Origin of the sequence: Microbacterium sp. MRS-1, assembly GCF_000585455.1 — a bacterium.
Classification (GTDB): Bacteria; Actinomycetota; Actinomycetes; order Actinomycetales; family Microbacteriaceae; genus Microbacterium; species Microbacterium laevaniformans.
In genome coordinates this window covers 1-44,967 of the sequence record NZ_JAUF01000058.1, presented here as the reverse complement: position 1 = coordinate 44,967, position 44,967 = coordinate 1, and the positions used below count along the sequence as shown (strand labels likewise).

At 69.8% G+C, this 44,967-nt stretch carries 38 protein-coding genes and 1 tRNA gene; 3 read left to right on the top strand and 36 right to left on the bottom strand.

Annotated features, from left to right (window positions below):
- Positions 1 to 60: 60 nt before the first annotated feature.
- From AS96_RS10655 to polA, 5 genes are all read right to left on the bottom strand, one after another.
- Complete coding sequence (locus AS96_RS10655; protein WP_197017296.1) at positions 61 to 822, bottom strand: SGNH/GDSL hydrolase family protein; 762 nt, start codon at positions 820 to 822, stop codon at positions 61 to 63.
- A 105-nt stretch (positions 823 to 927) separates the two neighbouring features.
- Positions 928 to 2,298 carry an MFS transporter gene (locus AS96_RS10650; protein ID WP_036289502.1) on the bottom strand — a complete coding sequence of 457 codons (1,371 nt, stop codon included), beginning with the start codon at positions 2,296 to 2,298 and terminating at the stop codon, positions 928 to 930.
- A gap of 13 nt (positions 2,299 to 2,311) precedes the next feature.
- Positions 2,312 to 3,346: an LLM class flavin-dependent oxidoreductase gene (locus AS96_RS10645; protein WP_036289500.1), complete on the bottom strand. Its 1,035-nt coding sequence runs from the start codon at positions 3,344 to 3,346 to the stop codon at positions 2,312 to 2,314.
- Positions 3,347 to 3,400: 54 nt separating this feature from the next.
- The gene (locus tag AS96_RS10640) at positions 3,401 to 5,077 is read right to left on the bottom strand and encodes a DUF885 domain-containing protein (RefSeq protein WP_036289498.1); all 1,677 of its coding nucleotides are present in this window, start codon (positions 5,075 to 5,077) and stop codon (positions 3,401 to 3,403) included.
- 109 nt (positions 5,078 to 5,186) lie between these two features.
- A complete protein-coding gene (gene polA, locus AS96_RS10635; protein WP_036289496.1) occupies positions 5,187 to 7,859 on the bottom strand; it encodes a DNA polymerase I in 2,673 nt (890 codons plus the stop codon).
- 65 nt (positions 7,860 to 7,924) lie between these two features.
- On the opposite strand from polA, the gene AS96_RS10630 reads away from it, so the two are divergent.
- Positions 7,925 to 8,356, top strand: coding sequence for a hotdog fold thioesterase (locus AS96_RS10630; protein ID WP_005055257.1), 432 nt, complete (start codon positions 7,925 to 7,927; stop codon positions 8,354 to 8,356).
- A gap of 27 nt (positions 8,357 to 8,383) precedes the next feature.
- Here AS96_RS10630 and AS96_RS10625 read toward each other — a convergent pair whose 3' ends face one another.
- Positions 8,384 to 9,004, bottom strand: coding sequence for an ANTAR domain-containing response regulator (locus AS96_RS10625; RefSeq protein ID WP_005055255.1), 621 nt, complete (start codon positions 9,002 to 9,004; stop codon positions 8,384 to 8,386).
- A 56-nt stretch (positions 9,005 to 9,060) separates the two neighbouring features.
- Here AS96_RS10625 and AS96_RS10620 point away from each other — a divergent pair.
- Positions 9,061 to 9,141: transfer RNA gene (locus tag AS96_RS10620), tRNA-Leu, on the top strand.
- 207 nt (positions 9,142 to 9,348) lie between these two features.
- Here the strand turns inward: AS96_RS10620 and pyk are convergent.
- The 29 genes from pyk to AS96_RS15290 all read right to left on the bottom strand — a co-directional run bounded on the left by pyk (position 9,349) and on the right by AS96_RS15290 (position 41,550).
- Complete coding sequence (pyk, locus tag AS96_RS10615; protein ID WP_036289494.1) at positions 9,349 to 10,797, bottom strand: pyruvate kinase; 1,449 nt, start codon at positions 10,795 to 10,797, stop codon at positions 9,349 to 9,351.
- 45 nt (positions 10,798 to 10,842) lie between these two features.
- Positions 10,843 to 12,312 (bottom strand): glutamate synthase subunit beta, encoded by a 1,470-nt coding sequence (locus tag AS96_RS10610; RefSeq protein ID WP_036289492.1) that lies wholly within the window; start codon positions 12,310 to 12,312, stop codon positions 10,843 to 10,845.
- Entirely contained in the window at positions 12,305 to 16,906 is a 4,602-nt protein-coding gene (gene gltB / locus AS96_RS10605) for a glutamate synthase large subunit (RefSeq protein WP_036289490.1), read from the bottom strand. Before gltB ends, AS96_RS10610 begins: the two co-directional genes overlap by 8 nt.
- Positions 16,907 to 17,016: 110 nt before the next feature.
- On the bottom strand, positions 17,017 to 17,997 hold the full coding sequence (lgt, locus tag AS96_RS10600; protein ID WP_036289488.1) for a prolipoprotein diacylglyceryl transferase: 981 nt from the start codon (positions 17,995 to 17,997) through the stop codon (positions 17,017 to 17,019).
- A gap of 51 nt (positions 17,998 to 18,048) precedes the next feature.
- Entirely contained in the window at positions 18,049 to 18,834 is a 786-nt protein-coding gene (gene trpA / locus AS96_RS10595) for a tryptophan synthase subunit alpha (RefSeq protein ID WP_036289486.1), read from the bottom strand.
- Complete coding sequence (gene trpB, locus AS96_RS10590; protein WP_036289484.1) at positions 18,831 to 20,039, bottom strand: tryptophan synthase subunit beta; 1,209 nt, start codon at positions 20,037 to 20,039, stop codon at positions 18,831 to 18,833. The genes trpA and trpB overlap by 4 nt, the downstream gene beginning before the upstream one ends.
- Positions 20,036 to 20,812, bottom strand: coding sequence for an indole-3-glycerol phosphate synthase TrpC (gene trpC, locus AS96_RS10585; protein ID WP_036289481.1), 777 nt, complete (start codon positions 20,810 to 20,812; stop codon positions 20,036 to 20,038). Before trpC ends, trpB begins: the two co-directional genes overlap by 4 nt.
- 1 nt (position 20,813) lies before the next feature.
- The gene (locus AS96_RS10580) at positions 20,814 to 21,044 is read right to left on the bottom strand and encodes a DUF6704 family protein (protein WP_036289479.1); all 231 of its coding nucleotides are present in this window, start codon (positions 21,042 to 21,044) and stop codon (positions 20,814 to 20,816) included.
- A 37-nt stretch (positions 21,045 to 21,081) separates the two neighbouring features.
- Positions 21,082 to 21,696 (bottom strand): Trp biosynthesis-associated membrane protein, encoded by a 615-nt coding sequence (locus AS96_RS10575; protein WP_036289477.1) that lies wholly within the window; start codon positions 21,694 to 21,696, stop codon positions 21,082 to 21,084.
- Entirely contained in the window at positions 21,693 to 22,076 is a 384-nt protein-coding gene (gene hisI / locus AS96_RS10570; RefSeq protein WP_036289475.1) for a phosphoribosyl-AMP cyclohydrolase, read from the bottom strand. The genes AS96_RS10575 and hisI overlap by 4 nt, the downstream gene beginning before the upstream one ends.
- Positions 22,073 to 22,837, bottom strand: coding sequence for an imidazole glycerol phosphate synthase subunit HisF (gene hisF, locus AS96_RS10565; RefSeq protein WP_036289474.1), 765 nt, complete (start codon positions 22,835 to 22,837; stop codon positions 22,073 to 22,075). The genes hisI and hisF overlap by 4 nt, the downstream gene beginning before the upstream one ends.
- Position 22,838: 1 nt before the next feature.
- On the bottom strand, positions 22,839 to 23,681 hold the full coding sequence (gene hisG / locus AS96_RS10560) for an ATP phosphoribosyltransferase (protein WP_036289472.1): 843 nt from the start codon (positions 23,679 to 23,681) through the stop codon (positions 22,839 to 22,841).
- Between the two features lie 46 nt (positions 23,682 to 23,727).
- Positions 23,728 to 23,991 carry a phosphoribosyl-ATP diphosphatase gene (locus AS96_RS10555; RefSeq protein WP_005055234.1) on the bottom strand — a complete coding sequence of 88 codons (264 nt, stop codon included), beginning with the start codon at positions 23,989 to 23,991 and terminating at the stop codon, positions 23,728 to 23,730.
- A gap of 58 nt (positions 23,992 to 24,049) precedes the next feature.
- The gene (gene rpe / locus AS96_RS10550; protein WP_036289470.1) at positions 24,050 to 24,721 is read right to left on the bottom strand and encodes a ribulose-phosphate 3-epimerase; all 672 of its coding nucleotides are present in this window, start codon (positions 24,719 to 24,721) and stop codon (positions 24,050 to 24,052) included.
- Positions 24,722 to 24,746: 25 nt separating this feature from the next.
- Positions 24,747 to 26,105, bottom strand: coding sequence for an RsmB/NOP family class I SAM-dependent RNA methyltransferase (locus tag AS96_RS10545; protein WP_036289468.1), 1,359 nt, complete (start codon positions 26,103 to 26,105; stop codon positions 24,747 to 24,749).
- Positions 26,102 to 27,043 carry a methionyl-tRNA formyltransferase gene (gene fmt / locus AS96_RS10540; protein ID WP_036289466.1) on the bottom strand — a complete coding sequence of 314 codons (942 nt, stop codon included), beginning with the start codon at positions 27,041 to 27,043 and terminating at the stop codon, positions 26,102 to 26,104. Before fmt ends, AS96_RS10545 begins: the two co-directional genes overlap by 4 nt.
- Positions 27,044 to 27,084: 41 nt before the next feature.
- Entirely contained in the window at positions 27,085 to 29,091 is a 2,007-nt protein-coding gene (locus tag AS96_RS10535; RefSeq protein WP_036289464.1) for a hypothetical protein, read from the bottom strand.
- A 9-nt stretch (positions 29,092 to 29,100) separates the two neighbouring features.
- Positions 29,101 to 30,294: a methionine adenosyltransferase gene (metK, locus tag AS96_RS10530; protein WP_036289462.1), complete on the bottom strand. Its 1,194-nt coding sequence runs from the start codon at positions 30,292 to 30,294 to the stop codon at positions 29,101 to 29,103.
- A gap of 118 nt (positions 30,295 to 30,412) precedes the next feature.
- On the bottom strand, positions 30,413 to 30,667 hold the full coding sequence (gene rpoZ / locus AS96_RS10525; protein ID WP_005055218.1) for a DNA-directed RNA polymerase subunit omega: 255 nt from the start codon (positions 30,665 to 30,667) through the stop codon (positions 30,413 to 30,415).
- Positions 30,668 to 30,759: 92 nt separating this feature from the next.
- Complete coding sequence (locus AS96_RS10520) at positions 30,760 to 31,602, bottom strand: aspartyl protease family protein (protein WP_036289460.1); 843 nt, start codon at positions 31,600 to 31,602, stop codon at positions 30,760 to 30,762.
- Positions 31,603 to 31,612: 10 nt separating this feature from the next.
- Positions 31,613 to 32,509: a guanylate kinase gene (gene gmk, locus AS96_RS10515; RefSeq protein WP_036289458.1), complete on the bottom strand. Its 897-nt coding sequence runs from the start codon at positions 32,507 to 32,509 to the stop codon at positions 31,613 to 31,615.
- Positions 32,502 to 33,353, bottom strand: a complete 852-nt coding sequence (pyrF, locus tag AS96_RS10510; RefSeq protein ID WP_197017295.1) for an orotidine-5'-phosphate decarboxylase — start codon at positions 33,351 to 33,353, stop codon at positions 32,502 to 32,504. The genes gmk and pyrF overlap by 8 nt, the downstream gene beginning before the upstream one ends.
- A complete protein-coding gene (gene carB / locus AS96_RS10505) occupies positions 33,350 to 36,664 on the bottom strand; it encodes a carbamoyl-phosphate synthase large subunit (protein WP_036289456.1) in 3,315 nt (1,104 codons plus the stop codon). The genes pyrF and carB overlap by 4 nt, the downstream gene beginning before the upstream one ends.
- Complete coding sequence (gene carA, locus AS96_RS10500) at positions 36,664 to 37,932, bottom strand: glutamine-hydrolyzing carbamoyl-phosphate synthase small subunit (protein ID WP_081768043.1); 1,269 nt, start codon at positions 37,930 to 37,932, stop codon at positions 36,664 to 36,666. The genes carB and carA overlap by 1 nt, the downstream gene beginning before the upstream one ends.
- A complete protein-coding gene (locus tag AS96_RS10495; protein WP_036289454.1) occupies positions 37,929 to 38,483 on the bottom strand; it encodes a PH-like domain-containing protein in 555 nt (184 codons plus the stop codon). Before AS96_RS10495 ends, carA begins: the two co-directional genes overlap by 4 nt.
- Positions 38,480 to 39,811, bottom strand: a complete 1,332-nt coding sequence (locus tag AS96_RS10490; RefSeq protein ID WP_197017294.1) for a dihydroorotase — start codon at positions 39,809 to 39,811, stop codon at positions 38,480 to 38,482. The genes AS96_RS10495 and AS96_RS10490 overlap by 4 nt, the downstream gene beginning before the upstream one ends.
- Complete coding sequence (locus tag AS96_RS10485; RefSeq protein ID WP_036289452.1) at positions 39,808 to 40,788, bottom strand: aspartate carbamoyltransferase catalytic subunit; 981 nt, start codon at positions 40,786 to 40,788, stop codon at positions 39,808 to 39,810. Before AS96_RS10485 ends, AS96_RS10490 begins: the two co-directional genes overlap by 4 nt.
- Positions 40,785 to 41,324 carry a bifunctional pyr operon transcriptional regulator/uracil phosphoribosyltransferase PyrR gene (pyrR, locus tag AS96_RS10480; protein WP_036289450.1) on the bottom strand — a complete coding sequence of 180 codons (540 nt, stop codon included), beginning with the start codon at positions 41,322 to 41,324 and terminating at the stop codon, positions 40,785 to 40,787. The genes AS96_RS10485 and pyrR overlap by 4 nt, the downstream gene beginning before the upstream one ends.
- 82 nt (positions 41,325 to 41,406) lie before the next feature.
- A complete protein-coding gene (locus AS96_RS15290) occupies positions 41,407 to 41,550 on the bottom strand; it encodes a hypothetical protein (protein WP_155947559.1) in 144 nt (47 codons plus the stop codon).
- Between the two features lie 159 nt (positions 41,551 to 41,709).
- On the opposite strand from AS96_RS15290, the gene AS96_RS15035 reads away from it, so the two are divergent.
- Positions 41,710 to 43,119, top strand: a complete 1,410-nt coding sequence (locus AS96_RS15035; RefSeq protein ID WP_081768042.1) for an HNH endonuclease signature motif containing protein — start codon at positions 41,710 to 41,712, stop codon at positions 43,117 to 43,119.
- Between the two features lie 18 nt (positions 43,120 to 43,137).
- Here the strand turns inward: AS96_RS15035 and AS96_RS10470 are convergent, their stop codons facing one another.
- Complete coding sequence (locus AS96_RS10470; protein WP_036289448.1) at positions 43,138 to 44,703, bottom strand: Rieske 2Fe-2S domain-containing protein; 1,566 nt, start codon at positions 44,701 to 44,703, stop codon at positions 43,138 to 43,140.
- Positions 44,704 to 44,967 lie beyond the last annotated feature (264 nt).

The following is a 44,967-nucleotide window of genomic DNA, read 5'->3' as shown; positions in this document are numbered from 1 at the left end:
CACCGGGATCGGAGGCCAGACCCCCTCAGCCCGCGTTCACAACGTCACGGGGAAGTACAGCTAGTGAGGCTCCACCAGGCTCCAGGTCCCGCCGAACTTCGGCTCCCGGCCGTCGCCCGACGAGGTGCCGGTCAGGCGCCGGCGCACCCACGGACCCAGGTGTTCGCGCAGGTACTCGCGCTCCGCCAGGCGCACGGCATCCGGCAGCTCCGGCATGGCCCACCAGCCGTCGGGGACCGTCTCCCCGATGGCTTCCAGGACGCGGGCGGCGACACGGTGGTGACCACGACTGTTCATATGCAGGCGATCCTGAGACCAGAACGATGGATCCGACAGCTCGGCATCCGGCCAGTTCAGCGCGCGGATGACATCGGGGCGTTCGCCGACGCGCTGCACGACGGCATCCGACATGAGATCGCCGCGCCGCTGGATGAGCCGGTTCATCGGCAGCTGCGCCGAAGGATTGGCGCCCGACAGCAGAATCAGTGTGACGCCTTCCTCATCGCACCGCCGGAGCACCTGGCTGAACGCATCGGCGATGTGGCCGATCGACGTGCGCGGTCGCAGCATGTCGTTGCCGCCACCGTTGAACGACAGGTGGGTGGGCTTGAGTGCGAGAGCAGGCTCGAGCTGCTGGGCGACGATCGGCCAGATGAGCTTGCCGCGGATCGCAAGGTTGGCGTACTGGATGGGTTCGCCGCGGGAGTGCGCCCATCCCTGCGCGGTGAGGTCGGCCCACCCGCGCACGCGGCCGTCGGGCCGCTCGTCGCCGACGCCCTCCGTGAACGAGTCCCCGATCGCCACGAACCGCACCTCTGCCATCCGATCAGCCTACGCCGCGCTCTGCCGCGGGCTCACCGGTCCCCTTCGGTCGCTGCGGCGCAGCGAAAGCGGCAGATGCGGACGGATGCCGCGGATGCCGCGGCCTCAGCGGTCGTCGAGTGCCGCCCCGCGATGGTCGGCGAGGGCCCACGCGGCCGTCGCCGCGAGCACGAAGAACGTGGCGAACACGACGAAAAGCAGCGGTGCGCCATCGGCGGCGAGCAGGGGCGGCACGCTCAGCGGCGCCACGATGGACGCGATACGGCCGACGCCCGCGGCCCATCCGGCTCCGGTGGCACGCAGCGACGTGGGGTAGTTCTCCGGGGTCACGGCATACAGTGCGCCCCACGCGCCGAGGTTGAAGAACGACAGCGCCATCCCCGCGGCGATGATCATGCCTTCGCCCGTCGCGGTCCCGAAAGCGATCGCGGCCAGCGCCGATCCCGCGAGGAACACCGACAGCGTCACACGCCGTCCCCACACCTCGATGAGCCAGGCCGCCACGGCATAGCCCGGCAGCTGTGCGAGCGTGATGATCAGGGTGAAGCCGAACGATTTCACCAGCCCATACCCCTGCGCGAAGAGGATCGTCGGCATCCAGATGAACGCGCCGTAATACGAGAAGTTCACGCAGAACCAGACGATCCACAGCGCCCCCGTGCGCACGCGGAACTCGCCTGACCACAGTGCGCGCAGGCCGCGACCCGCAAGCTGCGCGCCCGCCGCGGCCGCTTCCGAGGTGTGGCGACGATGCGCGCCCTGCAGCGCCGGCGACGACTCGAACGTGCGGGTGACCGCGTCGGCCTCGCGGTGGCGTCCGCGTCGCGCGAGCCATCGCGGCGACTCCGGCAGCGACCAGCGGACGGTGAGCGCGTAGATCGCGGGGATCGCCCCGAGCACGAAGGCCCAGCGCCAGCCGTCGGCGGATGCCGGGATCACGAAGAACCCGATGAGCGCGGCCGCCGTCCAGCCCAAAGCCCAGAACGCCTCGAGGATGACGATGAGTCGCCCGCGCATGCGTGCCGGGGCGATCTCGCTGACGTAGGTGCTCGCGACCGGGAGCTCGGCGCCCAGACCCAGTCCGACGATGACGCGCAGCGCGATGAGCGCCGCAAGTCCCCCGGCCAGGGCGCTCGCCCCGGTCGCCAGACCGTAGACGAGCAGCGTGACCGCGAACACCGAGCGGCGGCCGAAACGGTCCGCCAGGAGGCCGCCCAGGCTCGCGCCGACCGCCATCCCGACGAACCCGGCCGACGCGATCCACGACGCCTGCTCGCCGGTCAACGACCACTGTGCGATCAATGCCGTGAGAACGAACGACACGAGCCCGACGTCCATCGCGTCGAGCGCCCAGCCGAGGCCGGAACCGGTCAGCACGCGCAGGTGTCGGCGGGTGAACGGCAGAGCGTCCAGCCTCTCCCCCACGTCGGTGCCGGTCGGTGTCGGCGCAGAGGGAGAGGCAGCGGCATCCGTCATGCCTGAATGCTACTCAGGATGCCGAGAGCATCTCCGACACCAGCGGCGCGACCTTCGTGCCGTACAGCTCGATCGAGCGCATGAGCTTCGCGTGCGAGAGGGTGCCGTTGGCGTACTTCAGGTCGAAGCGGGTCGCGCCGAGGGTCTTCATTGTGGCCGCGATCTTTCGAGCGACGGTCTCCGGCGATCCCGCGTAGACGGCGCCCTCCGCACCGATGTCGTGCTGGAACTGCAGCCGGCTGTATGGCGGCCATCCGCGCTCGGCGCCGATGGCGTTGCGGTTGGCCTCCATCGCCGGGTACAGCTCCTCCCACGCCTGCGCGTCGGTGTCGGCGATGTGACCGGGCGAGTGCACGCCGACGGGCATCGCCTCGGTGTGCCCGAACGACGCGAGCGAGCGGTGGTAGAGGTCGACGTAGGGGCGGAAGCGATCGGCCGAGCCGCCGATGATGGCCAGCATGAGTCCGTAGCCGTAGCGGGCCGTGCGCACGACCGACTCGGGCGAGCCACCGACTCCTACCCACGCGCGAATGCCGTTCTCCGTCTTCGGAAAGACGTCGGCGTTGTTCAGTGCTGCCCGCGTCGTGCCCTGCCAGGTCACGGGCTTCTCGGTGAGCAGCTGCGAGAAGAGGTCGAGCTTCTCCTCGAAGAGCACCTCGTAGTCGCCGAGGTCGTAGCCGAACAGCGGGAAGGACTCGATGAACGAACCCCGGCCGAGAATCACCTCGGCGCGCCCCGCGGACAGCGCGTCCAGCGTCGCGAAGCGCTCGTACACGCGCACCGGGTCGTCGCTGGAGAGCACGGTGACGGCCGTACCGAGGTGGATCCTCTCGGTACGGGCCGCCGCCGCAGCCAGCACCAGTTCCGGACTGGACACCGCGAATTCGTGGCGGTGGTGCTCCCCTACGCCGAAGAAGGAGAGCCCCACCTGGTCGGCGAGCACCGCCTGATCCACGATGTCGCGGATCGTCTGAGCGTCGCTCAGGCGCTCGCCGTCCTCGCCCACGGTGACGTCGCCGAAGGTATCCAGTCCCAGTTCTACATTCATACGAATGAGAACCCTCCCTGTGCCGTGATCATTCCGTGCGCGGTGTGGTCGTGCTCAGCCCTGTGCGAGGGCCATGCGCAGCGTATCGAGACCGACCCCACCGAGACGCAGCGCGCGCATGTGGAAGCGCTTGATGTCGAAGTCGGCGCCCTCGCGCTCGGCCGTCTCGTCGCGGATCTGCTCCCAGATGCGCTGGCCGACCTTGTAGGAGGGGGCCTGACCCGGCCAGCCGAGGTAGCGGTTGACCTCGAACTGGATGAACTCGTCCGACATGTTGACGTTGCGGCGCATGAACTCGAGCGCGAAGTCGGCATCCCAGATGCCCTGGCCGTCGGGTCGGGGCTTGCCCAGGTGCACGCCGATGTCGAGGACGACGCGAGCGGCGCGCATGCGCTGACCGTCGAGCATGCCGAGCCGATCGGCCGGGTCGTCGAGGTAGCCCAGCTGCTCCATGAGGCGCTCCGCATACAGGGCCCAGCCCTCCGCGTGACCGCTGGAGCCCGCGAGGAGGCGGCGCCAGGAGTTGAGCTCCGCGCGGTTGTAGACCGCCTGGGCGATCTGCAGGTGGTGGCCGGGAACGCCCTCGTGGTAGACCGTGGTCAGCTCGCGCCAGGTGTCGAAGGAGTCGACGCCCTCGGGCACCGACCACCACATCCGGCCGGGACGCGAGAAGTCGTCGGTCGGTCCGGTGTAGTAGATGCCGCCTTCGTTGGTCGGCGCGATCATGCACTCGAGCCGACGGATCTCCTCCGGGATGTCGAAGTGCGTCTTGCCGAGCTCCTCGACGGCACGATCGCTCGTGGCCTGCATCCACTCCTGAAGGGCCCGCGTGCCGCGCAGCTTGCGCGCCTCGTCGTTCTCGAGGAACGCCACGGCCTCCTCGACGGTCGCGCCCGGCAGAATCTCGTTGGCGATCGACTCCTGCTCCGCCACCATGCGGGCGAGCTCCTCGAGACCCCACTCGTAGGTCTCGTCGAGATCGATCACGGCCCCGAGGAAGCCGCGGGAGTGCAGCGCGTACAGCTCGCGTCCGACCGCATCGTTCTCGGATGCCGCGGGCGCCAGCTCGGTGCGCAGGAACTTCGCGAGTTCGTCGTACGCGACGCGGGCGGCGCCCGCGTGGCCGGAGAGGGTCTTCGCGAGAGAGGCGGGGAGCTGTCCCTCCGCCGGGGCCGCGTCAGCCGCGAACGTCGCGAAGAAGCCGTTGTCGGCGGTATAGCGGGCGATCTGCCCCACGACCTCCGTGACCTGACGGCGGGCGGGAACGACGCCCGTCGCGATGCCCTCGCGCAGTGTTTCGATGTACCCGCCGATCGCGTCGGGGATGGCCGACAGTCGCGCAGCGATCACCGACCAGTCCTCGACCGTGTCGGTGGGCATCAGGTCGAACACGTTGCGCAGCTCCTGCGCGGGCGAGGCGATCACGTTGAGGTCGCGCAGGTGCGCACCGGCCTCGTGCAGCGCGAGCGAGAGCTCGAGGTCGCCGGCGAGATCGGCCTTGGTGACCACGTCCACGTCGTCGACCGGCTCGGCCGCCTGCAAGGCCGACAGCGTGGCACGCGTGGCGTCGATGCGCGCCGCCGTGCCCGCGGGTGAGAGGTCATCGAGACGGCCGTTGTGCTCGAAGCGTCCGATGTAGGTGGCCAGTCCCGGAGAAAGCTCGGCAGAGGTGTCGACCCATGCCTCGGCGATCGCGTCGATCGGCGTGGGGGTACGTGGGGAGTCATTCATTCTTCGAGCCTAATCCCGACGCGGCACTGGCGTGGGTTCGGATGCCGGGGCGGACGGCACGCGATCTCAGCCGTGCTCCCCCGCGGCCTGCGATCCTCCTCGGGCGAGCTCAGTGGCCGGCGACGTCCCAATTCTCCCCGCGACCGATCTGTACGTCCAGGGGCACGGACAGCTCTGCGGCATCACCCATGCGGTCGTGGACGATCTTCTCGACCGTGTCCCACTCCCCCGGTGCCACCTCCACCACGAGCTCGTCGTGGATCTGGAGCAGCACCCGAGACGCGACACCCTGAGCGCGGAACTCGTCGTGGATGCGGAAGAGGGCGATCTTCATGATGTCGGCCGCGCTGCCCTGGATCGGGGCGTTCAGCGCCGCGCGCTCCGCATTCTCACGCAGCACGCGGTTGGGGCTCGCGAGATCGGGGAAGGGACGGCGGCGTCCGAAGATCGTCTCCGTGTAGCCGTCGATACGGGCCTGCTCGACGGAGGAGCGCAGGTAGTCGCGCACCGCGCCGAAGCGGGCGAAGTACTCGGTCATCAGCAGCTTCGCCTCGGACTGATCGATGCGCAGCTGCTTCGACAGACCGAACGCGCTGAGGCCGTACACGAGGCCGTAGCTCATCGCCTTGACCTTCGTGCGCATGGCCGGGGTCACGTCGGCCGGCTCGACGCCGAACACCCGTGCGCCGACGAACCGGTGCAGGTCTTCGCCCGAGTTGAAGGCCTCGATGAGACCCTCGTCGCCGGACAGATGCGCCATGATGCGCATCTCGATCTGCGAGTAGTCCGCCGTCAGCAGGGTCTCGTAGCCCTCGCCGACCTCGAACGCGGCGCGGATGCGCCGAGACTCCTCCGTGCGGATCGGGATGTTCTGCAGGTTCGGGTCGGTGCTCGACAGACGCCCCGTCTGGCTGCCCGTCTGCACGTACGTCGTATGGATGCGGCCGTCGGAGCCGGCGGCGCGATCATTGCCGATCGACGCATCGAGCGACTCGATGATCTGTCGGAGTTTGGTCGCCTCGCGATGCTGCAGGAGAAGATCGAGGAAGGGGTGCGGATTCGACTCCTGCAGGTCGGCGAGCACCGCGGCATCCGTAGAGTAGCCCGTCTTCGTCTTGCGGGTCTTTGGCAGCTCGAGCTGCTCGAACAGCACGTCCTGCAGCTGCTTGGGCGAACCCAGGTTCACCTCCCGACCGATCTCGGCGTAGGCGAGCTGGGCAACGGCCTCGGCGCGCGCGCCCAGCTCCGCAGAGAACCCCGAGAGCTTCTCGTGCGAGACGGCGACGCCGGCCACTTCCATGTCGGCCAGGGTGTCGAGAGTGGGCAGTTCGATCTCGGTCATCACACGGGCGACCGACGCGGGCATCTGGGCCCGCATGGCGTCGGCGACGCGCAGTGCGTACCACGACAGTTGACCCGGGGTGGCGCCTTCGGTCTCGGGTACCAGCTGCGTCGGATCGGCCTCGGGCAGCTTCTCGTCGAGATAGCGGTCGACGAGGTCACCGAGCCCCTTGTCGGGAAAGCTGGGGCGCAGCAGCCACCCGGCGAGGATCGGGTCGAAAACCAGGCCCCGCAGTCGCACTCCGGCACGTCGGAGGGCCTTCACCTGCGCCTTGGCATCGGCGATGACCTTCGGCGCATCACTGCTCAACCAGGGCCCGAGAGTTGCGGAAACGTCCGTCGACCAGGTCGTCTCGATGGCCTCATCGGCGGTGGCGAGGCCCAGTCGTGCGGGAAGGCCGCCCTCCGTCGTGAGCATGAGCGCCACCTCCTCGGCGTCGTCGGCCGCCGTGCGGGCGGCGACCCATGCCTCGAGCGCGGCGGCGTCGACCTCGACGGGCTTGGGCGCTGCGACCGTGTTCGCCGCGTGGTCGGCGCCGTCGTCGAGGTCGGCGCCGACGGCCTCGAAAACGCGCGGCAGAAGGGTGCGGAACTCCAGTCGGGCGAAGATGTCGCGGACAGCCTGCGCATCGATCGGCCGGACCGCGAGGTCGACCGGTCCGACGCCGAGCTCGACATCGCGCAGCAGGGCGTTCAGGTTCCTGTTGCGCCGCACGTCGTCGAGGTGATCGCGCAGATTGCCCCCCACGACTCCGGTGATCTTGTCGGCGTTCTCGAGCAGAGAGTCCAGACTCCCCCACTGTGTGAGCCACTTGACGGCGGTCTTCTCGCCCACTTTCGGCACCCCGGGCAGGTTGTCGCTGGTCTCGCCCACGAGCGCGGCGATGTCGGGGTAGTTGGCGGGCGGCAGGCCGTACTTCTCGACGACGGCATCCGGCGTGTAGCGCTTGAGCTGCGACACACCCTGCACGCTGGGGTAGAGCAGCGTCACGTCGTCGGTGACGAGTTGGATGGTGTCACGGTCGCCGGAGCAGACGAGCACGTCATAGCCTTCGGCCGCACCCTGCGTGGCGAGGGTCGCGAGGATGTCGTCGGCCTCGATGCCCTCCTTCGTGAGCACCGTCACGTTCATCGCGGCGAGGCACTCCTGCAGCAGGGGGATCTGGCCCTTGAACTCCGCCGGCGACTCGGAGCGATTCGCCTTGTACTCGGGGTACTTGTCGGTACGGAACGAGTGACGGGAGGTGTCGAACGCGACGGCGAGATGCGTCGGCTGCTCCGCCTTGACGAGGTTGACGAACATCGACAGGAAGCCGTAGATGCCGTTCGTGTGCTGACCGTCGCGCGTCGTGAAGTTGTCCACCGGAAGGGCGAAGAAGGCGCGGTAGGCCAGCGAATGGCCGTCCACGACGAGGAGAGTAGGCTTTGCGGAGTCCGTCACCCTGCAACTCTAGACGCGGGGGCGGACACCGGAACTTTCAACCCGATCACTTCCGAAGGTGGACGATGACCGCTGAGAACTCCCCTGTCGACGACGGCATGGATTGGGCGCGTCAGCGCGGCATGGGCGCCCTCGCCGAGAAGATGGGCATCGAGTTCACGGAGTTCAGCATCGAGCGCTCTGTCGCGACCATGCCCGTTGAGGGCAACACGCAGCCGGTCGGACTGCTGCACGGCGGTGCGTACGTCGTTCTCGGGGAGTCCCTCGGCTCGATGGCCGCCAACCTGCACGCGGGGCCCGGGCGACTCGCCGTCGGCGTCGACATCAACGCGACCCACACGCGATCCGCCACGAGCGGCGTCGTCACCGGGGTCTGCACGCCGGTTCATCTCGGCCGTAGCCTCACGGTCCACGAGATCGTCGTGACCGACGATCAGGGGCGGCGCTGCTCGACGATCCGCATCACGAACATGATCAGGGAGCGCTCGGCATCCTGAGCCGGCGCCCCCGCACGAGGTGGCGGCTCAGCCCTTCTTGGGCGAGAGCTGCTCGATGATCGCCTTGGCGACGTCCTGCATCGTCAGTCGGCGGTCCATCGACGCCTTCTGGATCCAGCGGAACGCCTCGGGCTCGCTCAGGCCCATCTTCTCGTTGAGCAGGCCCTTGGCGCGGTCGACGAGCTTACGGGTCTCGAAGCGCTCGACCATGTCGGCCACCTCGGCCTCGAGCGTGATGATCTGCTCGTAGCGCGCGAGGGCGATCTCGATCGCCGGCAGCAGGTCGTTGGGGGTGAACGGCTTGACCACGTAGGCCAGGGCGCCGGCCTCGCTGGCCCGCTCGACGAGCTCCTTCTGGCTGAACGCAGTCAGCAGCACGACGGGGGCGACGTGGTTCTTGCTGAGCTTCTCGGCGGCGCTGATGCCGTCCAGGACGGGCATCTTCACGTCCATGATGACGAGGTCCGGGCGCAGCTCGGTCGCCAGCTGCACGGCGGTCTCCCCGTCGCCGGCCTCCCCCACGACGTCGAAGCCGTTGTCGCGGAGGATCTCGACGATGTCGAGGCGGATCAGCGATTCGTCCTCGGCGACGACGACGCGTCGCGGGGAGGATGCCGTGGGAGTCGTGCTCGGTTCCTGCTCAGTCACCTTTGAATCCTACGGTATGGTCAATCCCGGACGTGCGCTGATGAACGTCCGCGTGCGCCGGTGTGGCGGAATGGCAGACGCGACCGACTCAAACTCGGTTGTCTTCGGACGTGTGGGTTCGACTCCCACCACCGGCACGGAAGATGCGGTGCCCATGGGCGCCGCATCTTGCGTTGCGGTGGTGTCGTGGTGGGACGCGCGTGTGGGTGGGCCCACGCGGCCGGAGGCTCCGCGCGCCGCGGAGCGGCGTGTGGAGGGGCCGTGGGGACGACCCCCCCACCGGCGCGCAACGCAGAGGGCGGATGCCGGCGATCCCGGCATCCGCCCTCTGGTGTCTCTGCGACCTACTTCTCCGACTGGTAGATCGGCGCCTTGCCGTGAACGGCGTCGCCGATCCGGTGCACCCGGATGTCGTTGGTCGAGCCGATGATTCCGGGAGGGGAACCGGAGATCACGACGACCTTGTCCCCTTCGGTGGCGAGGCCCTGGCCGAGGAAGAACTCGTCGACCTGCATGAACATCATGTCGGTGTGCGCGACGTGCTCCACGAGCGTCGACTGCACGCCCCACGTCAGCGCCATGCGGCGGCGGATGGCCGGGTCGACGGCGAAAGCCATCATCGGGATGCCGGGGCGCAGGCGCGACATGCGGCGCGCGGTGTCGCCGGACTCCGTGAAGATGGCGATGTACTTCGCCTCGATGAACTCCGCCACCTCGTTCGCGGCGAGGGTCAGGATGCCGCCCTGCGTGCGGGGCTTGGCGCTGAAGGGACGGATCCGCTCGAGACCGTGCTCCTCGGTCGACTCGACGATGCGGGCCATGGTCTGCACCGTCACGACCGGGTAGTCGCCGACGCTGGTCTCACCGGAGAGCATGACGGCGTCCGCGCCGTCGAGGACGGCGTTGGCGACGTCGGAGGCCTCGGCGCGCGTGGGCACCGGGGCGTGGGTCATCGACTCGAGCATCTGCGTCGCGACGATGACGGGCTTCGCCATCCGGCGGCACATCTCGACAGCGCGCTTCTGCACGACCGGCACGGCCTCCAGCGGAAGCTCGACCGCGAGGTCACCGCGGGCGACCATGATGCCGTCGAACGCGTCGATGATCTCCTCGAGATTGTCCACCGCCTGCGGCTTCTCGATCTTGGCGATCACGGGGACCTTGCGTCCCTCCTCCGCCATGATCTCGTGCACGCGGGTGATGTCGGCGGCGTCGCGCACGAACGACAGCGCGATGAGGTCGGCGCCGGCCTGGAGACCCCAGCGCAGGTCCGACTCGTCCTTCTCGGAGAGAGCCGGGACGCTGACGGCGACGCCCGGAAGGTTGATGCCCTTGTTGTTGGAGACGGTGCCCGCCACGATGACCTTGGTCGTGACGACGGGGCCGTCGACGCTCTCCACCTGGACGCGCACCTTGCCGTCGTCGATGAGGAGGAAGTCACCGGGCTTCACGTCGCCGGCGAGGCCCTTGAAGGTGGTGCCGACGAGGTCGCGCGTGCCGACGACGTCCTCCGTGGTGATGCGGAACGTGTCGCCGACAGCGAGGTCGTGAGGTCCGTCGCTGAACTTGCCGAGGCGGATCTTTGGGCCCTGCAGGTCGACGAGGATGGCGACGGCGCGGCCCGCGTCGTCGGCGGCCTTGCGCACGTTCGCGAAGCGGACTTCGTGCTCGGCGTACGAGCCGTGGCTCAGGTTCATTCGGGTGACGTCCACGCCCGCATCGATGATCGCGCGGATCATCTCATACGATTCGGTGGCCGGACCCAGGGTTGCGACGATCTTCGCGCGTCTCACTGAAGACTCTCCGGTCTCTATGGGTTGTTCGGGGGTGATTTCAGCCTACGCGGGCTGAAGGCCGATCGCGACGTCGGTCGGGCGCACCGGTGACGGCAGGCTCGTGCGTCCCATGAGGTACTCGTCGACGGCCGCCGCCGCGGCGCGACCCTCCGCGATCGCCCAGACGATCAGGGACTGTCCACGACCGGCGTCTCCGGCGACGAACACGCCGGGCGCGGTCGTCTGGTAGTCATCGCCGCGCTCGACGTTGCCGCGGCCCGTGAACACGGTACCGAGCTGCGATTCGAGTTCGGTGCGTTCGGGGCCGGTAAAACCCATCGCGATGAGGATGAGGTCAGCGGGGATCTCGCGCTCGGTGCCGCTGCGAGGTACCCGGCGGCCGTCGGGCAGGTATTCCGTCTCCGCAACGCGGAGAGCGCGCACCTCTCCCGCCTCGTTGCCCAGGAACTCCACCGTCGAGGCCAGGAAGCTGCGCTGCCCGCCCTCCTCGTGTGCCGAAGAGACCTCGAAGACGGTCGGCGTCATCGGCCACGGCTGGTGGTCGGGCCGGTTCGCCGGCGGCTGCTTGCCGATGGCGAGGTTCGTGACGCTGAGCGCGCCCTGGCGGTGCGCGGTTCCGATGCAGTCCGCACCGGTGTCACCGCCGCCGATGACGATCACGTGCTTGCCCTCGGCGTGGATCTGCTGCGGAACCTGGTCGCCGGCGACGGCCTTGTTCGACTCGATGAGGTACTCCATCGCGAAGTGCACACCGGCCAGGTCGCGCCCGGGGATGGCGAGCTCGCGCGGGAGTGTGGCTCCCGTGGCGATGACGACCGCGTCGTAGCGGGCACGCAGATCGCTCCAGGAGATGTCCTTGCCGATCTCGACGCCCGCGCGGAATCGCGTGCCCTCGTCCTGCATCTGACGCAGGCGTGACTCGAGGTGGCGCTTCTCCATCTTGAAGTCGGGGATGCCGTAGCGCAGCAGACCGCCGATGCGGTCGTCACGCTCGTACACGGCGACGGTGTGGCCGGCGCGCGTCAGCTGCTGGGCAGTGGCGAGTCCGGCCGGGCCCGAGCCGACGACCGCGACGGTCTTGCCGGTCAGGCGTGCGGGCGGCTCCGGCTCGACCCAGCCGTTCGCGAACGCCTCGTCGATGGTCGAGACCTCGATCTGCTTGATCGTGACCGCCGGCTGGTTGATACCGAGCACGCACGAGCTCTCGCACGGCGCCGGGCACAGCCGCCCCGTGAACTCCGGGAAGTTGTTCGTGGCGTGGAGGCGCTCGATCGCGGCGCGACCCTCGCCGCGCCAGGTGAGGTCGTTCCACTCCGGGATCAGGTTGCCCAGCGGGCAGCCCTTGTGACAGAACGGGATGCCGCAGTCCATGCAGCGGCCGGCCTGACGACGCAGGACGGCGGTGTCGCCCGGCTCGTAGACCTCTTTCCAGTCCATGATGCGCACGGGAACCGGCCGGCGCGCCGGGAGCTCGCGCTCGGTGGTCTTCAGGAAGCCCTTCGGGTCAGCCACCGGTCACCTCCAGGATGCGGGTCCAGACGACGTCGCTGTCGGGGTCGAGCCCCTCGGCGGCAGCCTCCTGGCGGGTCTGCAGTACCGCGGCGTAGTCGCGCGGCAGGACACGGACGAAGTTCGCGGCCTCGGCCTCGAGATCGTCCAAGAGAGCGGCTGCGAGCACCGAGTCGGTCTCGGTCACGTGCCGTTGAAGGAGATCGCGCAGGATCTCGACGTCACCCGAACCCATCTCCAGCAGTTCGAGTTCGCCGCTGGCGAGCGCCTCGCGGTTCACGAGAGCGCGGTCGAGCTTGTAGATGTACGCGGTGCCGCCCGACATGCCGGCTCCGAGGTTGCGCCCGGTCGGTCCGAGGATGACGGCCAGGCCGCCGGTCATGTACTCGAGCGCGTGGTCGCCGACACCCTCGACGACGGCGGTCGCCCCCGAGTTGCGCACGAGGAAGCGCTCCCCCACCACTCCGCGCAGGAACAGCGTGCCCTGCGTGGCGCCGTAGCCGATCACGTTGCCCGCGATGACGTTCTGTGCCGCATCGAAGGTTGCGCCGCGGGGCGGGCGGACGATGATCTCGCCTCCCGACAATCCCTTGCCGACGTAGTCGTTCGAGTCGCCCTCGAGTCGCAGGGTGATGCCCGACGGCAGGAAGGCGCCGAAGGACTGACCGGCCGAGCCGGTGAGATTGATCTCGATGGTGCCCGCCGGCAGGCCGTGCTCGCCGTGAGCGAGGGTGACCCGGTTGCCGAGCATCGTGCCCACGGCACGTTCGGTGTTGCGGATCGGCAGGTCGATGGAGAAGTGCCCGCCGTGGGCGATGACGTCCTGAGCGCGCTCGATCAGCGGTACATCGAAGTGATGGTCCAGCTCGTGCTCCTGGTTGCGCAGGTGGCGACGCGGCACGTCCTGGGCGAACGCCGGGCCCTCCAGGATCGGCGTCAGATCGAGTCCGCTGGCCTTCCAATGGTCGATCGCGCCGTTCATGTCGAGCATCTCGGAGTGGCCGACGGCCTCTTCGATCGAGCGGAAGCCCAGCTCGGCGAGGTACTCGCGCACTTCCTGCGCGAGGAACTCCATGAAGTTGACGACGAACTCCGGCTTGCCGGTGAAGCGGCTGCGCAGCACCGGGTTCTGGGTCGCCACACCGACCGGGCAGGTGTCGAGGTGGCAGACGCGCATCATGATGCAGCCCTCGACCACGAGCGCGGTGGTGGCGAAGCCGAACTCCTCGGCGCCCAGCAGCGCGGCGATCACGACGTCGCGGCCGGTCTTGAGCTGACCGTCCGCCTGCACCACGACACGGTCGCGCATGTCGTTCAGCATGAGCGTCTGCTGCGTCTCGGCCAGACCCAGCTCCCACGGCGTGCCGGCGTGCTTCAGCGAGTTCAGCGGGCTCGCGCCCGTGCCGCCGTCGTGCCCCGAGACGAGGATGACGTCGGCGAGAGCCTTCGCGGTTCCCGCCGCGACGGCCCCGATGCCCGACTGGCTCACGAGCTTGACGTGAACGCGCGCCTTCGGGTTCGCACGCTTGACGTCGAAGATGAGCTGCTTGAGATCTTCGATCGAGTAGATGTCGTGGTGCGGCGGGGGCGAGATGAGGCCGACGCCGGGGGTGCCGCCGCGCGTCCGCGCGATCCACGGGTAGACCTTTCCGGGAGGCAGCTGGCCTCCTTCGCCCGGCTTCGCCCCCTGGGCGAGCTTGATCTGGATGTCGTCGGCGTGCGTGAGGTACATGCTCGTGACACCGAAACGCCCCGAGGCGACCTGCTTGATGGCGCTGCGACGCTGCGGGTCGAGGAGGCGCTCGACATCCTCGCCGCCTTCACCCGTGTTCGACTTCGCCCCGATCGAGTTCATCGCGATGGCGAGGGTCTCGTGCGCTTCTTTCGAGATCGAGCCGTAGCTCATCGCACCCGTGGAGAAACGCTTGACGATCGAGGAGACGGGCTCCACCTCGTCGATCGGTACGGGCGGACGCACGCCGGTCTTCAGTCGGAACATCCCGCGCAGCGTCTTGAGCTCTGCCGCCTGGTCGTCGATGAGCTTCGTGTACTCCCGGAAGATGTCGTAGCGCCGCGTGCGCGTCGAGTGCTGCAGGCGGAAGACCGTGTCGGGCGTGAACAGGTGCGGTGCACCGTCGCGGCGCCACTGGTACTCGCCGCCGGTCCACAGCCGCTCGTGTGCGCGTGCCGCGCCGTCCTCGGGATACGCGTAATCGTGGCGGGCCTGGTTCTCGACCGCGATCTCGCGCACCCCGACGCCGCCGAGTTTCGTCTCGGTACCCGTGAAGTACTTGCGGACGAACTCCTCCGACAGGCCCACGGCCTCGAAGACCTGGGACCCGGCATACGACGACACCGTGGAGATGCCCATCTTCGACATGATCTTCAGCACGCCCTTGCCGAGCGCGTAGATGAGGTTCTTGACGGCCTTCTCGGGGGTGATCCCCGTGATGAACCCGGCCCGAACGAGGTACTCGACGGTTTCCATCGCCAGGTACGGGTTGACGGCCGAAGCGCCGTAGCCGATGAGCGTGGCGACGTGGTGCACCTCGCGCACATCACCGGCCTCGACCACCAGGCCCACCTTCATCCGGTTCTCCTGGCGGATGAGGTGGTGGTGAACGGCCGACAGCATGAGCAGCGACGGAATCGGCACCAGGTCCTTGTTGGAGTCGCGGTCGCTCAGGATGATGAACTCGGCGCCGTCGGCGATCGCGGCGTCCACCTCGGCGGAGATCTCCTCGAGGCGGCGCTCGAGCGCGTCCTCGCCGTGCTCCAGGTGATACAGGCCGCGGATGGTCGCGGAGCGACGCCCGGGCAGTGCCTTGTCGATGTTCTGCAGCTTGGCGAGCTCGTCGTTGTCGATCACCGGGAAATCGAGGGTGATCGTGCGCGTGTGCTCGGGGCCCCACTCCAGGAGGTTGCGCTCGGGGCCGAGCCCGAGGGCGAGCGAGGTCACGACCTCTTCACGGATCGAGTCCAGCGGCGGGTTGGTGACCTGCGCGAACTGCTGCACGAAGTAGTCGAACAGCAGGCGCGGACGCTCGCTGAGCACCGCGATGGGCGTGTCCGATCCCATGGCGCCGAGCGGCTCGGCGCCGGTCTGACCCATGGGCGTGAGAAGGATGCGCACCTCCTCCTCGGTGTATCCGAAGGTGCGCTGACGGCGCGTGATCGAGGCGATCGGGTGCACGATGTGCTCGCGCTCGGGCAGCTCCTTCAGGCGCACGCGACCGGCATCCAGCCATTCCTGCCACGGCTGCAGTGCGGCCAGCTCAGCCTTGACCTCGTCGTCCTCGATGATGCGACGCTGGGCGGTGTCGACCACGAACATGCGTCCGGGGCGCAGACGCCCCCGGCGCTTGATGCGCTCCGGGGCGAAGTCGAGCACACCGGTCTCGCTGCCGATGACGACGAGTCCGTCGGTGGTCTCCGTCCAGCGACCCGGGCGCAGACCGTTGCGGTCGAGCGTCGCGCCGACGAGGGTGCCGTCGGTGAAGATGAGGGCGGCGGGGCCGTCCCAGGGCTCCATCTGCATCGAGTGGTACTCGTAGAACGCGCGGAGATCCGGCGCGATGTCGGCCTGCTTCTCGTAGGCTTCCGGCACCATCATCATCACCGCGTGCGGCAGGCTGCGTCCCGTCAGGGTGAGCAGTTCGAGCACCTCGTCGAAGGATGCCGAGTCGCTCGCGCCCTCGGTGCAGATCGGCAGCAGCGGGCGGATGTCGCCGATCAGCTCGGACTCGAGCTGCGACTGACGGGCGCGCATCCAGTTGCGGTTGGCGCCGACGGTGTTGATCTCGCCGTTGTGGGCCAGCATGCGCAAGGGCTGCGCGAGCGGCCACGACGGGAACGTGTTGGTCGAGTAGCGCGAGTGCACGACCGCCAGCTCGCTCTGGAAGCGCTCGTCCTGCAGGTCGGGGTAGAACGGCTCGAGCTGGAGGGTCGTGACCATGCCCTTGTAGCCGAGCGTGCGCGCGCTGAGCGACACGAAGTAGGCGTCATGCTCGCGGCGGGCGCGCTTGCGCAGCCGGTAGACGCGGCGGTCGAGGTCGATCCCGCTCAGGGCGGGAGCGTCGCCGACGGCGGGGCGTGACACGAACAGCTGCTCGAAGTGGGGTCGCGCCTCGTATGCCAGCTTGCCGAGGTGCTCCTGCTCGGTCGGCACGTCGCGCCAGCCGAGCACCGTCAAACCCTCGGTCTCGGCGATGCGCTCGACGCCCGCCTTGATGTCGGCGCGGGCTGCCTCGTCGAGCGGAAGGAACGCCATGCCGGCGGCGTACTGCCCGACCGGGGGCAGCTCGAAGTCCACCACGGCGCGCAGGAACGCGTCGGGCATCTGCGTGAGGATGCCGGCGCCATCACCGGTACCGGCGTCGGAGCCGATGGCCCCGCGGTGCTCGAGGTTGCGCAGCGCCGTCAGCGCGAGCTCGACGATGTCGTGGCCCGGCTCTCCGCGCAGCGTGGCGACCATCGCCAGGCCGCAGGCGTCCTTCTCGAACGCGGGGTTGTACATCCCCTGCTTGGCAGGGAAACCCGATGCGGGGCGCATCTCGGGTTCTTCGTGGGTCTTCTCACGACGGGGGCTCGAAGCCATGGCAACCGTCCTCATGGTCAAACTGATCGGGGACGACGTCGGCCCTGGGCATTCAGCGGAGTTGTATTCAGCGGAGGAGAAGTCGAAGCATCGTGCGCATCGGGGCGGTGCTACTTCGACGTGACAGTGCTTGTGGCTGCGTCCGCGATGGATTCGGCTGTCGGGGGTGCGCTGACGTCCACGAATTCATCGGTGTTCTGCGATTGTACAGCCCCGCCCCGCTCACGACCGCGCATGTACGGCGACGGCTCGAAGCCCGGGTGGCGGCGGGTCTGCACGGCGAAGATGACGATTCCCACCAGCACGCCGAAGATCGCCGCCCAGACGTTGGTGCGCAGACCGAAGAACACTTCGCTCGGGTCGATGCGGATGCTCTCCCAGACGATGCGACCTGCGCTGTACCAGACGAGGTAGAACGCGAACAGGCGACCCCACTGCAGGCGGAAGCGGTGACCAGCCCACAGCAGCACGATCACGCCCATCGTGTTCCAGATCACCTCGTAAAGGAAAGTGGGGTGGAAGAGCGTTCCGGCGGGGAGGCCGACCGGCCAGGCCGGGTTCGGGTAGTCGATCTGCAGGCCCCAGGGCAGATCGGTGGGAAGCCCGTACAGCTCCTGGTTGAACCAGTTTCCGAAGCGGCCCAGCGCCTGCGCGAGCAGCAGGCCCGGAGCGAGCGCGTCGGCGAAGGTCCAGAACCGGATGCCGGTCCACTTGCAGCCGAGCCACGCGCCGATCGCGCCGCCGATGAGCGCGCCGAAGATCGCGATGCCGCCGTCCCACACGTTCCAGATCGCGTCGCGCACGAACGGGTTCCACCACTCGCGTCCCTGCTCGAAGTAGAACCCCCAGTGGGTCACGACGTGAAAGGCGCGCGCGCCGATGATCGCCAGGGGCACGGCGAGCAGGCAGATGTCGATGACGACCCACGATTCCGCGCCACGCTTGGTGAGACGGTGGTTGGTCATGAAAGCCGCGACGACGATGCCCGCGAGGATGCACAGGGCGTAGAAGTGAATCGTCAGCGGGCCGACCTGGAAGGAACTGATCGGCGGGCTCGGGATGCTGGCGACGACGGAGGCGGAGGAAAGCACGAGGGGCAGTCTACTTCGCCGCCGGTGCCGTCACGTGTCGCCGCGGAGGCGTCAGCGCCCGGCGCCGGCCGTCAGGGCGCGGGTATCTGCGGCGAGGGCCTCCACGCCCCCGTCGCGCAGCGCCCGGACGAGGGCCGTTCCCACGATCGCGCCGTCCGCGTACTCCAGGACGCCGCTGACCTGCTCGGGCGTCGAGATGCCGATGCCGACGCAGGCGTGGTCGACACCGAAGGTGCGCAGTCGCGCCACGAGCGTGCGCGCCGCGGCATCCAGCTCGGCGCGTTCGCCCGTGATACCCATCGTCGACACCGTGTAGACGAAGCCGGTCGACGCCGCGGCGATCATGCGCAGTCGCTCGTCGGTCGAGGTCGGGGCGGCCAGGAAGACGCGGTCGAGACCGGTGCGCTCGGAGGCGGCGATCCAGTCCGGTGCGGAGTCGGGGGTGATATCGGGCGTGATCAGACCCGCGCCGCCGGCGGCAACGAGGTCGTCGGCGAAGCGGTCCACGCCGTACTGCAGGACCGGGTTCCAGTACGTCATCACGAGGATGGGGACATCGACCCGGTCGGCGATGGCCCGCACCGCGGTGAAGGTGTCGCGGAGGCGGAATCCCGCCGCCAGCGCGGCCTGTGTGGCCTCCTGGATGACGAGACCGTCCATGACGGGGTCCGAGTAGGGCGGGCCGAGCTCGAGGACGTCGGCGCCGTTGTCCGCGAGCGCCACGGCGGCGTCGATGCTCGTCTGCAGGTCGGGGTAGCCGAGCGGCAGGTAGCCGACGAAGGCGCCGCGACCGTCCGCCTTCGCCGCGTCGATCGCGGCCGCCACGCGCGAGGTCATGCCTCTGCCCCCTCGTCGTAGAGGCCGAACCAGCGCGCAGCCGTGTCCATGTCCTTGTCGCCGCGTCCCGACAGGCTGACGGCGATGAGGGCGTCGGGTCCGAGCTCGCGGCCCAAGCGCAGGGCGCCCGCCAGCGCGTGCGCGGACTCGATCGCCGGGATGATGCCCTCCGTCTGCGACAGCAGGCGCAGCGCGTCCATCGCCTCGGCATCCGTCGCCGGAATGTACTCGGCGCGGCCGATGTCGGCGAGCCACGCGTGCTCGGGACCGACACCCGGGTAGTCGAGGCCGGCGGAGATCGAGTGGGACTCGACCGTCTGGCCGTCCTCGTCCTGCAGGACGAACGTCTTGGCGCCGTGGAGGATGCCGGGTCGGCCACGCTCGATGGATGCCGCATGCTTGGGCGTGTCGACGCCGTCGCCGGCCGCCTCGACGCCGTAGAGCTTGACGCCGTCGTCATCGAGGAACGCGTCGAACATGCCGATCGCGTTGGAGCCGCCGCCGACGCAGGCGACGACCGCATCGGGCAGGCGTCCCGTTTCGGCGAGCAGCTGTGCGCGGGCCTCCTCCGAGATGATCTTCTGGAAGTCGCGCACCATCGCCGGGAACGGGTGTGGACCCGCGGCCGTGCCGAAGATGTAGTTGGTCGTCTCGACGGATGCCACCCAGTCGCGGTAGGCCTCGTTGATGGCGTCCTTCAGGGTGCGCGATCCGGTCGTGACGGGGATGACCTCGGCGCCCAGCAGCCGCATGCGGGCGACGTTGAGCGCTTGGCGCTCGGTGTCCACCTCGCCCATGTAGACGGTGCATTCGAAACCGAACAGGGCCGCTGCGGTCGCGGTTGCGACGCCGTGCTGACCGGCGCCGGTCTCGGCGATCACGCGATTCTTACCGAGTCGCTTCGTCAGCAGCGCCTGACCGATGACGTTGTTGATCTTGTGCGAGCCGGTGTGGTTCAGATCCTCGCGCTTCAAGAAGATGCGCGCGCCTCCGGCATGCTCGGCGAAGCGGGGCACTTCGGTGAGAGCCGACGGCCGGCCCGCATAGGAGTGCAGCAGGCTTTCGAATTCGGCGGCGAAGGCAGGGTCGGCCTTGGCCGCTTCGTACTCCGCCGTCAGCTCGTCGATGGCGGCGATGAGCGACTCGGGCATGTACCGCCCCCCGAAGTCGCCGAAGAAGGGTCCGTGCTGGTCGCGCAGGCTCATGATCCGGCCTCCAGGAAAGCGTGCAGGGTGGTCACGGGGTCGTTGGTGACGAGCGCTTCGCCGATGAGCACGACATCGGCGCCGTCGGCGCGGTAGTGCGCGACGTCGGCCGGCGCGAGCACTGCCGACTCGGCGATCTTGATGGCGTCGGCGGGGAAATGCTCCGCGAGCGAGCCGAAGAGGTCGCGGTCCAGCTCGAACGTGGAGAGGTTGCGGGCGTTGACGCCGATGAGCTTCGCTCCGAGGTCGCCGGCGCGGTCGAGCTCCTCTCGCGAGTGCGTCTCGACGAGGGGGGTCATGCCCAGCTGCAGGACCAGCTCGTGCAGCTGCCGCAGCAGGGGCTGTTCGAGCGCGGCGACGATCAGCAGCACCAGGTCGGCCCCGGAAGCCCGCGCCTCCAGAACCTGGTAGGGCGTCGCGATGAAGTCTTTGCGCAGCACCGGCAGCGCGACTCGCTGCTTGACGGCCTCGAGGTCGGCAAGGGAACCCTTGAACTTCCGCTGCTCGGTGAGCACCGAGATCGCCGACGCGCCGCCTTTCTCGTACAGCGACGCCTGCAGGGCCGGGTCGGGAATGGCCGCGAGGTCGCCGCGTGACGGACTGGCGCGTTTGACCTCCGCGATGATCTTCACGCGCTCGGCGGGTGCGAGAGCGGCGCGGGCATCGAGAGCGGGCGCCTGCGCGAGAGCGTCGCGCTCGACGTCGCGGAGCGGACGTGCGTCCTCCCGCGACCGGGCATCCTCCACCGCGCCGGCCGTCAGGCCATCGAGCATGTCAGTGCTGCTTCGGGGCGTACTTCGGACCCTTGGCGCCGTAGCCGGCCTTCGCCATGCCCCAGCCGACGAGCGCGCCCACGACGAGCAGCCCGGCGGAGGCCCAGACGAGCGCCGGCATGTCGAACCAGTAGAAGACCGTGCCGAGCGTGACGGCCAGCAGCATGATGACCACAGCCGTCCAGGCGGCGGGCGAGTGTCCGTGGCCGGGGTCGTCGATGCTGTTGCTCATGGTGCTCCTCGGTCTCATTCGGGGGTTACCCGCCAGTCTAGCGGGCGGTGGGATCGTCGCCGTGCGACAGGTCGTCCCAGGAGTCGATCGCGTCGTGCGGGCGCGACGCGGCCGCGCCCGATGCCGCTGGCGTCGCCGACGCGCTCGCGGCGTCGGTGCGGTATCGGCGTCCGCTCCCGCGCCACCGGTGCGACGTCGCGAGGGTCAGGATGCCGCCGGCGCCGATCAGCGCACCCGCGACGACGGTGAGCCAGGGCCACGGGGTCGCCGTGATCGCGGCCACGAGCCCGGCGATCGCCTCGGTGCCCGACAGCCCCGTCGCCGTCGTCACGGCCGCGGCGACGGCATCCACCGGGTGCTCGATCGCGACGCGCGCCGCACCGACGAGCAGGGTGCCGCCGATGACCATGGCGACCGCGCCGAAGGCGTAGCGGAGCACGCGTCCGACGACGGTCAGCGCGAGCCCGAGGGCGAGTGCGGCGAGGCTGAGAGGTGCCAGCAGCGTGAACGCCTTGGCACCGGCCACCGTCAGCGACGCCGTCGCGCCGGCATCCAGCGCGACGTCCAGCCACGTCTGCGTCGAGGAGATGATCGCGAGGGCGCCACCGGCGATGATCGCCAGAACGGCGTAGCTGCGTGCACGTGCGGTCACGACGCGTCGCCGTCGGAATCGAGGGGTGCGAACGAGACGAGGGGCGAGAGATCGTCGGCGTCGAAGCAGGTGTGATCGCCGGTGTGGCAGGCGGCACCGATCTGCTCGACGGCGATCAGCAGGGTGTCGCCGTCGCAGTCCAGCCGGGCGCCGCGCACGTACTGCGCGTGACCCGACGTGTCGCCCTTGCGCCAGTACTCCTGGCGGGAGCGCGACCAGAATGTCACCCGTCCCTCGGTGAGCGTGCGGCGGAGGGCTTCGGCGTCCATCCAGCCCAGCATGAGCACGTCGCCCGTGTCGTGCTGCTGGATGATCGCCGGGACGAGCCCGTCCGCGTTGAAGCGGACGCGGTCGATGCGAGCGTCGTCGACGGCGCTCATCGGCGCACCTCGATCCCGTCCGCCGTCAGCGCGTCCTTGACGTCGCCGATCGTCAGCTGCCCGGAGTGGAAGACGGATGCCGCGAGCACGGCGTCGGCTCCGGCGTGCACGGCCGGGGCGAAATGGTCGACGCTGCCGGCACCGCCGGAGGCGATGACGGGAACCGGCGACAGCTCGCGCATGAGGCCGACAAGTTCGAGGTCGAAGCCGTCCTTGGTGCCGTCGGCGTCGATCGAGTTGACGAGCAGCTCGCCAGCGCCGCGGTCGATGGCCTCGCGTGCCCAGTCAAGGGCGTCGAGGCTCGTCGCGGTGCGGCCGCCGTGGGTGGTGACGACGAAGCCGGAGCGTGTTCCGGGCGCGCGCTTGACATCGAGCGAGAGCACGAGCACCTGCGCACCGAACCGGTCGGCGATCTCGCCCACCAGGTCGGGACGGGCGATGGCTGCAGAGTTGACCCCGACCTTGTCGGCGCCCACGGCGAGCAGTCGAGCGACGTCATCGGCACTGCGCACTCCCCCGCCGACGGTCAGCGGGATGAAGACCTCCTCGGCGGTGCGGCGCACGACGTCGTAGGTCGTCGATCGGTCGTCCACCGTGGCGGTCACGTCGAGGAAGGTCAGCTCGTCGGCACCCTGAGCGAAGTACAGGGCGGCCAGCTCGACCGGATCGCCCATGTCGCGCAAGTTCTCGAAGTTCACGCCCTTGACGACGCGGCCGGCGGCCACGTCCAGACAGGGGATGACCCGTCGTGCGAGCGACATGTCAGAGCCTCGCGTTGTGGATCGCGGTCACCAGGATCGCGCGCGCGCCGATCGCGTACAGCGCGTCCATCACCTGGTTGACCGTCTTGCGGGGGCTCATCACCCGCACGGCGACCCATTCGGGATCGCGAAGCGGCGAAATCGTGGGCGACTCGATACCGGGAGCGATCGCGACCGCCTCGTCGACCAGCGACGCCGGGAGGTCGTAGTCGATCAGGACGTAGCGTCGGGCCACCATCACGCCCCGCAGGCGCCGCAGGAGCGTCTCGGTGCCCTCGGCCTCGGACGGGGCTCCGATCAGCACGGCCTCCGACTCCAGCAGCACGGGGCCGAAGATCTCCAACCCGGCTTGGCGCAGCGTCGTTCCCGTCGAGACCACGTCGGCGACGGCATCGGCGACGCCCAGCTGCACCGCCGACTCGACCGCGCCGTCCAACGGCACCAGGTCGACCGCGACTCCCTGCTCGTCGAGGAAGCCGTCGACCAGCCCCGGGTACGCCGTCGCGACCCGCAGGCCCTCGAGGTCGGCGACGTGCGCGAAGCGCCCGGGAGGGCCGGCGAAGCGGAACGTCGAGCCGCCGAAGCCCAGCTGCTCGATCTCACGGGCACCCGGCATCCGGGCGTCGAGGAGCAGGTCGCGGCCGGTGATGCCGACGTCCACGGCGCCGGAGCCGACGTAGGTCGCGATGTCCTTGGGGCGCAGGTAAAAGAACTCGACCTCGTTGATCGGGTCGATGACGTGGAGATCCTTGGGGTCGCGACGGCCGGTGTATCCGGCCTCCGCGAGCATCTCGGCGGCGGTGTCGGCGAGCGACCCCTTGTTCGGCACGGCGATGCGCAGCATGGGTAAAGGGCTTTCGGTGTCGGGACGAGCGGAGGCGGGAGCGCGCTCAGAGATGTCGGTAGACGTCCTGCAGCGTGAGGCCCTTGGCGAGCATCAGCACCTGCAGGTGGTACAGCAGCTGCGAGATCTCTTCGGCGGTCTCGTCGTCGGACTGGTACTCCGCGGCCATCCAGACTTCCGCGGCCTCTTCGACGATCTTCTTGCCGATGGCGTGCACGCCGCGATCGAGCTGCGCGACCGTGCCGGAGCCTTCGGGACGGGTCTCGGCGGTCGTCGTCAGCTCCGCGAACAGGGCGTCGAACGTCTTCACCCTCTCAGGCTACCGGTCCTCGGCGCGCCCGCGCGCCGCCAGCAGCGGGCGGCGGTGCTCAGTGACGGTGATGCTCGGTGGCGAGGCTCCGCAGCGCGGCGATGGCCCGGTCGGGCTCGTCGGCGCCGAAGACCGCGGACCCTGCGACGAAGGTATCGGCCCCGGCCTCGGCAGCCTGGGCGATCGTCGACTCGGAGATGCCGCCGTCGACCTGCAGCCACACCTGCGAGCCGCGCCGGCGCGCCTCGTCGTGCAGACGCGCGAGCTTGGGCATCTGATCGGCCATGAAGGACTGGCCGCCGAAGCCCGGCTCGACGGTCATCACGAGGATCTGGTCGAACTCGTCGAGCACGTCGTACAGGCCTTCGACCGGTGTCGCGGGTTTGACGGCGACGCCGGCTCGCGACCCGATCGCGCGGATCCTGCGGGCCAGAGTCACCGGGTCGGTCGCCGCTTCGAGATGGAAGGTGACGGATGCCGCGCCAAGCTCGGCGTACCCGGGCGCCCACCGGTCGGCATCCGAGATCATGAGGTGGACGTCCAGCGGCACGGGGCTCGTCGCCTGGATGCGCTCGACCATCTGCGGACCGAACGTCAGATTCGGCACGAAGTGATTGTCCATGACGTCCACATGCACGAAGTCGGCGGTCGCGATGCGCGCCAACTCCGCCTGCATGTTGACGAAGTCGGCGGCCAGGATGCTGGGGTTGATGCGGATGTCGCCGGTCACGGCACCACCCTAGTCGGCGCCGCGATCACCGCTTGCGCAGCAGAGAGATCGACATCGCGTCCGTGCCATGGCGGTGCGGCCACAGCTGTGCACGGCCCGACCCGTCCGCCGGGGCGGCGAGGTCGATCGGGCTCTCCGAGACCCGCTCCACGACGGCGCGTGCGTCGAGCTCCTCGAGGGCATCCCCGAATCGGTGGCGGGCATCGGCGACGATCGCCGCCGTCTCGGCGAGATGCGGCGAGCACGTCACGTACGCGACCACTCCCCCCGGCCGGAGCGCCTCGACGGCCGCGGTGAGCAGTCCCGCCTGCAAGGCGGCGAGCTCGGGCACATCCGAGGGCTGTTTGCGCCAGCGTGCTTCGGGACGACGCCGCAGAGCACCGAGTCCGGTGCAGGGCGCGTCGACGAGGATGCGGTCGTAGCGTCCCCGTCCTGCCCGCGTGCGTCCGTCTTCCTCCGACACGGGAACGTGCAGCGGAACCGCCGCGATCGAGTCGCGCACCAGCCCCGCGCGGGCCGGTGAGAGCTCATTGGCTTCGAGGGCGGCGCCGTGCGCGAGAGCCTCCGCCGCGAGCACCGCGGTCTTTCCGCCCGGCGCCGCGCACAGATCGAGCCAGCTCTCGCCGGCTGCCACGGGAAACGCACGCGACAGCGCCAGTGCGGCGAGCTGCGAGCCCTCGTCCTGCACGCGGATGAGGCCCCCGGATGCCGCGACCAGCGCGCCCGGATCGCCTCCCGGGGAGCGGAAGCCGAGGGGCGAGTACGGGGTGAACGTCGCCTCGGCGGGTCGCTCTGCCAGTCCGGGCAGCGCGGCGAGGGTGACGACGGGTCCGGCGTTGTCCGCCGCCAGCAGCTCTTCCAGTTCGTCCGCGCGCCCCTCGGCGGCCAGCGCCCGGCGGAAGGCGCGGATCACCCACACGGGATGCGCGAAGCGCACCGCCAGGCGCTCATCGTCGGAGCGCGCGGCGGCGGCCAGGTGGTCGTCCCACTCCTGCGGCGTCCGCTCGCTGACACGGCGCAGGACCGCGTTGGCGAACCCGGCGGCCGGGGCGCCGACGGCCTTCCTCACCTGCCGGACCGTCTCGTTGACCGCGGCGTGCGCCGGCGTGCGCATCGCGATGAGCTGGTGCACTCCCAGGCGGAGGGCATCGCGCACGGCGGGATCGACGTCGGCGATCGGCCGGCGTGCGGCATCCGCGATGATCGCATCGTAGGTCCCGAGACGGCGGAGGGTCCCGTAGGTCAACTCGGTCGCGAGCCTCGCGTCCGGCCCGGCGAGCCCCGCCCGCGCGATCGCGCGCGGCAGCAGGAGGTTGGCGTACGCGTCGGTCTCGTCGACGGCGCGCAGGACGTCGTAGGCGACCCAGCGCGGCGACGCGCTCACGAGGCCACCTGCGCGCCCGGCAGCTCCACGCGGGGATCGTCGAGGCGCAGACCGCGCCACCAATCGCCCGCCGCCATCGCGCCCTTGCCCGCCGGCTGGACGGTCTTCAGCACGACCGTGGTGCCCTCCCCCGCCGCCAGCAGCACGTCTTTGCCCGAGACGCTGAGCACTCCCGGCGCGAGGTCGGTGTCCGGCCCGCGATGCGCGGCCAGGATCTTCAGCCGCGCGCCGGCGATGCCGACGTGGGCGCCGGGCTCGGGCGTCGTGCCGCGGAAGCGGTCCAGGACGACATCGGCGGGGCGAGTCAGATCGAGCGCGCCGTCGGCGATCGACAGCTTCGGAGCGAGCGTCGCCGCACCGCGCTGAGGGACGGCGCGCGCCGTCCCCGCGGCGATCTCGTCGATCACCCGGGCCAGCAGTTCGGCGCCCGCATCGGCCAGGTCCGTCAAAACCTCCCCGGCCGTCGCGCCGCGGGGGATGTCGTAGCGCACCTCGCCGAAGACGTCGCCGGCATCGAGTGCGGCCACCAGCTGGAAGACGCTGGCGCCTGTCGTGCGGTCGCCCGCGATGAGGGCGTGCTGGACCGGGGCGGCGCCGCGCCACCGCGGCAGGAGCGAGAAGTGGAGGTTGATCCAGCCGTGACGCGGCATCGACAGGAGCGGTTCGCGTACCAGCCCGCCGTATGCGACGATGACGCCGAGATCCGGTGCGAGCGTCTCGACGGCGCCGGTGGCCTCGGCATCCAGTCGATCCGCCTTGATCACCGGAGTCCCGAGGGGTTCCGCGGCCGCGGCGACGGGAGACGGCGTGAGAACGCGCTTGCGGCCGAGAGGGGCGTCGGAGCGGGTCACCACCCCGACGAGATCGTGGGCGGATGCCGCGACCGCCCGCAGCGACGGAACAGCAGGCGCCGGGGTGCCGGCGAAGACGATACGCATGGGATTCCTCGGATGACGAAGGCGATGGTGGCGAGAGGACGTCACAGGTCCAGTTCGGGGACGTCGAGCCGCACCCGCAGTGTAGTGCGGGTGCCCGGGCCGCTCCGGTTCCGCGCGCGCTGGGCGGCACGCCGACCACGGAGCGCCTCGGCGACCACGGCGGCGCGGAGCGTCTCGGCGACGGTCCTGCCGTGCGCGTAGTCGAAGCGGACGAGCGCACGCACCAGATCGTCACCGACGGGCACGGGGCCCAGGATCGACCCGGGCGTCGCCGGGAGCGTCGGGACGGCGTCTCGGAGGTCGCTGAGGGCGCCCTCGACCGCGGTGAGGGTCCCCTCGACCGCGGCGACCCGGACGACCGGCGGCATCGCGAGCGGTCCGCGATCGGCCAGCTCCGCGCGCGCGTACGCGGGCTGCGTCCACGTGGCGAGGGCGCGCGCCACCGGCCCGGCGACACCCACGAGGTGCACGGGGGCTTTCGGAGCGGCGAGAGCGGCCGCGTTCGACCACCAGCGCAGCGCCGATTCGCCGATGCGCAGCTGCTCGGCCAGCAGCATGCGATCGCCGTCCAGCAGGATCACCGCCCGGTAGCCCCCCACCGCGTGCGGTTCGGCGCCGCGTGTCGCGATGACGAGGGCGGGGCGCGCCTCGACGCGGGTGACGGGGTGGGCGCCGTCGGCGACGATGACGCGCGTGTTCGGAAAGGCGCGGCCGAGCTCGTCAGCGGTGCGCTCGCTCCCCGACGACGCCATGCGCAGCTTCGCGGCGCCGCACTGCACGCACGTCCACGCCGGATCGGATCGACCGCACCATCCGCAGTCGGGAGTCGCCCCCGGTCGACGGGCGTGGAGCGGACCGGTGCAATGACGGCAGCGGGCCGGCGTGCGGCACTCGGCGCACACGAGCACGGGAGCGTAGCCGGGCCGAGCGACCTGGACGAGGACGGGGCCTTCTCGCAGGCCGTCCCGGGCGGCGGCAAAGGCGCTGGAGGGCACGCGCGCCCCGTGCGACTCGCCTTCGCGCGTCGCCGAGAGCACGACCGTGGGGCTCGCGCGGCGTGCCGCCGGCAGCTCGCGCACCCACCCCAGCTGTACGAGTCGCTCGACGTCGGTCGTGCGCGTATGGCCCGCGAACACGAGCGACGACCCTTCCAGCTCTTGGCGGATGAGTGCGGCGTCGCGAGCGTGTACCCCCGGGCTGAGCGGTTCGGCGAGCAGCGGGTCGCCGTCGTCCCAGACGATCACGCAGGCGGTGTCGTGCGCGGGCGCGTACACCGTCGAGCGATTGCCGACGACGATGCAGGGCCTCGGGGTGCGCAGGCGCAGGTAGGCGGCGTACCGTTCCGGCCCCGAGCGTCGGGCGTCGTCGCGCACGATCGCATCCTCGCCGACGTGGGCGGCGAGCACCGCGAGGAGCTGGTCTTCATCACGGTGATCGGGCACGACGACGACGGTGCTGCGGCCGGCTCCGAGCTGGCGCACGGCGATCGCCGCGAGCAGTTCGGCCCAGGCGCCGATCGGCAGCTCCGTGCTCGGGCGGGGCGGCGCATCGAGGGCCAGTCGCTCCGCGGCGGCGACGGCGTCGGCGAGCCCCGGGTACGGGCTCAGGACGGTGTCGGCCCACGCCGCGGCATCCGCGGTGACCGGTGATGCCGTCGGCGAGGGCTCCGTGTCGGATGCCGCGGCCTGCGCCGCCAGCCATGCCTTCTCCGCCCTCACCATGCGCTTCGGGATGACGAGCCTCAGGATGTCGCTGGCGGAGCCCGCAGCGCGATCTGCGGCGCGCCGGGCGAGCGCGTAGAGCTCCGGGGTGAGGACCGGGACCGGCGACACGATCGCGTCGAGTTCGGACAGCGGGCGCTCGGGCGCCTCCGCGGCGACCACGTACACCAGGTAGCCGTCGACGACGCGCCCCGCGGTGCGCAACGGCACGCGCACGCGCACCCCGGGCACGGCGTCGCCGATGAGCTCGGCCGGGACTTCATAGTCGAAGAGCCGGTCGAGCTGCGGCAGAGGCGAGTCGATGAGGACTCGGGCGACGACGATCACGGACGCGCGTCAGAGACCGGCGGCGGCGCGCAGCTCCTCGACGCGGTCGGTGCGCTCCCAGGTGAACTCCGGCAGTTCGCGGCCGAAGTGCCCGTAGGCGGCCGTCTGCGCGTAGATGGGCCGCAGCAGGTCGAGGTCGTCGATGATCGCCTTCGGACGCAGATCGAACACCTCGCGGATGGCTGCCGTGATCTTCTCATCCGACACGTGCGCGGTGCCGAACGTCTCGACGTAGAGCCCCACCGGCTCCGCGCGGCCGATCGCGTAGGCGACCTGCACCTCGAGGCGGTCGGCGAGACCCGCGGCGACGGCGTTCTTCGCGACCCAGCGCATGGCGTAGGCGGCGGAGCGGTCGACCTTGGACGGGTCCTTGCCGCTGAAAGCTCCTCCGCCGTGACGGGAGGCGCCCCCGTAGGTGTCGATGATGATCTTGCGGCCGGTGAGCCCGGCGTCGCCCTTGGGGCCGCCGATGACGAAGGGGCCCGCGGGGTTGATCACGTACCGCACGTTCGATACATCCAGCCCCGTCGTGGCGAGGATGGGGTCGATGACCTCGGCCTGGACGGCGGCGCGCAGCGCCGGGAGGGAGATGTCGGGGTTGTGCTGCGTCGAGAGCACCACGGTGTCGACGGTGCGGGGCACGTGACCGTCGTAGCCGAGCGTGACCTGGGTCTTGCCGTCGGGGCGGAGGAACCCTAGCGCGCCGGAGCGTCGGGCGTCGGTGAGCCGCTCGGCGAGACGGTGGGCCGTCCAGATCGCCATCGGCATGAGCTGCGGCGTCTCGTTCGTCGCGTAGCCGAACATGATGCCCTGGTCTCCCGCGCCGAGCGCGTCGATCGGGTCGACCGAGCCCCCTTCCCGGTGCTCGATCGCGTTGTCGACACCGGCGGCGATGTCTCCCGACTGCTCACCGATCGAGACCGTGACGCCGCACGAGTCGCCGTCGAACCCGGTCTCGCTGGAGGTGTAGCCGATGCGGTTCACGACACGGCGAACGATGCCGGGGATGTCGACGTAGCCGTCGGTGCGGACCTCACCTGCGACATGGACGAGGCCGGTCGTGACGAGGGTCTCCACCGCGACGCGACTGCCGGGATCGACCGTCAGCAGGGCGTCGAGGACGGAGTCGGAGATCTGGTCGCAGATCTTGTCCGGGTGGCCCTCGGTGACGGACTCGGACGTGAACAGACGCAACGCGCTCATCGGGGCTCCAGACACATGGGATACTCGACAATCATGCCCGTGATCTCCGACACGACGTCGTCGCGGTCAGGATCACGGGCATGCCGACGCCATACGGCGTCATGATGTCAGGCGGGGATCACTCCGCCGCGCGCAGGCGCAGCTTGTCCTCGTGGATCTCGTGCAGCGCGATCGTGAGGGGCTTGTCCTCCACGCTCGAATCGACGAGCGGGCCGACGTTGTCGAAGAGGTTGCCCTCGTGCAGGTCGGAGTAGTAGTCGTTGATCTGGCGTGCGCGCTTGGACGCGTAGATCACCAGCTGGTACTTCGAGTCGACCTTGTCGAGCAGCGCGTCGATGGGCGGGTCGATGATGCCCTTGTCACGTCCGGCCATGATGAACCTCCAGGATCGAATGGCGGTGGGGAAAACTCGCGGGGAACGCCCACGCGGGAGAACTCGTGGCCGCAGGATGCCGCGGCATCCGTTCATTCTATCAGCGCCGCGTCCGCGACGAGCTCATCGACGAACGACCATCTTCGGCCCGGAAGATCGAGAGACCAGTCGGCCTGCGCGAGAAGCGGATGACCGAGGATGACGTCGAACTCGGGGTCACCCGCCGGCTGGATGCCGCGGATCGGTGCGATGGCGGCCAATGATGGCCGGAAGGCGCGGCCGCCGATGCGCGGCCCGGCGAGAGTCGCCATCTGCGTTTCAGCCGTGGTGCCGTAGGCATCGGTCCCGTTGTCGCGTCCGTGGACGGCGACGATGCTCGGGTGGGCGGCGGCGAACGCACTGTCCACGATGGAGACGCTCGCGCCGGTGTCGAGGAGCGCGCACACCTTCAGACCGTTCCAGTCCAGCTCGACGTGCGGGTGGCCGTGCGACGACAAGAGCAGAGGCGTTGTGAGAGGGGCCCGACCCTCGCCGTCGACGACCAGCAGGTGTGCGCTGTAGATCACGTCGAGGCGGTGCGCGGCGAGCACGTCGAGACCGAGGATGTGGGCGGGGCCTGGGAGGTCATCGTCGGCCGCTTCCATCTCGATGCCGTGCACGGTGAGCGCTCTGTCCCCGGCGCCCCAGATGAGCGTCTTCACCATCGCTCGTCTCATCTGTCGAGCATCTCCGCCGAGCGCGCCACCGGATTGTGCCACGCGTTGCGGAGGTCCGCCGTCCGTCGTCGGGGGCCCATGCGACGTCCTGCTGCCGGCAGCGCCCGTGTCGAGGAGGAACGGCATGCGTCGTCCGTCGATCTCCACATCCACGAAGACGGAGGCGGACCCCTCGCCATCGGGATCGGGAATGATCGTCAGCGGCAGTGTCGTGGCCATGGAGTGCGGCTCAGCCGGCGAGGGCGGCGATCTCGGCGGCGGCGCGGGCGACGTCGTCGTTGACGACGCGGTAATCGAACTCCCCTTGCGCGGCCAGCTCGACCTTCGCCGTCTTGAGGCGGCGCGCCCGCTCCTCCGGACCTTCCGTGCCGCGCCCGACGAGGCGGTTGACCAGCTCGTCCCAGCTCGGCGGCGTCAGGAACACGAGGGTGGCATCCGGAGCGGCAGCGCGCACCTGGCGGGCACCCTGCAGGTCGATCTCCAGGAGCACCGTGCGCCCCTCCGCCAGCGCCTTCTCGATCGGCGCGCGCGGCGTACCGTACCGGAACGCGTTGTGCACCGTCGCGTGCTCGAGGAGGGCGTCGTCGGCGATGAGGGCGTCGAAACCGTCATCGTCCACGAAGAAGTAGTGCTCGCCGTCGACCTCTCCCGGGCGCGGTGCGCGCGTGGTCGCCGACACCGACAGCAGGATCTCGGGGTGATGGTCCTTGATGTAGGCGGCGACGGTGCCCTTGCCCACGGCGGTCGGGCCGGCCAGCACGATGAGCCGGCTGCGGCCGCTGCGGGGCTGGAGGAGAGGGAACCGGCCGTCGAGCCACGCCGTGAGCGCTGCGCGCTGGCGCGTGCCGAGTCCCCCGAGCCGCTTGACGGGCGCGATCTCCAGCTCGGCCAGCACACGGTCGCGCTTGCCCTCGCCGATCGCCGGCAGCGCCGTCAGGAACTCGGTGATCCGCATCGCGCCCGCGGGTGAGTCAGGAGCGTCGAGCGCGCGCTGCAGCAGCTCCTGCGGCGTGATGACCCGCATCGCCACATCGTGCTTGAGTGCGGCGCGCTCGCGTCGGGCCGCGACAGCGCGACGGGATGCCGCGACGCGGTCGACCTCGGGAGGAGTGCGGGAATCAGCCATGGGATCTTCCACGGTACAGCTCTGCGCGCTCCGCGATGCGTGCGGCGAGGCCCTCCGGGCCGGCCGAGAGGATGCTGCGGCTCTCGCTCGCGATGACGGCCGCGGCGAGATCGCCGAAAACACGCGGGAGGTCGGCCGGCTGCGCCCCCTGCGCGCCGAAGCCCGGTGCCAGAAGCGGCACCGGACGCTCGAACGCGCGCAGCCCGAGCGCGGCGAGATCGACCGTCGCGCCGACGACGAGCCCCAGCGACGCCCACTCGTCGGCACCCGTCGGATCAGCGGCGACGACCTCGGCGGCCACCGTCGCGGCCACCGTCTCCTGCCCACGCCGGGCGGACTGCAGTCCCGCGGCTTCGGGATTGCTGGTGGCGGCGAGGACGAAGACGCCCTTGTCGTGCGCGAGCGCGTACGCGAACGTCGACGACAGTGCACCCACGCCCAGATACGGGCTGACGGTCAGCGCATCGGCCTCCAGCGCAGAGCCGGGCGTGAGCCACGCCGCGGCGTACGCGTCCATCGTGGTGCCGATGTCGCCCCGCTTGGCGTCGGCGATCACCAGCAGACCCGCGGCGCGCGCCGCCGCCATCACCTCTTCGAGGGCGGCGTAGCCGGCCGAGCCGAATCGCTCGAAGAACGAGACCTGGGGCTTGACGACGGCGACGGTGGATGCCGCGGCATCCACCGTGCGCAGCCCGAACTCGCGGACGCCGGCGGCGTCGACACCGAGACCCCACTCGCGCAGGAGCGCTTCGTGGGGGTCGATGCCGACGCACAGGCGTCCGCGCGCCGCGACGGCCTTCTGAAGTCGAGAGCCGAACGGCAGTCGAGAACCGGACGAGATCACACGGCCGCCCGCTGCTCGGCGGCCGCGAGAGCGTCCGACCGGTCGCGCGCATACTCCTGGAGGCTGCGCACCGAGAAGCCTCCACGCAGGACGGGCAGTGCGCTCACGGCGGCGCCCAGGACGGCCATCGTGGTGAACAGTGCCTTGTCGGCCGCCACCGCCGCCGCGCGGATCTCGTACCCGTCGGCACGGGCGATTCCTCCGGACGGGGTGTTCACGACGATGTCGATCTCCCCGGCGTTGATGAGATCGACGACGTTGCGCTCGCCGGACTCCTGCGTTTCGGAGTACTTGCCCACCACACCGACGCGGATGCCGTTACGGGCCAGGATCTCGGCGGTGCCCTCGGTCGCGATGAGGCGGAAGCCGAGCTCCTGCAGGCGGTGGGCCGGCAGGATGACGGCACGCTTGTCGTCATCGGCGACCGACAGGAACACGGTCCCCGACGTCGGCATGCCGCCGTACGCCGCGGCCTGGCTCTTCGCGAACGCCGTCGGGAAGTCGCGGTCGATGCCCATGACCTCGCCGGTGGAGCGCATCTCCGGGCCCAGCACCGAGTCGACGGTGTGGCCGTCGGCGGTGCGGAAACGCTTGAACGGCAGCACGGCCTCCTTGACAGCGACGGGGGCATCCAGCGGCACGCGCGATCCGTCCACGAGCGGAAGCAGCCCCTCGGCCTTCAGCTCGGCCACGGTGGCGCCCGCCATGATGCGGGAGGCGGCCTTGGCGAGCGGAATGCCGAGCGCCTTCGACACGAACGGCACGGTGCGCGAAGCCCGCGGGTTCGCCTCGATGACGTAGAGGACCCCGGCCGAGACGGCGAACTGCACGTTCAGCAGTCCGCGGACACCGACGCCTTCCGCGATCGCATGAGTCGCGGCACGGACGCGGTCGATCTCGGTGCGGCCGAGCGAGATGGGCGGCAGGGTGCACGACGAGTCGCCGGAGTGGATGCCGGCTTCCTCCAGGTGCTCCATGACGCCGCCGATGTAGAGCTCGTGGCCGTCGTAGAGCGCATCGACGTCGAGCTCGATCGCGTCGTCGAGGAAGCGGTCGACCAGCAGCGGCTTGCCCTCTTCGATGACGACCTCGCCGGCGGTGCGGACGAAGTAGTCGCGCAGGCTCTCGGTGTCGTAGACGATCTCCATGCCACGGCCACCGAGCACGAAGCTGGGGCGCACGAGCACGGGGTAGCCGATCTCTTCGGCGATCGCGACGGCGCCCGCCTCGTCGATGGCGGTGTCATGACGCGGGGCGATCAGTCCGGCCCGGTCGAGCAGCTGCGAGAACAGCTCGCGCTCCTCGGCGATGTCGATCGCGGCGGGCGAGGTTCCCAGGATCGTGTACCCGGCCTCCTCGATGCCCTTCGCAAGGCCCAGCGGGGTCTGGCCGCCAAGCTGACAGACGACGCCCAGGATGGTCCCCGACTTCGCCTCGGCGTGCAGCACTTCGAGCACGTCCTCCAGCGTCAGCGGTTCGAAGTAGAGCCGGTCGCTCGTGTCGTAGTCGGTCGACACCGTCTCCGGGTTGCAGTTGACCATGATCGTCTCGTAGCCGGCATCCGAGAGGGCGAAGGAGGCGTGCACGCAGGAGTAGTCGAACTCGACGCCCTGGCCGATGCGGTTAGGCCCCGATCCGATGATGACGACCTTGGTGCGCTCGCTCGGCGTGACTTCGGTCTCGTGGTCGTAGCTCGAGTAGTGGTACGGCGTGAGCGCCGGGAACTCCCCCGCGCACGTGTCGACCGTCTTGTAGACCGGACGGATGCCGAGGCCATAGCGCACTCCGCGGATCTCCGCCTCCGTGACGCCGCGCAGCTGCGCGAGTTGGGCGTCGCTGAAGCCGTGCTCCTTCGCGAGACGCAGCGTCGCGGCATCCAGCTCGGGCGCCGCCTGCACGAACGCGGCGACCTCGTTGATGAGCGCCATCTGGTCCAGGAACCACGGGTCGATCTTCGTGGCCTCGAACGCCTGCTCGACGCTCGCGCCCTTGCGCATCGCCTGCTGGAGCGTCACGATGCGGCCGTCGGTCGGCGTCTTCGCGATCTCCAGCAGCTCCTCCACCGAGCGGGGCTCCTCGCCCCAGTGGAAGCTCGATCCGCGCTTCTCCAGCGAGCGCAACGCCTTCTGCAACGCCGTCGTGTAGTTGCGGCCGATGGCCATCGCCTCGCCCACCGACTTCATGGTGGTCGTCAGCGTCGCGTCGGCGTTCGGGAACTTCTCGAAGTTGAAGCGCGGCACCTTGACCACGACGTAGTCGAGCGTCGGCTCGAAGCTCGCCGGCGTCGCCTGGGTGATGTCGTTGGGGACCTCGTCGAGGCGGTAGCCGATGGCGAGCTTCGCGGCGAGCTTGGCGATCGGGAATCCCGTCGCCTTCGACGCGAGCGCCGACGAGCGCGAGACGCGCGGGTTCATCTCGATGACGATGATGCGTCCGGATGCCGGGTCGACGGCGAACTGGATGTTGCAGCCGCCGGTGTCCACGCCGACGGCGCGGATGATGTCGATGCCGATGTCACGGAGCTTCTGGTACTCGCGGTCGGTGAGAGTCAGCGCGGGGGCGACCGTGATCGAGTCGCCCGTGTGCACGCCGACGGGGTCGACGTTCTCGATCGAGCAGACGACGACCGTGTTGTCGGCCATGTCGCGCATCAGCTCGAGCTCGTACTCCTTCCACCCGAGGATCGACTCCTCCAGGAGCACCTCGGTGGTCGGCGAGTCGCGCAGGCCCGCGCCGCCGATGCGGCGGAGGTCGTCCTCGTTGTAGGCGAAGCCCGAGCCGAGGCCGCCCATTGTGAACGAGGGACGGACCACGAGCGGATAGCCGAGCTCGGCGGCGCCGGAGATCAGGTCGTCCATCGTGTGGCAGATGACGCTGCGGGCGACGTCGGCCCCGGCATCCAGCACGAGCTGCTTGAAGATCTGACGGTCCTCGCCCTTGCGGATGGCGTCGACCTTGGCGCCGATGAGCTCCACGCCGTACCTGTCGAGGATGCCCTGCTCGTGCAGCGCCATGGCGGCATTCAGCGCGGTCTGGCCGCCGAGGGTCGGCAGGATCGCGTCGGGCTTCTCCTTCTGGATGATCGTCTCGATCACGGCGGGCGTGATCGGCTCGATGTAGGTCGCGTCCGCGAAGTCGGGGTCGGTCATGATCGTCGCCGGGTTCGAGTTCACGAGGATGACGCGCACGCCCTCCTCGCGCAGCACGCGGCACGCCTGGGTTCCGGAGTAGTCGAACTCGCAGGCCTGACCGATCACGATCGGGCCGGAGCCGATGACGAGGACGCTGTTGATGTCGTCGCGCTTGGGCATCAGTTCTTGCCCTCTCCTTCGTGTCCCACTTCTTGCTGTGCGTGTCCCACTTCTGTCCCTTGATGTCCCGATTGGTGCTCTCCGGAGCCTGCGGAGGCAGCAGAAAGTGGGACACGGCTGGATGTCGCGGCGCGGTGCGACCGCACCATGTCGGCGAAGCGGTCGAAGAGGTAGTTGGCGTCGTGCGGGCCGCCGGCGGCCTCGGGGTGGTACTGCACGCTGAACGCCGGGATGTCGAGGGCGCGCAGGCCCTCGACGACGTTGTCGTTGAGGCCGATGTGGCTCACCTCGACGCGGCCGTAGCCGTTCGGGCTGAGGGTTTCGCCGTCGAGTGGCGCGTCGACGGCGAACCCGTGGTTGTGCGCCGTGATCTCCACGCGCCCGGTCTGCTTGTCAAGCACGGGCTGGTTGATGCCGCGGTGGCCGAACGGCAGCTTGTACGTGCCGAAGCCGAGGGCACGGCCGAGCAGCTGGTTGCCGAAGCAGATGCCGAAGAACGGCAGACCGTCGTCGAGCACGTTGCGCAGCAGGGTGACGTGGTCGTCGGATGCCGCGGGGTCGCCCGGACCGTTCGAGTAGAAGACCGCCACCGGGTCGATCGCGCGGACCTCGTCGATCGTCGCCGACTGCGGCAGCACGTGCACGTCGAAGCCGCGGGCGGCGAGGTTGAGCACGGTCGCACGCTTGACGCCCAGGTCGAGCACGGCGAGGTTCCCGATCCTCTCGACGCCCTCGTCGGCCGGAGTGACCTCGACGTCGCTGACCGACACCTCCGCCGAGAGGTTCTGGCCGGCCATCTGGGGTGCTTCGCGGACGATGCGCAGCTGTTCCTCGGGGTCGAGCCGAGCGGCCTCGCCGGAGAACACACCGCCGCGCATCGAGCCCGACGAACGGAGCACGCGGGTGACGGCGCGCGTGTCGACGCCGGCGATGCCGACGATGCCGTCGCGGACGAGGGCGTCGTCGAGCGACTCGTCGGCGCGCCAGTTCGACACGACGCGTGAGGGGTCGCGCACGATGTAGCCGGCGACCCAGATGCGGCGCGACTCGGGGTCTTCGCCGTTCATCCCGGTGTTGCCGATGTGGGGAGCGGTCTGCAGCACGATTTGTCCTGCGTACGAGGGGTCGGTGAGGGTCTCCTGGTATCCGGTCATGCCGGTCGAGAAGACGACTTCGCCGAGGGTGGTGCCCCGCGCGCCGTAGGCGCGTCCGGGGTGGCGTGAGCCGTCTTCGAGGACGAGGACGGCAGGGTCGAGCAAGAAGGTCATGCGGCGTTTCCCGTCGATGGTGTGGAGGTCTGGTCCGGCGCGGTCGGGGTCGACGGCGGCAGGATGGCGATGATCGCAGCGGCGAGGCCCTGAGCGGACCCGTCCTGCGGGCGGAGGTAGCTGTCGACCGTCTCGGTGGCGCCGTCGGCGCCGTCCGCGCGCCACGTGAGGCGGACGAGGCCGCCCGGCTCGACGACGCGGTCGATGGCGGTGTTCGCGAGACCGACCGACACGATGCGCTCGGTGCTCAGGAACATCCGCGGCTGGCCGACGAGGTCCAGCGCCACGCCGCGGTCGGTGACCGTGACGTCGACGCGCGAGCGGAAGCCCAGTCCGCGGATGGCGAGTCGTTCGAGCGCCTCGCCGTGCCGGGTCGTGGCGACGTAGAAGCCGGTCGACACGGTCTGGACGGCAGCGGCATCCGGCACCTCCCCGAAGGGGGCGGTGATCCCGGCATCCCGCCGCGATCGTCGTCGCCAGGCGAATGCTCCCAGCGCCAGCAGGGCGACTGCGACCGCGATCATGACGAGCAGGGCGCCTTCCCGGGTCATGCCGACACCTCCCCCATGCTCTCGGCCACGACGCCGTTGGCGACGGTCGCGGCTCCGCGGAAGAACGTCGAGCGCACCTCGCCCGGAAGCTCCCGTCCGAGGTAGGGCGAGTTGACGCTCCGGCCCCGCAGGTCGTCGCGGCCGAACGTCCGCGTCGGGGCGGGGTCGTACAGCGTGAGGGATGCCGCAGCTCCCACCGCCAGCGGCGTGCCGGCGTCGTCGAGCCGTCCGATGCGCGCCGGGGCGGCCGACATCACGCGGGCCACGTCGTCCCAGGACAGCATCCCCGTCTGCACCATCGCCTGGTGCACGACGCGCAGGGCGGATTCCAGCCCGACCATGCCGTTGGCCGCCGCCTGCCACTCGCACGACTTCGCCTCCGCCGGATGCGGCGCGTGGTCGGTCGCGACGATGTCGATCGTGCCGTCCGCGAGGCCTTCGCGCACCGCCTGCACGTCCTCGTCGCGGCGCAGCGGCGGGTTGACCTTGTAGCGGGCGTCATAGCCGCGCACGAGCTCCTCGGTCAGCAGCAGGTGGTGGGGGGTGACTTCGGCGGTCACGTTCACCCCGCGCTTCTTTGCCCACCGGATGATGTCGACCGAACCGGCCGTCGAGAGGTGGCACACGTGCAGACGCGAGCCGACGTGCTCGGCGAGAAGGACGTCACGGGCGATGATCGACTCCTCGGCGACCGCCGGCCATCCGGTCAGGCCGAGCTCGGCCGACACGGAGCCCTCGTTCATCTGGGCGCCCTCGGTCAAGCGGGGGTCCTGCGCGTGCTGGGCGACGACGCCGTCGAATGCCTTCACGTATTCGAGTGCGCGACGCATGATGAGCGGGTCGAAGACGCAGAAGCCGTCGTCGCTGAAGACGCGCACGCGGGCCCGCGAGGACGCCATCGCACCGAGCTCCGCGAGCCGCTCGCCCTTCTGGCCGACGGTCACGGCGCCGATCGGCTGGACGTGGACGTATCCCGCCGCCTCGCCCAGCGCGAGCTCCTGCTCGACGACGCCGGCTGTGTCCGCGACGGGCGAGGTGTTCGGCATGGCGAAAACGGTCGTGAATCCGCCGGCGGCCGCTGCGCGTGAGCCGGTGAGCACCGTCTCCGACGCCTCGTAGCCGGGCTCGCGCAAGTGCACGTGCAGATCGACCAGGCCCGGCAGGGCGATCAGGCCGTCGGCATCCACGATGTCGGCGCCGGCGCGGCTCAGGCCGCTGCCGACCTGACTGATCCGGCCGTCTTCGAGAAGGAGATCCGTCGTCGCCCCGTCGCCGACACGGGCCCCGCGGATGATCGTCGGGCGCGCCGAGGGGTGTCGAACCGTCACGGGGTGTGCTCCTCTGCGTTCGTGTCGCGCTCGCCGGAACGTTCTCCGGCCAGCACCAGGTACAGCACCGCCATCCGCACCGACACGCCGTTCGCGACCTGCTCCAGCACGGTCGATCGTGGGGAATCGGCGGCGTCGGCGGAGATCTCCAAGCCCCGGTTCATGGGGCCCGGGTGCATCACAATGCTACCGTCCGCGAGAGTGGCCAGACGCCTCGCGTCCAGTCCCCATCGACGGGAATACTCCCGTTCAGTCGGGAAATATGCCGCGTTCATGCGTTCCAGCTGGATTCGCAGCATCATGACAGCGTCAGGCCGGGCGGACAGCGCCTCGTCGAGGTCGTAGACGACGCGAGCCGGCCACCGCGACACGTCCTGTGGAACCAGCGTCGGCGGAGCGACGAGGGTGACCTGGGCTCCGAGCGTGTGCAGCAGCCACACGTTGGAGCGGGCCACGCGCGAGTGCAGGATGTCCCCCACGATCGCGACCCGCACACCGGCGAGGTCGCGGCCACGGCTGTCGTCGCCGAAGCGGCGCTTGCGGATGGTGAACGCGTCCAGGAGCGCTTGCGTAGGGTGCTCGTGGGTGCCGTCTCCGGCGTTGACGACGCCGGCGGTGATCCAGCCGCTGGTCGCGAGCGTCTGCGGAGCACCGGAGGCGCCGTGACGGATGACCACGGCATCCGCGCCCATCGCCTGCAGCGTCTGGGCGGTGTCCTGCAGGGACTCGCCCTTGCTGACGCTCGATCCCTTGGCCGAGAAGTTGATCACGTCGGCCGACAGGCGCTTCGCGGCGGCCTCGAACGAGATGCGGGTGCGGGTGGAGTCCTCGAAGAACAGGTTGACGACCGTCTTGCCGCGCAGGGTCGGCAGTTTCTTGATCTCGCGCGACTGGGTGTCGCGCATGTCTTCGGCGACGTCGAGGATGCGCAGGGCATCCTCGCGGGAGAGCGTCCGGGTGTCGAGCAGGTGCCTCATGACGCGATCGTCACCTCTTCGATGCCGTCGACCTCGGCCAGGTGCACGTTGACCCGCTCGCTGCGTGCACTCGGCAGGTTCTTGCCGACGAAGTCGGGCCGGATCGGCAGCTCGCGGTGCCCGCGGTCGACGAGGATCGCGAGCCGCACGGCGGCCGGCCGGCCGATGTCGCCGAGCGCGTCGAGGGCCGCACGGATGCTGCGTCCGGAGAAGAGCACGTCGTCAACCAGGACGATGGTCTTGCCGTCGACGCCTCCGGCCGGGATCTGCGTCGGGCGGGGAGTCCGCGTGGGATTGCGGTGCAGGTCGTCGCGGTACATCGTGACGTCGAGGGCACCGACCGGCACGGAGGTGCCGGAGATGTCGCCGAGGAGAGCGCCGATGCGTCCGGCGAGCGTCACTCCCCGGGTCGGGATGCCGAGGAGGACGAGATCATCGGCCCCCTTGTTGGACTCCAGGATCTCGTGGGAGATCCGAGTCAGTGCGCGGGCGATGTCGGCTGTCTGCATCACGGTACGCGTGTTACCGGTGCTCATCCGCCGCTCCCTTCTCCGCCTCTCTGGACGGTGTTAAAGGTTGCTGTGGTTCGGCCCCACTCTACCCGAACCGGGCGGCGCCTCAGGTTGTGGGTCTCCCCGGCGCGATCGCGCGCCGCACGCCGGCGCGGGCGGCGGTGAGGGCGAGGACCAGCAGCGTCACCGACCAGAACGACGCCGCGCGCAGGCGTGTGACGTCCACGAGGTGCAGCGGGTCGATTCTCATGTCACAGCTCCCCTCGCGCACCCGGGCGCAGTGGTCGCGCTCACTCTAGGGCAGGCCGATGAATCGCATGAGAACACTCTCACGCGACATGTGATGTTTTCTCTCTCGATCTGGACTTTTCCAGCCTGTGATGTCGGAGGCCGTCGGCAGAATGGGGGTATGGACCTCCTCGCAGCACACCTCGACGACCTGCGGTCGCAGGCCGCCATGATGCTGCGCGGAGCGTCGGAGGATCGCGTCTTCGAGCGGGCGAGCGAGAGTGAGCTCGCTCGGCAGATCGCCGCCATCGCCGAGGTCGGCCGGTTGCTCGAGGCGCTCCTGATCGACGCGACCGGCGAGGTCATGCGACGCTCGGACAACCCCGTGCGTGACGAGCGGATGACCTCGCACCTCGGATGCCGCGACGTCACGCAGCTGCTGCAGACGCTCACGCGGATCGAGCCGCGGTCGGCCGCGCGGTTGCAGCGGGCGGCCGCAGCGGTGCGGTCCGATGTGTCGCCGACGACTGGTGAGGTGCTCGAGGCACCCTTCCCATCCGTGCGCGCGGCGATGGTCGACGGCGTCATCGGCGTCGACGGCATTCTGGCGATCACGGGTCCGCTCCAGCAGACAGCGCCGCGCGTCTCCGCTGCCGCGCGGAGGGATGCCGCGGACATCGTTGTCGCCGAGGCGCGCGGTGAGGGCCCGGATGCCGCACCGCCCGCGTGTGCCGAACTCCTGCGCATCCACGCGCAGACCTGGGCTCTCGCTCTCGACCAGGACGGCGCCGAGCCGCGCGAGCGGATCGCGGAGCGGACGCGCTCGGTCGTGCTCGGGGTGGCCACCGCGGGTGGAGTTCCGATCCGCGGAACGCTCTTGCCGGAGGTGGCCGCGCAGCTGCAGACGATCTTCGATGCGCACCTGTCCCCCGCCGTCGCCTTCGACGATCCCGCCGCGACGGACGATGAGCCGCTCCCGGCCCGTGACGACCGGACTCGTGCGCAGAAACAGCACGATGCGCTCGCTGCGGCGCTCGGCGTTGCGGCATCCAGCGGCCTCCTGCCGACGATCGGCGGACATGCGCCGACTCTCGTGGTCTCCGTCGACGCCGACGATCTCGTCGCGGGTACGGGCTTCGCGCACGCGCAGGGATGCGATCAGCCGGTCGACGTGGCGGCCGCCCGTCACATCGCGTGCGCGGGTGCCGTCCAGCGCATCAGCAGCCGGGCAGACGGCAGGATCGTCGCCATCGGCATCGAGGAGCGCGTCTTCAACCGGCACCAGCGTCGCGCGATCGCACTTCGCGACGGCGGGTGCATCATCCCCGGCTGCGGCGTTCCTGCCGGTTGGTGCGAGATCCACCACGTCACCGAACATGCCCGGGGCGGTCCCACGCACACCGACAACGGCGTCCTGTTGTGCTGGTACCACCACCGGTTCCTTGACCGGGTCGGGTGGCAGATCCGCATGAACGGCGGGGTTCCCGAGGTCAAAGCCCCACCGTGGCACGGCACCGATCACCGCTGGCGCGTCGTCACCACCTCGCCGGTACGGCTCAAGAAACGTGCGAAACGCATTCTGACGACGTGAACGCGCCTCGGCGAGGTATCAGGCGGTGCGCGCCGATGCCGTCTCGACGACGCGCGACGCGCGGATCGGGTGGCCCGGTGCGGTGAGGCACTGCCCGCTCGCCAGATCCCACTTCCAGTCGTGGAGGGCGCAGGTGAGCACGCCGTCCTCGATCTTGCCTGTCTTGGTGAGGTCGGCGCGCAGGTGCGGGCAGCGGCGCTGCACGGTCCACTCGCCGATCTCGGCATCCTCGGTCTGATCGGACTGCTCGGCGTACCAGTTCTCGACGTACTCGATGCGGTCGCGGGACAGGCACTTCAGGAACGTGGTGAGGAACTCGTTGAACTTGCCGCTGCGGCCGACCTCGAACTGCATCGACAGGAAGATCGAGTTCGACCAGTCGATCTCGTGGTCACGGATGTTGGTGGAGACGAGATCGGCGGGGATCGTGTACCAGTAGATGCACTCCTCGCCCGCATACTCCCGCACCTTGGCCTTCGGGAAGTCCACGACCATGTCGAGCTCGCCGATGCGGAAGCGCACGTTGCCGCCGACGCCGGTGCGGATCGTGCGGGCGCGACGCAGCAGCGGCTCCCACCATTCCTGCAACGCGGCGAGCATCTCATCCGGTGCCATCGGCTCGGCCCGCGTCTCGATCTCCGCGATGACCTCCGCTTGGCGGCTGTCGCGCTGCTCGGCGAGGTACGCCCACTTGTCGTCGAAGACCCGGTCGATCTCATCCGGCGTGTAGAGGGTCTGCGTGATCTCGATCGTGCCACCGTTGAGGTCGACCTGCGTGCCGGGCACGAACTCGTAGCCCTTCTGATCCGGACGCTCGGCGCGCATGTGCGCGAGGAACTGGCGCTGATCGGTGAAGATCGAGTCGTCCTCCAGCCCCCACCCGTTGAAGCGGAACAGGTCTTCGCGCAGGAACATGGGCGGTCCCGCCATCGGGAAGACGTGCTCGGCATCCACCTTCTCGATGTAGTACATCGCCCGCTTGTTCTGCGCGTCGCGCTTGAGCTTCGCGAAGTGCTGCTTCGAGTCCTGAGGCAGGTCGTAGACCATGGGCCACCAGATCGCGCCGGAGACCTGCGTGAAGTAGGCGTCGGGCTGGGAGAACGACAGCAGACGATCGAGGTCGAGGGGGTGCGAGTCGTTCTGGTTCAGGATGCTGGCGGTGCCGTCGTCCACGCTCAGTGATGAGTCGCCGATGGGGCCGTCGCTGGGCGCCCGCAGCGGCGTGACCATGATCTTCAGGCCGCCGGGATACTCCAGGGTCTGGCCCGCCTGGGTGTAGACGATGTTGTCGTAGCCGAGGCGGCGGAGATCCACCTCGAGATCATCGGTCGGATACTCGGGAAGGAGCACTCGAATGTCCTTACGGACGTGGCGCTCGAGAAGCGCCGGGTCGAAGTGATCGCGGTGACGGTGCGAGATGTAGAGGAAGTCGGCCGCTCCGAAGCGCGTCCAGTCCAGGCCCCGGTTGTCGGGGAACGGGAACCACGATCCGAAGAAGCTCGGGCCCATCACCGGGTCGCAGAGGATGCTGCCGCCCGTCGTCTCGATGAACATTCCGGCGTGGCCGAGGCCTGTGATCCGCATGGGTCCTCCTGGTCGAACAGCTCCCGAGTCTACGCGGCGTCGGCGTGCCCCTCCTCGAGCCTCGCTGAGCGTGGCATCTCGCCCGCTCCGTTGGGCTCATCGAGGAACGATCGGGTCCTCCCAGCTAGGTTCTTTCTATGAGCGCGGGGACGTGGACAACGGGCGACTATCGTGCGCGCATCACCGCCGTGGCGATAACCGGCTCTTCGGAATCAAGGGTGTAGCGAGGGTCTGAAACCTCCGGCCTCGAGCAGGCTCCTGGCT

Coding starts and splice junctions, on each gene's coding strand:
- AS96_RS10655 (WP_197017296.1), bottom strand. CDS start 822: ATGGCAGAGGTGCGGTTCGTGGCGATCGGGGACTCGTTCACGGAGGGC.
- AS96_RS10650 (WP_036289502.1), bottom strand. CDS start 2,298: ATGACGGATGCCGCTGCCTCTCCCTCTGCGCCGACACCGACCGGCACC.
- AS96_RS10645 (WP_036289500.1), bottom strand. CDS start 3,346: ATGAATGTAGAACTGGGACTGGATACCTTCGGCGACGTCACCGTGGGC.
- AS96_RS10640 (WP_036289498.1), bottom strand. CDS start 5,077: ATGAATGACTCCCCACGTACCCCCACGCCGATCGACGCGATCGCCGAG.
- AS96_RS10630 (WP_005055257.1), top strand. CDS start 7,925: ATGACCGCTGAGAACTCCCCTGTCGACGACGGCATGGATTGGGCGCGT.
- gltB (WP_036289490.1), bottom strand. CDS start 16,906: ATGGCTTCGAGCCCCCGTCGTGAGAAGACCCACGAAGAACCCGAGATG.
- trpA (WP_036289486.1), bottom strand. CDS start 18,834: ATGACCTCGCGCGTGGCGGCCGCGATCGACGCGGCGAAGGCGGACGGT.
- trpB (WP_036289484.1), bottom strand. CDS start 20,039: ATGAGCCTGCGCGACCAGCACGGACCCTTCTTCGGCGACTTCGGGGGG.
- trpC (WP_036289481.1), bottom strand. CDS start 20,812: ATGCTCGATGGCCTGACGGCCGGCGCGGTGGAGGATGCCCGGTCGCGG.
- AS96_RS10580 (WP_036289479.1), bottom strand. CDS start 21,044: ATGAGCAACAGCATCGACGACCCCGGCCACGGACACTCGCCCGCCGCC.
- hisI (WP_036289475.1), bottom strand. CDS start 22,076: ATGAGCGCCGTCGACGACGCTCGCATCGACCGCGTCCGCTTCAACGCG.
- hisF (WP_036289474.1), bottom strand. CDS start 22,837: ATGTCGCTCGCACGACGGGTCATCCCCTGTCTGGACGTGGCCGCCGGC.
- hisG (WP_036289472.1), bottom strand. CDS start 23,681: ATGCTGCGCATCGCCGTGCCGAACAAGGGGTCGCTCGCCGACACCGCC.
- fmt (WP_036289466.1), bottom strand. CDS start 27,043: ATGCGTATCGTCTTCGCCGGCACCCCGGCGCCTGCTGTTCCGTCGCTG.
- metK (WP_036289462.1), bottom strand. CDS start 30,294: ATGAGCGCGTTGCGTCTGTTCACGTCCGAGTCCGTCACCGAGGGCCAC.
- rpoZ (WP_005055218.1), bottom strand. CDS start 30,667: ATGGCCGGACGTGACAAGGGCATCATCGACCCGCCCATCGACGCGCTG.
- AS96_RS10520 (WP_036289460.1), bottom strand. CDS start 31,602: ATGGCCACGACACTGCCGCTGACGATCATTCCCGATCCCGATGGCGAG.
- gmk (WP_036289458.1), bottom strand. CDS start 32,509: ATGGCTGATTCCCGCACTCCTCCCGAGGTCGACCGCGTCGCGGCATCC.
- carB (WP_036289456.1), bottom strand. CDS start 36,664: ATGCCCAAGCGCGACGACATCAACAGCGTCCTCGTCATCGGCTCCGGC.
- carA (WP_081768043.1), bottom strand. CDS start 37,932: ATGACCTTCTTGCTCGACCCTGCCGTCCTCGTCCTCGAAGACGGCTCA.
- AS96_RS10495 (WP_036289454.1), bottom strand. CDS start 38,483: ATGACCCGGGAAGGCGCCCTGCTCGTCATGATCGCGGTCGCAGTCGCC.
- AS96_RS10485 (WP_036289452.1), bottom strand. CDS start 40,788: ATGAGGCACCTGCTCGACACCCGGACGCTCTCCCGCGAGGATGCCCTG.
- pyrR (WP_036289450.1), bottom strand. CDS start 41,324: ATGAGCACCGGTAACACGCGTACCGTGATGCAGACAGCCGACATCGCC.
- AS96_RS15290 (WP_155947559.1), bottom strand. CDS start 41,550: ATGAGAATCGACCCGCTGCACCTCGTGGACGTCACACGCCTGCGCGCG.
- AS96_RS15035 (WP_081768042.1), top strand. CDS start 41,710: ATGGACCTCCTCGCAGCACACCTCGACGACCTGCGGTCGCAGGCCGCC.
- AS96_RS10470 (WP_036289448.1), bottom strand. CDS start 44,703: ATGCGGATCACAGGCCTCGGCCACGCCGGAATGTTCATCGAGACGACG.